This is a genomic window from Sphingobacterium pedocola, from assembly GCF_015209965.1.
Classification (GTDB): Bacteria; Bacteroidota; Bacteroidia; order Sphingobacteriales; family Sphingobacteriaceae; genus Sphingobacterium; species Sphingobacterium pedocola.
In genome coordinates, this window is sequence record NZ_MU158689.1 from 260,319 (window position 1) to 317,989 (window position 57,671).

General features: G+C 41.5%; 41 protein-coding genes (2 of these 41 cut by a window edge). 23 read left to right on the forward strand and 18 right to left on the reverse strand.

Translation table 11 applies throughout. From position 1 onward, the window contains the following. The 4 genes from C4F40_RS01050 to C4F40_RS01065 all read left to right on the forward strand — a co-directional run. On the forward strand, positions 1–245 hold the 3' end of the coding sequence (locus C4F40_RS01050; protein ID WP_196937521.1) for an RNA polymerase sigma factor. Its footprint begins 358 nt before the window's first position; 245 of the gene's 603 nt are visible here — the last part of the coding sequence; its start codon lies beyond the left edge, outside the window; the stop codon is at positions 243–245. A 114-nt stretch (positions 246–359) separates the two neighbouring features. After that, positions 360–1,511, forward strand: coding sequence for a FecR family protein (locus C4F40_RS01055; protein WP_196937522.1), 1,152 nt, complete (start codon positions 360–362; stop codon positions 1,509–1,511). A gap of 302 nt (positions 1,512–1,813) precedes the next feature. After that, the gene (locus C4F40_RS01060; RefSeq protein WP_196937523.1) at positions 1,814–5,413 is read left to right on the forward strand and encodes a SusC/RagA family TonB-linked outer membrane protein; all 3,600 of its coding nucleotides are present in this window, start codon (positions 1,814–1,816) and stop codon (positions 5,411–5,413) included. 17 nt (positions 5,414–5,430) lie between these two features. Continuing rightward, the gene (locus C4F40_RS01065; protein WP_196937524.1) at positions 5,431–6,798 is read left to right on the forward strand and encodes a RagB/SusD family nutrient uptake outer membrane protein; all 1,368 of its coding nucleotides are present in this window, start codon (positions 5,431–5,433) and stop codon (positions 6,796–6,798) included. Between the two features lie 632 nt (positions 6,799–7,430). Here the strand turns inward: C4F40_RS01065 and C4F40_RS01070 are convergent. The 3 genes from C4F40_RS01070 to C4F40_RS01080 all read right to left on the reverse strand — a co-directional run bounded on the left by C4F40_RS01070 (position 7,431) and on the right by C4F40_RS01080 (position 14,646). Beyond that, positions 7,431–8,804 (reverse strand): RagB/SusD family nutrient uptake outer membrane protein, encoded by a 1,374-nt coding sequence (locus C4F40_RS01070; protein WP_196937525.1) that lies wholly within the window; start codon positions 8,802–8,804, stop codon positions 7,431–7,433. An 18-nt stretch (positions 8,805–8,822) separates the two neighbouring features. Continuing rightward, entirely contained in the window at positions 8,823–12,374 is a 3,552-nt protein-coding gene (locus tag C4F40_RS01075; protein WP_231389878.1) for a SusC/RagA family TonB-linked outer membrane protein, read from the reverse strand. A 271-nt stretch (positions 12,375–12,645) separates the two neighbouring features. Next, positions 12,646–14,646: a tetratricopeptide repeat-containing sensor histidine kinase gene (locus C4F40_RS01080; RefSeq protein ID WP_196937526.1), complete on the reverse strand. Its 2,001-nt coding sequence runs from the start codon at positions 14,644–14,646 to the stop codon at positions 12,646–12,648. A 353-nt stretch (positions 14,647–14,999) separates the two neighbouring features. Here C4F40_RS01080 and C4F40_RS01085 point away from each other — a divergent pair, with 353 nt between their 5' ends. From C4F40_RS01085 to C4F40_RS01130, 10 genes are all read left to right on the forward strand, one after another. Then, complete coding sequence (locus tag C4F40_RS01085; RefSeq protein WP_231389879.1) at positions 15,000–15,773, forward strand: LytR/AlgR family response regulator transcription factor; 774 nt, start codon at positions 15,000–15,002, stop codon at positions 15,771–15,773. A 381-nt stretch (positions 15,774–16,154) separates the two neighbouring features. Further along, entirely contained in the window at positions 16,155–16,622 is a 468-nt protein-coding gene (locus tag C4F40_RS01090) for a hypothetical protein (protein ID WP_196937527.1), read from the forward strand. A 401-nt stretch (positions 16,623–17,023) separates the two neighbouring features. Beyond that, positions 17,024–19,429: a TonB-dependent receptor gene (locus tag C4F40_RS01095; RefSeq protein ID WP_196937528.1), complete on the forward strand. Its 2,406-nt coding sequence runs from the start codon at positions 17,024–17,026 to the stop codon at positions 19,427–19,429. Positions 19,430–19,513: 84 nt separating this feature from the next. Then, complete coding sequence (locus C4F40_RS01100; protein WP_196937529.1) at positions 19,514–20,224, forward strand: hypothetical protein; 711 nt, start codon at positions 19,514–19,516, stop codon at positions 20,222–20,224. Positions 20,225–20,352: 128 nt separating this feature from the next. After that, a complete protein-coding gene (locus tag C4F40_RS01105) occupies positions 20,353–22,671 on the forward strand; it encodes a TonB-dependent receptor domain-containing protein (protein WP_196937530.1) in 2,319 nt (772 codons plus the stop codon). A 42-nt stretch (positions 22,672–22,713) separates the two neighbouring features. Beyond that, on the forward strand, positions 22,714–23,916 hold the full coding sequence (locus C4F40_RS01110; RefSeq protein WP_196937531.1) for a DUF4374 domain-containing protein: 1,203 nt from the start codon (positions 22,714–22,716) through the stop codon (positions 23,914–23,916). 98 nt (positions 23,917–24,014) lie between these two features. Then, the gene (locus C4F40_RS01115; protein WP_196937532.1) at positions 24,015–24,299 is read left to right on the forward strand and encodes a hypothetical protein; all 285 of its coding nucleotides are present in this window, start codon (positions 24,015–24,017) and stop codon (positions 24,297–24,299) included. A 4-nt stretch (positions 24,300–24,303) separates the two neighbouring features. Further along, on the forward strand, positions 24,304–24,591 hold the full coding sequence (locus C4F40_RS01120) for a hypothetical protein (RefSeq protein WP_196937533.1): 288 nt from the start codon (positions 24,304–24,306) through the stop codon (positions 24,589–24,591). 2 nt (positions 24,592–24,593) lie between these two features. After that, on the forward strand, positions 24,594–26,237 hold the full coding sequence (locus C4F40_RS01125; protein ID WP_196937534.1) for a PepSY-associated TM helix domain-containing protein: 1,644 nt from the start codon (positions 24,594–24,596) through the stop codon (positions 26,235–26,237). A 133-nt stretch (positions 26,238–26,370) separates the two neighbouring features. Then, entirely contained in the window at positions 26,371–27,105 is a 735-nt protein-coding gene (locus tag C4F40_RS01130) for a YoaK family protein (protein WP_196937535.1), read from the forward strand. Positions 27,106–27,108: 3 nt separating this feature from the next. Here the strand turns inward: C4F40_RS01130 and C4F40_RS01135 are convergent, their stop codons facing one another. Further along, positions 27,109–28,209: a serine hydrolase domain-containing protein gene (locus C4F40_RS01135; protein WP_196937536.1), complete on the reverse strand. Its 1,101-nt coding sequence runs from the start codon at positions 28,207–28,209 to the stop codon at positions 27,109–27,111. 360 nt (positions 28,210–28,569) lie between these two features. Between C4F40_RS01135 and C4F40_RS01140 the strand changes: the two genes are divergently transcribed. Then, positions 28,570–28,722, forward strand: coding sequence for a DUF2683 family protein (locus C4F40_RS01140; RefSeq protein WP_196937537.1), 153 nt, complete (start codon positions 28,570–28,572; stop codon positions 28,720–28,722). A 59-nt stretch (positions 28,723–28,781) separates the two neighbouring features. Here the strand turns inward: C4F40_RS01140 and C4F40_RS01145 are convergent, their stop codons facing one another. The 7 genes from C4F40_RS01145 to C4F40_RS01175 form a co-directional block, all read right to left on the reverse strand. Continuing rightward, positions 28,782–29,423, reverse strand: a complete 642-nt coding sequence (locus tag C4F40_RS01145; RefSeq protein ID WP_196937538.1) for a hypothetical protein — start codon at positions 29,421–29,423, stop codon at positions 28,782–28,784. Positions 29,424–29,646: 223 nt separating this feature from the next. After that, positions 29,647–30,171 carry a hypothetical protein gene (locus C4F40_RS01150; protein ID WP_196937539.1) on the reverse strand — a complete coding sequence of 175 codons (525 nt, stop codon included), beginning with the start codon at positions 30,169–30,171 and terminating at the stop codon, positions 29,647–29,649. A gap of 6 nt (positions 30,172–30,177) precedes the next feature. Beyond that, entirely contained in the window at positions 30,178–30,597 is a 420-nt protein-coding gene (locus tag C4F40_RS01155; RefSeq protein ID WP_196937540.1) for a hypothetical protein, read from the reverse strand. Between the two features lie 32 nt (positions 30,598–30,629). After that, entirely contained in the window at positions 30,630–30,842 is a 213-nt protein-coding gene (locus tag C4F40_RS01160) for a hypothetical protein (RefSeq protein WP_196937541.1), read from the reverse strand. Positions 30,843–30,949: 107 nt separating this feature from the next. Then, positions 30,950–34,402, reverse strand: coding sequence for a DEAD/DEAH box helicase (locus tag C4F40_RS01165; RefSeq protein WP_196937542.1), 3,453 nt, complete (start codon positions 34,400–34,402; stop codon positions 30,950–30,952). Positions 34,403–34,634: 232 nt separating this feature from the next. Then, the gene (locus C4F40_RS01170; protein ID WP_196937543.1) at positions 34,635–36,392 is read right to left on the reverse strand and encodes a HEPN domain-containing protein; all 1,758 of its coding nucleotides are present in this window, start codon (positions 36,390–36,392) and stop codon (positions 34,635–34,637) included. 237 nt (positions 36,393–36,629) lie between these two features. After that, the gene (locus tag C4F40_RS01175; RefSeq protein WP_196937544.1) at positions 36,630–40,364 is read right to left on the reverse strand and encodes a hybrid sensor histidine kinase/response regulator transcription factor; all 3,735 of its coding nucleotides are present in this window, start codon (positions 40,362–40,364) and stop codon (positions 36,630–36,632) included. A 297-nt stretch (positions 40,365–40,661) separates the two neighbouring features. On the opposite strand from C4F40_RS01175, the gene C4F40_RS01180 reads away from it, so the two are divergent. The 7 genes from C4F40_RS01180 (at position 40,662) to C4F40_RS01210 (ending at position 51,610) form a co-directional block, all read left to right on the forward strand. Then, positions 40,662–41,690 carry a GntR family transcriptional regulator gene (locus C4F40_RS01180; RefSeq protein ID WP_196937545.1) on the forward strand — a complete coding sequence of 343 codons (1,029 nt, stop codon included), beginning with the start codon at positions 40,662–40,664 and terminating at the stop codon, positions 41,688–41,690. A gap of 163 nt (positions 41,691–41,853) precedes the next feature. Then, on the forward strand, positions 41,854–44,706 hold the full coding sequence (locus tag C4F40_RS01185; RefSeq protein ID WP_196937546.1) for a glycoside hydrolase family 2 protein: 2,853 nt from the start codon (positions 41,854–41,856) through the stop codon (positions 44,704–44,706). Positions 44,707–44,866: 160 nt separating this feature from the next. Beyond that, on the forward strand, positions 44,867–45,166 hold the full coding sequence (locus C4F40_RS01190; protein ID WP_196937547.1) for a GIY-YIG nuclease family protein: 300 nt from the start codon (positions 44,867–44,869) through the stop codon (positions 45,164–45,166). Positions 45,167–45,797: 631 nt separating this feature from the next. Next, the gene (locus C4F40_RS01195; RefSeq protein WP_196937548.1) at positions 45,798–47,126 is read left to right on the forward strand and encodes a rhamnogalacturonidase; all 1,329 of its coding nucleotides are present in this window, start codon (positions 45,798–45,800) and stop codon (positions 47,124–47,126) included. Positions 47,127–47,166: 40 nt separating this feature from the next. Then, entirely contained in the window at positions 47,167–49,941 is a 2,775-nt protein-coding gene (locus C4F40_RS21515; protein ID WP_231389880.1) for a rhamnogalacturonan lyase family protein, read from the forward strand. A gap of 109 nt (positions 49,942–50,050) precedes the next feature. Further along, positions 50,051–50,818: a rhamnogalacturonan acetylesterase gene (locus C4F40_RS01205; RefSeq protein WP_196937549.1), complete on the forward strand. Its 768-nt coding sequence runs from the start codon at positions 50,051–50,053 to the stop codon at positions 50,816–50,818. A gap of 3 nt (positions 50,819–50,821) precedes the next feature. Next, positions 50,822–51,610, forward strand: coding sequence for a rhamnogalacturonan acetylesterase (locus C4F40_RS01210; RefSeq protein WP_196937550.1), 789 nt, complete (start codon positions 50,822–50,824; stop codon positions 51,608–51,610). Between the two features lie 32 nt (positions 51,611–51,642). Here the strand turns inward: C4F40_RS01210 and C4F40_RS01215 are convergent, their stop codons facing one another. The 6 genes from C4F40_RS01215 to C4F40_RS01240 form a co-directional block, all read right to left on the reverse strand. Further along, positions 51,643–52,407: a DUF4197 domain-containing protein gene (locus tag C4F40_RS01215; RefSeq protein WP_196937551.1), complete on the reverse strand. Its 765-nt coding sequence runs from the start codon at positions 52,405–52,407 to the stop codon at positions 51,643–51,645. A gap of 109 nt (positions 52,408–52,516) precedes the next feature. Next, the gene (locus C4F40_RS01220; protein WP_196937552.1) at positions 52,517–53,353 is read right to left on the reverse strand and encodes an endonuclease/exonuclease/phosphatase family protein; all 837 of its coding nucleotides are present in this window, start codon (positions 53,351–53,353) and stop codon (positions 52,517–52,519) included. 1 nt (position 53,354) lies between these two features. Then, entirely contained in the window at positions 53,355–54,113 is a 759-nt protein-coding gene (locus C4F40_RS01225; RefSeq protein WP_196937553.1) for a glycerophosphodiester phosphodiesterase family protein, read from the reverse strand. Positions 54,114–54,271: 158 nt separating this feature from the next. Further along, positions 54,272–55,069 (reverse strand): phosphodiester glycosidase family protein, encoded by a 798-nt coding sequence (locus tag C4F40_RS01230; RefSeq protein ID WP_196937554.1) that lies wholly within the window; start codon positions 55,067–55,069, stop codon positions 54,272–54,274. 94 nt (positions 55,070–55,163) lie between these two features. Beyond that, a complete protein-coding gene (locus C4F40_RS01235; protein WP_196937555.1) occupies positions 55,164–55,817 on the reverse strand; it encodes an HD domain-containing protein in 654 nt (217 codons plus the stop codon). Positions 55,818–55,820: 3 nt separating this feature from the next. Then, on the reverse strand, positions 55,821–56,984 hold the full coding sequence (locus C4F40_RS01240; protein ID WP_196937556.1) for a THUMP domain-containing class I SAM-dependent RNA methyltransferase: 1,164 nt from the start codon (positions 56,982–56,984) through the stop codon (positions 55,821–55,823). Positions 56,985–57,051: 67 nt separating this feature from the next. On the opposite strand from C4F40_RS01240, the gene C4F40_RS01245 reads away from it, so the two are divergent. Then, positions 57,052–57,429: a DUF3127 domain-containing protein gene (locus C4F40_RS01245; RefSeq protein WP_196937557.1), complete on the forward strand. Its 378-nt coding sequence runs from the start codon at positions 57,052–57,054 to the stop codon at positions 57,427–57,429. Positions 57,430–57,558: 129 nt separating this feature from the next. Here C4F40_RS01245 and C4F40_RS01250 read toward each other — a convergent pair whose 3' ends face one another. Continuing rightward, a protein-coding gene (locus C4F40_RS01250; RefSeq protein ID WP_196937558.1) for an acyltransferase crosses the window boundary here: on the reverse strand, positions 57,559–57,671 show its 3' portion. 895 nt of this gene lie beyond the right edge of the window; only the last 113 of its 1,008 coding nucleotides appear in the window; the start codon falls outside the window, past its right edge; the stop codon is at positions 57,559–57,561.

Below are 57,671 nucleotides of genomic sequence, written 5' to 3' on the forward strand. Positions count from 1 at the left end.
AAGAAAACAAACACCTGCTCGATTCCCTACTCAACCAGTTGTCACCACAGCAACGTACGGTGTATTCCATGTGTAAACTAGAAGAAAAAAGCTACAAAGAGGTGGCGGCACAGCTACATATTAGCGAAACTACCGTAAATACCCATATACGCAATGCAAATCTGTTGCTTAAAAAGTTAACGAAAGACGATTCCCGGTTTCTAGCCTACGCTTTTGGTTTTTTTGTCTTGCTTTCGGGGCGTTAAATAGTTTTTTTGTCGGTTTCTTTTCATTTGGTCTGTCGATTTGTATTTTTTTAAAAAATATACTATTTGTCTACTTGGATTCTTTCGTTTACGTGTATAGCTAATAAATGCACGATGGAAAATCAGTCAGAAATCCATGTCTTGTTTCAAAAATACCTTTCCGGAGATTACTCCGAGAAGGAGTTGGATACCTTGTTGGTTTATTTTCAGTTGCAAGTCGATTCAACAGAACTTACGCTTCGGATTCAGCAGGAATTAGATCGTCATATTGACGAAGCAAAACAGCCGGAAATCGAAGCATTAGCTGATGCGATAGGTGCGCGCTTACTACAACAGGTTAATCCGTCACGACCTATTCGTCGGTTTCCGTATACGCGGACAGTCGCCGCTGCTGTGCTGGCTATTACACTTTTGGGTTTAGGGACATTTTTTTTCCTGAAGAAAACTGAAAAGCAGGTCGTCGAGTTAGTGAGCAAATATGGTGGCGATGTGCTGCCTGGAGAACAGCGTGCTACGATTACCCTAGCCGACGGCACACGCATTGCACTCAAAGAAGATAAAGAAGGTATCCAGGTAGCAGATAACCGCGCGAACTATGCAGATGGAACGGGCATCACGCTACAGCCCTCTTCTTACGCGACGTTAGCCACCCCAAATGGAGGATCCTATAAAATAACCCTACCCGATGGTACCGTCGCTTGGCTCAATGCAGCGTCATCGCTCCGCTACCCAACCTCATTTACAGGCAGCAGGCGCGAAGTCGATTTAACCGGAGAAGCCTACTTTGAGGTAGAATCAGATCCGGTAAAACCATTTGTCGTGCGCTCTGAAGGACAAGAAGTTAGTGTGTTGGGCACCGAATTCAATGTGAATACCTACGGCGGAAAATCGCTGGAGGTAACTACCCTAATACAAGGGCGGGTATCCGTGAAGAATACCATGTCGCAGCAGACCCAGGACTTGACGCCTGGACAACAAGCCGTGGTTACCGGTGGGAAAACATCGGTTCAACACATCGACGATGCCGTAGACTACGCCGCCTGGAAAGACGGTTATATTATTCGCGACGCAGCAAGTCTCCAAGACATCATTCCCCAACTCGAGCGTTGGTACGATGTCACTTTTGACGTTAAAAGCCAGCCCGCCGAAAAGGCTTATATGGCGTTAAACCGGGAAGCCCGATTATCCGAAGTGCTAGAAGCCCTAGCGCTCAACTATAACGTTACATTCAAGATCGAAGGGAGGAGGGTAATGGTCACAAAGTAGGAGAATTTTATCCGGTCTTGGCACACACAAATATGCCAGAAATGGTTGCAAGCATTTCTGGCGATAGCGCTAGACCAAAACGTTACTGTGTACGTAATCAAATCTTTAACCTAGCAATACAAACTTAGACAAAATAACCTGAAACACAAAGGCGGTTTTGTGGGCCGACTAACGGCTAGGGGTCTGTATTGCATAACAAAATGCTTGTTATGAATATGAATATCGAAAACGGTATCGCGCTTCAACGATTAGGTAATCAATGTAGCCCGTGCCATAGGTTTTCACTAAAAACATTGCTTGTTATGAAGCTTTTCTTTTTTTTGACTTTTGCTTTGTCCTTTAGCGCACAAGGGGATGCATTGGGGCAGAAAGTCACCGTACAGGTGCAACAGGCATCCTTCAAATCCGTTGTCAAAGAAGTGCAACGGCAGTCCGGATATTCCTTTATAATGAAGGATGAGCTGCTTCGACATGCTAAAGCCGTGACGATCCACGTATCGGGCCGAGACATGTTGGAGGTGCTTCCCGTGTTGTTCAAAAATCAGCCTTTTGGCTATCACGTAAATGGCAAGATCGTATCCGCCATACCATTACCAAAGCCAACATCACCTCCTGAAGCCGCCCCTTCCGGTTCTGTTTCCGAGCAGCAGTCCGCTATACAAGGACGTGTTACGAACGAGTTAGGCGAGCCATTAGTAGGTGCTTCGGTGCGGGTAAGGGGATCGGATAAGGCCACCCTGACCGACCAAAACGGACGCTTCCTACTTAACAATGTGCCAAGCAGAGCTATTTTAGAAATCAGCTATATCGGTTATACCGCGCTCGAGCTGCGTGCTGCGAACGATTTGGGCACGATTCAATTAAAGGGAGATGCCGCAGACCTGCAAGAAGTAGTCGTGTCTACGGGGTACCAGCAATTGCCACGTGAACGCGCGACAGGATCTTTTGCTACGGTGTCCAACGAATTACTCAGCCGGAAGCCGACCATGAATGTCTTGGATCGCTTAGAAGGCCTTGCCGGTGGTTTAGTATTTCACCGCAACAGTGCAAGCGGCGAACCCAGCTTAGTCGTTCGCGGGCGAAGCACCATTTACGGAGATGACCAGCCCTTGGTTGTGGTCGACGGTTTCCCGATCGAAGGGAGCCTCAACAGCATTAACCCCAACGACGTTGAAAATATTACAATACTGCGCGATGCTGCGGCCGCTTCCATTTGGGGCGTACGTGCGGCCAACGGCGTTATCGTGGTCAGCACACGTCGAGGCGCCTTTAATGAGCGCCCAACGATCGAGTTGCGTTCCCAGGCCCTCATCGGCGACCGCCCCGATCTAACCTACCTGCCGTATATGTCTTCATCAGATTACATTGATCTCGAGCGGGTCTGGTATCAAGATGGCCGTTACGATCAGTACTTGAGTTCACCTCTCGATGAACTTCCGCCGCTGTCGGAAGTCGTACAGCAACTCATGGATGTGCAACAAGGCGGTAGCACGCAACAACAGGCCGATGCGTATATCAACGATCTTCGGGGGGTCGATGTACGGAAAGAGTATGCTGATGCCTTCTACCGGAGCCGCGTCCACCAGCAACATCAATTCAATATGCGTGGCGGAAGCGAACGTGTACGCTATATGTTTTCTGCAGGGTACGATCGGGATCAATCTTCCGAGCGGGGCAATGGTATGGATCGTATTACCTTGCGTGGAGACAATACTTACCAAATTATGAAAAACCTGCAGTTAAACGTATCACTTAACCACGCTTGGAACGGGCAGCAACGTAATGCCATGGGGCTCTATGGTTTTCAGGGCGAGACGGGTAGTAACCTCGGGTCTGTCGATGCGAATCAATATGCCTTTTATCCGTACCAACGCTTACGTGATGCACAGGGCAATGCTGTTTCCATTGCCCGCGACGTCCCTTTTCTATACGATCAACAGTTGCAGCAGCAATACGGTATGCAAGATTGGAGCTACCGTCCAGCCGATGAAATCAACTTACGCGATAACCATACGAAACAGCAGCACAGCCGTATCGCTGCAAGCCTTGAATATAAGTTGCCCTTGGGTTTTAGTGCAGATCTACGCTATCAATTCGAGCGCGACGTGATTACGGGACGCGACCTGCGTCCACTCGGGATGTACAGCACCCGCGATCTGATCAATACATATAGTGTTAGGGACCCAAACGCGGATAACGGTTTGCGTAGGCCGGTTCCAGTTGGGGATGTGTTGATCAGCAATGCAGGACAGCGCAGTTCGCACAACTTTCGGGGGCAGCTCAATTATAACGGCAGCTGGGCAGAAGATCGGCATCGCCTGTCGGGTATCGCCGGGATGGAGATCCGCGATATTTTGTACGACGATATGCTAAATAGCTTTTACGGTTATGACGACCGGACCTTGCAGTACACCGATATGGATAAAATGGCGTCGTACGAACAATTTACGATGCCATTTGCCTTACCCTTTTCCTTTGGCGGAGGTATCCAAGATAGAATCAGTCAAGAGTGGAACCGTTACGCCTCGTTCTATAGTAATTTGTCGTACACCTACTTAGACCGTTACGTCGTATCGGCGAGCGGGCGTATCGACAAGTCCAGTCTCTTTGGCGTTAATCCGGCCGACCGCAATGTACCGTTATGGTCATCTGGACTAGCTTGGAACATCAACCGTGAATCCTTTTTCCCGACAGACGGTATTTTTTCCGAGCTGCGCTTTCGCAGTACCTATGGTTTCAACGGAAATGTCAGTGCCGCGCAGACGTCGTTCCCCATCGCGTGGGCCGGACGCGATTTAATGACCCGACTTCCTACGGCAAATATTACGTCGCCTGCAAATCCGCTGCTGCAGTGGGAAAAAGTAAGCCAATTAAACCTTGCTGTCGACTTCGGCTTATGGAACAATCGGTTATCCGGACGTTTGGAATGGTTTGCAAAACGCGGACAGGATCTGTTTGGCGATTATTTTCTGGATCCTTCCAGTGGGTTTGGTACTATTCAGGCCAATGTAGCGACGATGCGTGGCCGCGGCTTCGATTTTGAACTCAACGCTCGCGTTGGGTCAATACTGCGTTGGGATACCAAATTATTGTTTAGTCACGCAATCGACCGCGTGGAAGATATTGCGACCGTCGGTACAGGTGGATTTTCGTCTGGCGTCACGATAGGCGGCGGTTTTCTGACCGGAAATCAAGGGTATATGTTGGCCGACAGAGAGGTTTTTCCATTAGTCGGACGACCTGTTTACGCGTTGTATAGTTATGCTTGGGGAGGCTTAGATGCCAACGGAAATCCCCAGCTCTTAGACGAAAACGGTGTTGTAGGTGATTATGCGGCTATTTTGGGTAGCCTTCCGGCAGATAAGTTGGTTTACCATGGACCGGCCCAGCCACGGTTTTACGGTGGATGGACACACAACTTGTCGTACAAGGGTATTGGTCTGACGACCACCTTAACCTATAAGTTGGGGCACTACTTCCGACGCTCTTCTATAAATTATTACGGATTGGCGGGTACGGGTATGTTTCGATCCACGGGACACAGCGATTATGCCTTGCGCTGGCAGCAGCCTGGCGACGAAACCCGTACCGATGTGCCGGCTTATCCCGGTTACGATCTGAGCAGTACCTACCGCGACGAAGCCTATAGATACGCCGATATTCTTGTGGAAAGTGCTTCGCACATTCGGTTAAAAGATATCACCCTGTCGTATAATTTACAAGGCAGCTGGATGGAGTCGCTATCGTTGCGCTCGGCGCAGGTTTTCGCCTATGTAGACAATGTGGGATTGCTTTGGCGGGCCAATAAGCATGGAATCGACCCCGACTTCGTGCCCATGGGTTATAGCAACTTTTTGCCTTTGCCACGTACCTATACCTTGGGAATTACGGTCGGATTTTAACACCTAACATACGAGTAATGAAACTAATGATTAAGAAATACAGCGCAGCCTTATTGATCACCCTGATGCTGAGCGGATGCGAGAAATTCGTAGATATCCAACCCAAAGGACAGCTTATCCCCACCACAGTAGAAGATTTTCGTGGTTTGCTGGATAACGTGCAATTTATGAACTTTACGGGGAGCCTAGGTGAGCTTGCAGCGGATGATATGTATTATAATGATGCCCAATATCAAAATATAGGAAGTCCCTTCGAACGGAATACGTATATATGGAACCAAAATATCTACATGCCCCAGGATCAGGCGGTCGATTGGAATACGCCCTTTTCAAGGATCCACACCGTTAACGTAATTTTGGAAGGGCTTCCCAAAACCGATACAGGTACCCCATCGATGCGAAATACAATAGAAGGCGAAGCACTGTTTCAACGCGCGATAGCGCACTTTGAGGTGGTCAACCTGTATGCTAAAAATTATAACCCGGCTACTGCGGATACCGATCTGGGGATACCTATTCGTCTTGCATCCGATGTTTTTGTGCGGTCTGTCCGCCCAAGTTTAGCCGAAACCTATACACAGATCTTAGCAGACTTACATACGGCCATCCCGTTGTTGCCCCGGAAAGCTATCGTAGCCACGCGAGGCTCCCAAGCTGCCGCGTACGGCATGCTGGCACGAATCCATCTCGATAGGAGCGATTACGCGCTAGCCTTAGAGAATGCATTGGCAGCACTAGCGATACAGCCCGATTTAATGGATTATAATGAACTCGATCCCGATGGTTGGCCTGTTTTTCCAGAGTTAAATGTAGAGACCGTGTACTTTGCAACCGTACCCAATTTTGGATACAGTTTTAACTTTAGCTACCGTATCGGCAAGGCATTTTACGACAGTTACGCCGATAACGACCTCCGCAAGAGCTTGTACTTTACCGTTCAGCCTGGTTCAGATGGTACACTGATTGAAAACTTTAGCAATACCTATAGCGGTTCTTGGAATCGGTTTACGGGGTTAGCCACCGACGAGCTGTACCTCATTGCGGCCGAGACATACGCCCGTACAGGAGAGTATACGCAGGCTTGTGCATACCTCAACGACATGTTGGCGACCCGTTTTGAAACCGGTACCTATGTCCCGTTTGCATCGTCGGATGAGACAACGATCATAAAGCGTGTCCTATTAGAAAGACGCAAGCAATTGGTGGGGCGGAACCGAAGATGGTTTGACCTCAAACGTGTTCAGCACGACCCGCGCTTTGCGGTTACGTTACAGCGTACAGTGCTCGGAACTAACTACACGCTGCCGCCAAATGATCCACGGTATATATTCCCCATCCCACACTCCGTGATCAACGCAACGGGTATGGAACAAAATGAACGTTAAATAAAATAAATATTGTTAAAAATATAAGCAAATAGCTTATCAGTTGTTAAGCAAAAGTATAAGACATGTTTTGGATCAATTATTGCGTTGTCTCACCGAATTAATATAATAGCTATGAAACGCGTAACAACAGTAAGCAAATTTGATTTCTTGAAGAAGTCGTCACTTTTTATGTTCTTATTTTTATTTTTTATTGCCATCATTTTATTTGTAACGACGTCCTACGTAGAAGGGCGCATTTGAGCCGCTCACATATAGCACGTGAGCAGTCGCGGCATCTATGGTTATATGTTAATTTTTGTTAAATAAAACGGTTTAGCTTGAAAAATACTGCAGAGGTGTGTATCTTTGAGCTTCATAATTTAGGTTAATAATTGGTTAGTTAAGGTCTTGAAGCGCTCGCTTCAAGACTTTTTTTGTTCTATAGGACTTGGGTAATATAGCATAAAATAGCCCCATGAGTCTCATGGGGCTATTCTCTTTTTCCCGGTTTTCATTTCGGGGAGAGACGAAAACGGAACACATTTTTGAGCGGAGATTACCTTTTAATATTGAATGATGATTTCTATTATCAAAGCTAATCCACCAACGTTAACTTTTTATTAGCCCGCTGTTATTTCGCTGTTATCTTTCTAGTTATATCCCTCGTTCTGGTCCCACGTCGGATTTAACGCCCGTTGACTTTCTGGGATTGGATATATAAAATAATTTTCATTATCTAGTGTTTCAAATTTATCCAGCGCCAGTCCGGTGCGGCAAAAGTCAAACCAGGTCTCACCTTCAAATAGAAGCTCACGTTGTTTTTCCTCCTGTATCGATTGGATGTACATCGCCAGGCTGGTATAGGTTTCCATAGGCTTTACCACGCCTGCCCGTTCTTGTACCTTTTCCAATGATGCGTATGAAGCTGGACTTACGGCATTATCAACCCGCGCCTGCGCTTCGGCATGGATCAGGTAGATTTCGGCAACACGAATGACAGGAAGATTTTGCGTAGCCGGAGCAAAGTTCGGGAATTTGCCCATGAAATACCGATTCTCTGATCCCAGTTTAAGCGTTACATCCCGACGCTTGTCCGCTTCCTCGAAGAGTTCGTAGGGAGCAGTGCCTTTTACATAGAATAGCATACTGGCGTTATCGTTTGCAGAGGCTGCCAGCGGATTGGTTGCCTGTGCTTCAAATTGTAGCTCAAAGATTGATTCTGCCGTATTTTCGGCTGACCAGATGCTCGCGTAATCCTGTACTAAGGCCAGTGTCGGTTCGTCAATTACCTCCTTCGCAAGCTCAGCCGCTTGGCTATAATCATCTGTAAAAGCTGCCTGGTATAAATACACCTTCGCGAGCAAAGATTTAGCCGCCAAGTGAGAAGCTCTTCCTTTTTGAACAGCTACGTCGGTCTCCGCATCAGCCACGAGCAAAGACATGGCTTCGGTCAGATCTTCGACGATCTGCGCATAAGTCTCTTCGGTAGTAGATAATGGCGTGGCAAAGTCATCGCCTTCTTCTGTAGATGTTAACTCAAGCGGTATATTGCCAAAGGCACGCACCAGAAAAAAATACTCCAGGGCCCGTATAAATTTGGCTTCCCCCACGAATCTATTTCTGGAGGCTTCCGAGATCAAGCCTTCCTCCATTTCCGGTACATTTACAATAATATTATTTGCTGCATTAATCGTAGAGTACGCGCTTTGCCAGATATTATTCGTCCAAGGATTCGTATTCTGTACCGTATGTAACGCGAACTGCTCATATTCAGGATAAGCTGATGCATGAGAAACATGCCTTGCCGAAAACTCGGGGACGATGATCATGGATTGACCATATCCAAATGAACTCAGCATCGTGCGATACATGCCGGTAACGGCAGCACTTGCATTCGTTTCTGAGTTAAAATAATTATCTTTTGTAATCTGACTGATGGGTTCCCGATCCAGAAACTTTTCGCAGGATGTAAAACCAAATGTAAGTGCCGCGCCTAACAGTAGTATATATGTCGTTTTTTTCATTGTTAATCCAGTAAGTTGTTAGAAAGTAAGGTTGATGCCCGTCGTAAATATCCGTGGCTGCGGGTAACTTCCGTAGTCATAGCCATAGATTAAACCCGTGTTGGCACCGCCATGGCTCGAGCTCACTTCCGGGTCGTAACCACGGTAGTTTGTGAATACAAAGGCGTTCTGCACGGTAAAGTACCAACGCAGGCGTTGCACACGCATTTTTTCAGTTACCGATGTCGGTAGGGTATAGCCCACTGTAATGTTACGTAAGCGGAAGAATGATCCATCTTCGACAAAGCGATCCGAAATAGCCGCATGATCCAGATTTCCAGGAGTTGGCCGTGGTACATCTGTGATATCGCCCGGCTGTCTCCAGCGGTCTACTAAATCCACAAACGCATTACTACTCATGTTCGACCCTCCTAAGCCGGTAGACAGGTTGTAATTAAACAGGTCGTTACCATAGGTAAATTGCCCCATAATGCTCAGGTCAATGTTTTTATATTGAAAGGTGTTCGTAATACCTCCGAAGAAATCGGGGTTGGGATCACCAATGAAGGTACGGTCTCTGTCATGTTCCGGGTTTGTCGGCTGTCCGTCTTTACCCAAGAAATCGATAATACCAGTTTCGGGGTTTACGCCAATCATCTTCCAACCAAAGAAGGTACCCAATGGTAAACCTACTTTCGCAATATTGAGGTCACCGACGCCTCCACGGATCATGTCTACCCCGTTCGGTAGCGCAGTTACTGTGTTGCGATTGAAGGTCATATTAAGGGATGTTGTCCATTTGAACTCACCGATGAAATTGCGCGTGGTCAATTCAAATTCAAATCCTTTGTTTTCGATGTCTCCCGAATTTGTAAACCGGTTGGTGTATCCCGAATTAGTCAATACTGGCACGCCTAATAGTAGATCTGATGTGTTTTTAACATAGTAATCGGCTAGTAACGAGATACGGTTTTCGAATAGCCCCATGTCAATACCGACATCCAGCTGCCGTGTGGTTTCCCATTTCAAGTTCCGGTCGCCCAGTACATTAGGGATGAAACCCGGTTGGCCCAAATAGTTGTTGCCTCCAGAATACAGTGAATAACTGGCGTAATTACCAATATTTTGATTACCGGTAACCCCCCAGCTGGCACGAAGCTTTAAATCGCTGAAGATCTTGGAACCCTGTAGGAACGGCTCTTCCGATACACGCCATGCTGCCGCAAAGGAGGGGAATGTTGCCCAACGGTTGTCTGCACCGAAGCGGGAGGATCCGTCGGACCGTAGGTTGGCCGTGACAATATATTTACCCAGATAGTTGTAATTTACCCGTGCAAAGCCGGATGCAATAGCCCATTCTTCCGGAAAGGCATTGGCTCCGGAAATAATACCTCCGGCGGAGATATGTTCGATATCGTTGGATGGGAAATTCGAGCGTTGTGCGTCGACAAATTCCAAACGCGATTCCTGTACTGATACACCGGCAAGTGCATTGACGGTATGGTCGCCCATAACTTTGTCGAACGCGAGGGTGGTCTCGTTGATCCACAATTGGTCGCGCGTATTTCTTCTAGCACCGATACCCCCTTGGCTCTCAAAGGAACGCAAACCAGAAGGAGGCATAAAGAATGTCTCGTCGATAAAGCTGATATCCGTTCCAAATGCTGTTTTTAATTTCAAGGATTCTAGAATGCTATATTCTGCACTTACATTCGCCAACACCCGGAAGGTTTCCGCATTGTTGATCGGCAGCTCTAGCATGGCTACTGGATTTTCCCGTGTTGTACTCACCGCGTCAAAGCCATAGCTTCCATCCGCGTTATATACCGGGATATTAGGTGGATTCACGTAACCGAATTTTGTAGGCCCCTCTTTCGAGTTCTCCTCCTGTACCCTGTCGTTTAGCGCGCGGGTCAGATTGACCGATGTGCTGAAACGTAATTTCTCATTCTGCTGATGATCTAGGTTGATCCGTCCGCTTAATCTACTGAAGTTTGAGTTCAACAGTACACCGCCCTGTTTCATGTAGCCTACCGAACTGTAGTACTGTGTTTTTTCGCTGCCACCGCTAGCCGACAATTCATAACTGCGCGTTGGCGCCGTGCGGAAGATGGCATCTTGCCAATCTGTATTGATATTGGAGTTGGACAATATCTGTTCGGGTATCGGCCTATTGCCATCTGCGTCTGGCTCTGTATAGCTATAGAAATCCCGCATATAATCCTGGTACTGCTCCGTATTCATTAATTCGTAGTAGCGGTTTTTCGGTACTTCGGAGAAACCCTCGTACATATTGAAATTAAATTGATTGATGTTAGCCTGTCCCTTTTTGGTCGTGATTAATACTACACCATTCGCAGCCCGCGCACCATAGATCGATGAGGAAGCCGCATCTTTTAGAATTTCGACCGACTGCACATCCGACGGATTAATGGACGCCAATATGTTGATACCCTGTGTGCCGCCTCCAAAGTTGAAGTTGGATCCACCCGTAAAATTCGTAGTACTGTTTACTGGAATACCGTCTACCACATATAGTGGATCTGAGCTCGCATTAATGGACGTTGTACCCCGTACCCGGATATTAAGTCCTCCACCTGGAGAACCCGATTTTTGCGATACCTGCACACCACCAGCTTTTCCTTGAATGGCCTGTGTAATACTGGGGAGTACCTCATTTTCGATCTGGTCCGATCCGATACTAGATACCGCACTGGCTAATGTTGCGCGTTGCATCGTACCGTAACCGACTGCCACTACGTCTACCGAAGCAATCGTTTTGGAGTCGTTGGTGAGGATCATGTCAATCGTCTGTCGGTCGCCCACCACCTCTTCGATCGACTTGTATCCCACCGAGCTGAATACTAACGTCGTCGAAGGAGCGGCGTTGATGCTATATTTTCCCTGTTCATCCGTCTGCGTCTGTTCGGTACTATTTTTTACTGATACCGTCGCGCCGACTAGAGGTCCATTCTCGTCGGTAATTACTCCGTTGATGTTGCCCTGCGCACTCACTGCTGTACTATCGCCGGGAGGGCGCACGGTGGCTATCGCTGTAATATCGTTTGTTGTTGTTCCGGCTGCGGTGCTGTCGCGCTGCCCGCCTGTTCCCGCAACTGTGGTACTGTCCCGCTGTTGAGCAGCCTGAGCCGTAGAATCTGCTTTAGCCGCAGCAGTAGCAACTTTCTGTTCCGGTGTTACTTCCGGTGTTTGCGTTAAGGTAACCTGTAGTGTGGTTTGATTATTAATCGCCACTTCTTTCGGTGCGAACGGAGATTTTACAAATATCAACGTGGCCGTCGGACTGGCTTCTAGGGCAAATTCGCCGTTCTCGTTAGACGTAACCGAATTGGTGGTGTTTTTTTCGGTGATTACGACGGTCGGTAAAGGAGTGCCCAGCGAATCGCGAACGATTCCTTTGATCTTAGAGGAATCCTGAAGAGCAAATTTTGTAATTACAGTGGGCGAACTACTGTTCACCGTCAATGTGTGTGTCCCTGTATGGATTCTTTCAGCTGAAGATGCACCCAGAGAAGAAGACATAGTACATCCGAGCAGTAGGAGGGAGGTAGATATAAATTTGTGATTCATATAATGTAAAAGTATTTAGCTAAAAATAGATGATACGATAAAGGTGTACCTATCTTTAAAAGATTCGTGTAAGTTATGTGTTGATTATTCTTGTGTTCATTATTTTTGTTTCAGATTTGTTACAATTCAATCCACTAGTTTAAACGCTCGACTCTTTTATTTGTTTCATTTTTTAATAAAAAAGTCAAAATGCTCCTGTGGGAAGAAGCCTAAAAACAGATAACTGGAAGGACATTGTCGCGTGATAAGGAAGGGGTATCTTTATCAATCTTCAATCTGAATATATTTTCGGGAACCATATTTGGGATATGGTTCCTGCACCTTCAGTCGTCTCTTTTTCTTTTACTTCCAAACTTGATTTTATCGTGTCAAAATTCCGGTTTAGGATTTCCAATCGTTCTTTGATTGATTCCAATCCGATCGATTTTTCTTTATATTCCGACGGGTTCGTATGCTTTTTTGCTTGTTGAAGTCCAATACCATTATCGATTACAATTAGTTTGATGTAGATTTCGTCTTGTAACAGTTTTACGTGGAGCTGCTTTTCTGCGGTGCTGGAATGGCGAAGTCCATGGTGGATCGCATTTTCGACAAGAGGCTGGGCTAACATGGGAGGGATCATTATTTTCTCCATATCGATTGTTTCGTCGGCTTCAAAGTGATAAGTAAACAGCTTGTTGAAGCGGATGGATTCCAATTCGGTATATAATTGAAGTGCTTTCCATTCACGGGCAATCTTTACCATGCTCTGCGTGGAATTCTCTAGGATGAGCCGATTTAGCATCGCAAATTTTTGAATCAACCTGCTCGCTATTTTGGGTTCATTGTCTAGAATATACGACTCGATGTTGTTTAATACATTGAAAATGAAATGAGGATTCATTTGTGAGCGAATAGCTTTTAATTCGCTTTCTGTAATTTTATTTTGAAACAGTAGCGTTTCTTGTTCCTTTTCAGCCTCTTTTCTTGCAATGTCATTCTTGAGCTTAAGCTGGTTTAACCTGTATCGATTTAAAAAATACATGAAAACGGCAATCAACGTAATTCCCGTGATGATGCCGTATAACCAAAGCGATTTCATCTGCAGCTTTCCCAAGGTAATCTGTTTATCACGTAAGGCAATTTCCCTTTCGCTTTGAATGTTGCTGATTTTATTCTTTACTTCCTGAGAATATATCGAGTCATTAGATTCGTGAAATTCTCTAAAATTGAAATAAGCGTTTTTAAACTCCCCCTGTTGTTCCTGTACTTCGGCAAGTGTACCGGTGAAATAGCTTTGAAATTCTTTATTTTTGGTTGATTTTGCCAATTTAATAGCTTCTTTAATATAGTTCTCTGCATACTTAAGATTAGTATCTCTGGAATTGCTGGTCGTATCTGATAGGTAGAGATTGAGGTATGTATAACCTAGATTTCCCAGATTTACCATGGCGTTGAAATGTGTCGGGTTGATCTCATCCCATATTTTCTTGGATTTTAGCTGGAGGTTAATGATTTTTTGATAATCCGGTTCGTAAAGAATCGCAATTTGTGAATACGAAATCGCAACCCCCGTTTTATTGTTCTCCTTTTCATAAAGATGTAAGGCTTTATACAGGTATTTCTCTGCTTCGGGAATATTGCCTTCACGCTGGTAATTTAAACCTATGCCGTTTAACGTTTGCGCTACCTTTGCCCAGTCTTTCTCTTCCTCGTAGATTTTCAACGCCTTCAGTTTATAGGCATGTGATTTTTCAAGATCATTTTGTCTACCCGAGATGATCCCTAGATTCAGAAACCCTAATGCGATTAACGCTTTGTCATTTATCTCCTCGGCGATCTGCAACGAGCGGGAATAAAACTCCATGGCCTCCACTTCCTCTGTTTTTTGAGAGTGTATGGTGCCGATATTATTTAGTATCTGAGCGATTAAGCGTTTGTTATTGATCCTCGTAGCGATTTTTAGCGCCTTATTGTAGTTTTCGGTTGCCTCTTCATGTTGACCAGTATCATTAAAGATTTCGCCTCGGGTGAGATAGGCATGACTTAGCCCCGAGTTCCAGTTGATCTTTTTGGCGAGATTAATGGCTTCGTCGAGATATTCGGCTGCTTTTTCGAGGTCTTGCGTTTTGTAATACAAGCCTGCGTCGTTCAGGAGCTTTACTTTTGTACTGTCCGCTTCTGCCGATCGAATTTCAAGAAGGATCGAATCGACATTCGTCTGTCCAAGAGCAGGTGCCGACAAGAAAGCGGATGCTATACAGTAAAAGAAGATGTAAGTATATTTATTCATTTGCCTGTATTTGTAAACCTTTGATTATCAAAGGAACAACAAAATTTGTAAAAATTGATCATAAATCCCTAAGTGAAATCTGCGTTTCACGCATTAAAAATAGGCGTTGGCTCAATTTGAAAAAATGGCCCGTAAAAAAAATGCTTATTTGTCTCAGTTAGGAGATAAGAATTGGAGACTAGTGGCTATTGCGCCGTCACCGCAACGCGCTCGTTAATGACCAGGGATTGTTCGGGTAGTGATTGACACATAACCATCTGTGCGGTGGGTGAGAAGGGAAGCGTGCTTAAACAATAGCAGAGAAGTCCGCTAGGAAAACCGGGATAAGATATATATAAGAAAATAACAGATAAATGTTTAAAAAAGACGAAATTAGTGGAGATGAACAAATTACCGACATGTTAAAAGCTGTTATTTTAGACGATGAATTGCGGGGCAGTAAGCTGCTACAGCACAAGTTGCAATCCTTTGATCAGCAGTTACAAGTAGAGGCTGTATTTAATGATCCTTTACTCGCCCTGTCGGGAATAGCACGGTTAAAACCAGATGTACTTTTTCTGGATGTAGAGATGCCCATCCTTAATGGGTTTCAATTTTTAGAAAAATTAGGATCTTTCGATTTTGAAGTGATATTTGTTACGGCTTTTAATGCCTACACAGTGGATGCACTGCGGATCAATGCACTGGATTATCTGCTCAAACCCGTAGACGACGAAGAGTTGCAATGTGCTATTGACCGTTTGCAGGAAAAGCTGACAAAGAAAAAGATATTTATAGCCGATTCCCAGGAATCCTTTTCAGCAAATAAGCGTATCGCACTGCCAACTTCAGAAGGCGTATATCTCGTGAAAAAAGCGGACATTATGCGGGTGGAAGCCATGAGTAACTATAGCACGTTCTGTTTGGCTGACGGAAAAAAGATTGTAGTCTCTAAAACGTTAAAAGAATTTGAGCAGTTGTTAATGGATACTTTTTTTGTTCGCGTTAGCCGTTCGGCAATTGTAAATCTTGATTATGTCGCTAAATACCGAAAGGGAGATGGCGGTACATTGGAATTTGTGGATGGCGCTGAAGTGGAGGTTTCTGCTTCTCGAAAAGAAGTACTCCTGAAGAACCTTTTTTTATGATCATGGTAAACGATAAATATAACCTCTGCTGTGCCAAATCACTACGTGCTAACTCATGACTTAGGTTAAAATTGCTAAAACAAGATACTGAAGCTCCTCATCTTCCCGTTACTGCATTGTTTGTATATATTCATGTCCCTTTTGTCAATTGACCGTGAAACGAGGCGGATTTTTGCACGATATCTTCACAAACATTTAATATATGAGGGATACTTATTTTATTTTTATATCGTTTGTATACTAATTACATGCACTGTTCTAATGCTTATTTGATTTTTTTGTGCTATTTTTTTATTTAGGCATTTTTTTTGATGTTTGTAATGAAAATCTTACAAGTTTAGTAAGTTAAGTGAGAAACAACAGTCTAATATTATTTGACGGATGCAAACTATCTTCATTGCTGGTAGCGGCTTCTTAGCCTTAACCTTAATTCTTTTTTACCAGTACAAGCTACAACGACGCTTGCAACAGTATGCGCAGTTGCGTGTGAGCATATTAAAGCGAGACGAAAATACACACGACAAAACAAAAGGATCCTTTATGTTCTACCTAAAAGCACATGATAGCCGATTAAGGCAGGTCGTGGTTAGCTCCTTGCGTTTTTCCGACTCTGCCTTACATGTGAATGCGTTTGATAAGCTCTCCTTTGAGATAAGGGGTACGGATGAAGAGCTTCCCGCCCGGTCGATTGGGTTTAGTTGCCGGAATAATGTGTTAACCCGGATACATAATAGCAAAGCCGCTTTGACGATAAAAGGATACGTTGTGCTCGAAAAGGAAGGTAAAACAGCATTTGTATACCGTACAAAATTGGATGTAGTCAAGGCTTCAGAAGCGCAACGTTCCTAGCTAATTTTCTGATCGTTAGGCTTCGCAAGCATAGCGCTGCCTTATTATGATTCTGTAACGGCAATAAATCCTTTTGCCGACCTATACACTTCTTTGTATACTTTCCTCTTTAATTCCGAAGATTTTTCTCTATAGCTCTTGATATTTTTTGTGCCTTACTTAAATTAATGACGATTTTAGTATTGATTTCGGTTATGTTAATCTTTTCTATGATACCTTCTGGAACAAGAGGAAATACAACCGGCATATAAGGATTCACAGCTATACTATCAAACGCTTTTAGAGCAAGCGTCCTGTCTTTTTTATTTAAAATTCTCTTTGAAATCTAAAATGTGAGCTATACATTTGCAGTAATTTAAATTAAGTCTAAATAAGTTTAATAAAATAATGAAACTAAACCCATGAAAAAAATACTACTTATTCTCACTGTTTTTTTTCCGTTATTGCTATTGGCTCAGCAGAAGCCCGAAATTTATGGACAAGTGCAGACTTCCGACGGATTGCCAGCAGAAGGCGTCACCATAAAGTTGCTGCCACAAGGATTGACTTCTATTACGAATAGCAAAGGAATGTATTCTTTTAAAAATATTAAAAGCGGTGCACAATCACTATTCATCAGTGCAGTGGGTCTGCAATCGATAACTAGAGAGATTCAGGTAGAAAACACCAGGCTTGAAATTTCCACGATCTATCTTGTTGAAAATAGAGCGGCCTTAGAGGAGATCGTCATCAATGGTGGAAATACAAATAAATACAAGCGTAATAGCAGTCCTTATGTGGGTAAGATGCCTTTAAATAACATCGAAAATTCACAGTCCTACGCTGTCATCACGAAAGAACTTTTGCAGAGTCAGGTTAACACCAACTATGACGATGCTTTGGCAAATGTGTCAGGTATCGATAAATTATGGGCTTCAACCGGACGTCCGGGAGACGGTGTTTCCTATTACACACTTCGGGGCTTCACGACACAATCAGCAATGGTAAATGGAGTTGTAAGTATCGGCGGGACTAGCGCAGACCCCATAAATTTGGAAACAATCGAAGTCATTAAAGGCCCTTCTGGCTCACTATACGGAGGTGCGGCCATTGGGTTTGGTGGATTAATAAATAATGTTATCAAAAAGCCGATCGATACCTTAGGTGGCCGGGTTAATTATATTGTTGGATCTTTTGGTCAACATCGCGTTACAGCAGATGTATATGGCCCACTAACATCCAACAATAAACTTACCGGACGATTAAATGCAGCCTATACACATACCGGTACATTTCAAGATGCAGGTTTTAAGAAATCTTTTTTCGCAGCACCGTCGTTGTTATATAAGCCAAACGAACGTTTAGCTATCCAATTGGATGCAGAAATATATCAAAATAAGGAAACGAATCCCTTAATGGTATTCCTCAATCGATCAAGAGAGTTGTTTGCTAGAACGCCGGACGAACTTCAGTTTGACTTTAACAAGTCTTACACGAGCGACGATGTGACGTTTAAAAATCCGACAACAAACTTGCGTGGAAATGTGGCTTACCGCATAAACGACATCTGGACGTCAAATACGACCCTTAACTACAACAGACGTAAATCGGACGGGTATTTCCAATATATCATGTACTTACAGCCTGACAATGATACATTGATAGATCGGCTCGCAGGTGACCAGGATTATGTAGGAAAAACGGTGAATGCGCAGCAAAACTTTGTGGGGGATTTTCATATCGGAAATATGCGCAACCGCACGCTGATCGGACTGGATTACCTTTTCCAGCAGGGCGAAACCCATAACTCTCCTTATGTCTTAGTGGATCAGATTAATACATCGTATGACGATCCGGACTATTACAAATTTAATGCAGCGTATATTGACGCCGCCATTGCAGCATCTAATGGAGCAGAAACCAACAACCGTAGCCGTTCACAGGTACTTGGAGCATATGTTTCCAATGTGCTGGATGTGACATCCAAATTTCATGTCATGTTAGCCTTACGCATGGACTATTTTGATAACAAAGGTACCTATAACTTTGATCGCGATACCACAACAGGTACTTTTAGCCAAACTGCATTTTCGCCACGCGTCGGTCTGGTATATGAAGTTGTAGAAAATCAAGTTTCTTTATTCGGTAATTACCAAAATGGTTTCAAGAATGTTGCTCCGGTAGTCCAACCTTTGCCCGATATCTCGGGAGACTTCAAACCACAGCAGGCGGAGCAATGGGAAGCGGGCGTGAAAGTTAATTTGCTTAACGACCGTTTGGGATTAACAGCAAGTTATTACGATATTTCGGTAAGCAACATGACGCGCGGCGAATCGATTGACCGCGATGGACAAACATACAATATTACCGTGCAGGATGGAACTCGCCTAAGCCGGGGAGTTGAACTGGATCTAACCACAGCACCTGTAGACGGGCTCGCGCTTATTTTGAGTTATAGCTACAATGACAGCAAAACAACCAAAGCGGCGGCTAGTGTTAACGACTTGCGTCCGACAGAGGCCGGTCCTAAAAACCTTTTCAACGCTTGGGCGAATTATACCGTACAACGTGGGTTTATAAAAGGATTGGGGGTCGGCGCAGGTGTCAATTATGCAAGTGAAAATATTATTACGAATAGTGTTCCAACTGGTCAGTTTATCTTACCTGCATATGCCTTAGTGAATGCAAGTGTATCCTATGCGTATAAAAATTATGAATTGGCAATTAAAGGAAACAACCTCACGGATAAGACCTATTTCAAAGGTTGGACAACGGTAAATCCAACCATGCCACGCAATATATTAGGGAGTGTAGCTTATCGCTTTTAATCACAATAAATTTTCTTCGTTAAATATTTGCAAGTTAAGTCAGAATAACTACATTTGCATTGTTTGTAATCAGTCTAAATAAAAATGAAATCAATTAAGCACATTATTTTATCACTTATGGTATTACTTGGCGGGAGCCAATTGGTACAGGCACACGCAATCTGGTTGGAGAGTCATCCTATTGGCGTAAAAAATAAAGCTCATGTCGTTCGTGTTTTCTACGGTGAATATGCTACTGGAGAAATAGACGCGACCAAAGATTGGTACTCCGATATGAAGGAGCTTACGGTACAATTGGTGGGGCCAAACCAAAAGGTACAGACCTTGAGGTTGGAAGATAAGGGTGACTTTTTAGAAGGTACATTCTTGCCGAGTGAAGATGGTCTTTACCATTTATTCACCAGCCATGCGGCGAAAGACCTAGGCGGCGAGACCCGTTATGAGTTTGTCTCCCAAACACGTGTAAAAATCGGAGAAGGCGAGGCTCTTCCTATGATTCCGTTGAGACACCAGCTTTCTGTCGATGCTAAAGTATCTTCAGTTGGCGCAAGAGTCCCACTTTTGTTAACAAGCGATGGTAAGCCGGTTGTAGAAAAGGACATCTTGGTGATGTCGTCTGCGGGTTGGAGTAAGACTTACAAAACCGATCAAGAGGGTAAAATCTTGATAGAAGCAATATGGCCTGGCAAGTATGTGGTAGAGTATAGCCATATGGAGCAACAGGAAGGCGTGTGGCACGAGAAACCTTATAAAAAGAATTGGCAGGGTTTAACCACCAGCTTTTTGGTTGAATAAAATATAAAAAACAGCGCCATAACGAACGGCAATTCAATTATGGCGCCTCAAGTAGCCTAACGAAAATTAGGTTACATTTTTTACTACGTTAAGCGCGTAGTTACCTTCTAACGTGTTACAATTAAAAGATGAAGCAAAGTAATAAAATTATTGTTATTATTTGCATGTTGCTCGGTGTGTTTAACGCAGTAGCACAGCAAACTACTCAGATCTTCCGAGGACAGGTGTTATCTGGCGGTCAACCTGTTTCTAACGCCAATATTCAAATCGACAAGCAAATCCTTCACAGCGATGAGCAGGGTTTGTTTAGTTTTCCAGCTGAAGTTGGCGAAACCATCAACATTCAGATCACTGCAGTAGGTATGCATATTCTAAAGCAACGTGTCGTTGTGGAAGCTACCGAGAAAGGATCGCGGTCTTTTACGCTTAAAAAGGCTGATCAGCAAATTGAAGAGGTAGAGGTGATTGGACATACCAAAGTACAGGAAGTAAATCGTCAGGCTTATAACGTGACAGCCATCGACGCAACTAAATTATACAACACAACTTTGGATATTTCCGGAGCTTTGGATAAAGTAGCCGGTATTCGCGTCCGCGAATCTGGCGGTGTTGGATCCAATTTCAATTTATCTTTAAATGGTTTTTCAGGAAACCACGTTCGTTATTTCGTAGACGGCATTCCAATGGATAATTTTGGGTCTTCTTTCCAGATCAACAACATTCCGATTAACATTGCCGACCGTGTAGAAGTATACAAAGGTGTTGTTCCAATGTGGTTAGGTTCTGATGCTTTAGGCGGCGCAATTAATATTGTTACAGCCGATCGTTTCCGTAATTTTGTGGATGTTTCTTACAGTTATGGGTCATTTAATACGCATCGAACGGTATTAAATGCAGCAGTTACTTCGAAACAGGGTTTAACATTCCAATTAAATGCTTTTCAAAACTACTCAGACAACGATTACAAAGTAACTGTTGAAGCAGCGGATATTTACACGGGGGCATATGAGAAAGACGCAGTCGTAAGACGCTTTCATGATAAATACCACAATGAATCCGTTATTGCTCAGGTTGGGTTTGTCGACAAAAGTTTTGCTGATCGATTATTGGTCGGTGTTATTTTGGGTCAAAATTATAAGGAAATCCAGACCGGAGCTCGAATGAGATCTGTATTCGGACAGTGGCACCGCCGGGGTTCAACTGTTATGCCTACATTGAAATATAAGAAAACAGATTTAGTGAAAGGGCTGGATTTGATTGTTAATGCGAATTACAACTTAGGTAAAGAACAAAATATTGATACCGTCAACGTACGTTATGATTGGTACGGAACGTCGAAACCTAACGGAACAAACGGCGAGCGTGCAAGACAACATTATATCTATAAAAATAATGAAGGTCTTGCGACGGCAAACTTAAATTATAGAATGGGGGAGCGTCATTCTCTTGCGTTGAGCAATGTTTTTTCTACATTCAACCGTAAAGGTCATGACGAACTGAACCCTACGAATGCAACGTATGAGTTGCCGCAAAAAACCGATAAAAATATTCTTGGTTTAGGATATACTTATGGTATTCGCGATGTTTGGACAACAACTGTTTTTGGTAAATTCATCACCCAGCATAACGAAAGCGGGACACAAGATACGACACATAATAGATTTGGTTATGGTTTGGCTTCGGCTTATTTTGTAAGTCCTAATTTTCAATTAAAAACTTCTTACGAATTGACAAACCGCATGCCTACACCATATGAAATGTTCGGCGATGTAGAAAACCAGGAAGCGAATGCAAACTTAAAGCCTGAAAGCAGTCATAACGTTAATTTAGGGGCAAACTATAGTTTCGCCGCTAACGAAGATCATAATTTCGTTGTCGGTTCAAGTTTGATCTACCGTTATGCGACTGATTTCATTTATAACCGATTGAATAACAATCAATCTAAATTGGTAGCCGACAACAGAGAAGGCGTCGAAACATGGGGTGCCGATGCAGATGCTCGTTATTCGTATAAAAGTTGGTTGACCGTAGGCGGTTCGGTTACTTATCAATACTTACAGAACAAGCAGAAATATGAGCCAAACTACACGAATATAAGTCCGCTATATAATGATCAAATGCCGAACATTCCGTACTTATTCGGGCATGCAGATGCTTCTGTTATTTTCAACGATTTCTTAACTAAAGGAAACACACTGAATGTTGGTTATAATCTATTATATGTGCATGAGTTCTATTTGTACTGGCCAAGCAGGGGTGGGCAGAAATTATACGTTCCGAAACAATTTACACACGATTTTAATGTTGTGTACAGTTTGGCAGACAGTCGTTACAATATCGGTTTAGAAGCAAAGAACGTGACAAATGCAAAGGTATATGATAATTTTAGCTTACAAAAACCAGGTAGAGCTTTCTATGTTAATCTGCGCTATTTTATAAATAAATAATTATTTAAGATTAAATAAAAGATTATAAAGTTGATATAGAAGATGAAAAAATTACTAATTGCACTTTTAGCTGTTTCGGTATTTACTTCATGTAAAAAAGATGATGTCGGTCCACCGAATTATGGAGATTATATTGTTGCTGTTTCACCTATCGCCTCAACCGGCGTAGCAGATTATTTATTGACGGCAGCAACCTTGGACGAAGGCTCTGTTACCACAAGAGGGCACGGCGTTGAACAAGATGGGACGTATCGTTATTATATGACGGCGAATAATAAGTTTTTTTCCATGTTATACGGACAGGGAAATCCCGGTGCTGTTACTACATATGAAATCACTAATGGAAGTTTAAATAAAGTTTCAGATTTTCAATCGGAGACGGTGCAGGCTTTTGCTTCGGTAAATGATGATATTTTGTTGATGAAAATTTCAAGAAATATTACCAACAAATTATCTAATTTCTACATCGTGAATACGAATAGTTTGTTGATTACTTCAGAAGGAACAATTAATAGTGCAGAGCCTTCGAATAACGGAGAACTGGCTTTCAGTACTTGGATCAGACAGGTAGGAGATAAAGTTTTTGCTCCTTATATGTCTGTCAAAGGCTGTTGTGGCGATGCTTTTGGAACTGCTTTTCCAGATAGTACCTGGATTGCCGTTTATTCATATCCCCAGATGAAATTAGAAAAAGTAATCAAAGACAATCGTACAAGTTTTATTGGACGTTATTTCGTAGATGGAACTGCCGTGGATGAAAATGGCGACTTTTACGCCTTTTCATCAGCAATAGCGGGCGATGCACAGGGTATCAAAACGACAAAACCGTCGGCCATTGTACGCGTGAATGCTGGAACTACAGAATTTGATCAAAGCTATTTTTTGGATTTTGAAGAAATTTCCGGAGGATATAATATTACAGATTGGCTATATGTCGGAAGTGGGAATTTTGTTGTCTTCATGACAACTAGAGAAGAAAAAGGTTTATATGCCGTTGGTAAGGTTTTAGGTGTTGTAAATGTGTATAATAAAGAATTTAGAATGGTTTCAGGGCTACCAAATAAAGCGGATATCAATAGTGTGACGACTACCAATTATTCCAAATTAAATGGAGTGGGTTATGTAGGATTTACCTTAAAAGAAGGAACTAGTTATATCTACAAAATAGATGCGGCTACGGCTTCGGCAACTCAGGGTCTGCGCGTAGAAGGTGGCACGATTACAGCAATTGCGAAATTAAATTAAATAACTCGCATAGTTGAACAACAGTTCAACTATGCTTTTGCATTATACTTATGTTCAGTACAATTTGCCTTTTATTTTTTGTCGCATTCATTCTATGGATGAATACGTCCAAACGTATTACCTGGCGGAAAAAACCGAAGTTGCTTCAACGCCTTGCTAAAGAATCTGTGAGATCTAAATATATCTCTTCCGTTCTCATGATGATGGCGACTTCATTGAGCGTCGTTCAGCTTGGGTTTGGAAGCGGATTATTTGCAGCTATCGTCGTATTGATGTGTATGGGAAGTCTGATCGTGTTATTTTTTCCATTCCGTTATGCAGGGGTTTCGTGGATCATTGGAACGTATCTCGTTTGTTTTTTGATGGAATATCTAATTCGTTAATTGTATGCCTGCGAATAAAAAATACTTAACAAAGTCGCCTTGGTTGCGCCTTATGAAAATCCTGGCTGGTACCGTTGGGGGGTATGCGGTAATGTTAAGTTTTCACACCCTATTGACCTGTCTAATGCCCAAAGCAGAAGTCATTGCTACTGCTTTTTTTACAGGCTATTTATTGTGGGCAATTTTATTGCTTATCGCATTTGTAGCACGGAATGTATGGCGTGTATGGCTTAGTTATATCGTACTTACCGTACTTTTTATGCTCCCTTATTATTTTGAACACCTCACCTAATTATGGATCAGAGAAAGTACAACATCTATTTTCATACGCACACGATCAGCGGGATTATTATTGCCGTTATTCTGTATGTTATTTTCTTTGCAGGATCTTTTTCGTTTTTTAAGGACGATATTTCGGCCTGGCAAAAGGGTAAATCTACTGTTGCCGAAGAGATCAATCCCGATTACAATTACATCTTGGATTCGCTTTCTCAAAAGCACAATCTGCTAGGGCGTAATTTTGATTTCTACTTGCTTCGCCAGGGACACGGCACTTACGTGAACATGAGTACTTCACAGGATACGACCGTCTCTAAACCGAAACCCAAGGAAGCAGGACAAAGGGGGGGGAGAGGTCGTGGTAGAGATGAAGATTCCGCTTATTTTACCTATTTCTTTGCCGATAAACAAACGGGTTCCTATGCCGATAGTTATGATATGGGAGAGTTCCTTTACCGTCTTCATTTTCTTGCACAATTGAATCAGGTGCCAATCCGCTTGGGCACTCCTTTCGGTTATCTCTTAGCGGGGATCGTATCTTTTCTTTTTGTTTTTGCATTGATTACAGGACTTTTACTACACTGGGATAAGATCAAGTCTAATTTCTTTCTTTTGCGACCTTGGAGCAAATGGAAAACAGTATGGACGGATATGCACACTGTATTGGGTGTGATTGGATTTCCATTTCAGCTGCTCTTTGCTATTACGGGAGTAATACTAATTGTCAATTTTGTGCTGATATCTCCTTTTAGCAAGATACTGTATGAAGGGGATCAAGAACAGCTCTATGAAGATTTACAGTATAATAGGAGCATGAAAGTTAATTATACTTATCAACCTATGGAAGGATCCTTCGATCTGAATGCATTTGTAGGCAAGTGGGAGCAAGATTGGAAAGAGAGTAAGATTTCGCGGATTCACATTCGCAACTATCAGGACGCTAGCATGCAGATTAGCTTGGAAGCAAAACCATTGCCTAAAGCTAATTTTTCGGGGTCTGGTTTCGTACAAATGGAGGTTGCATCGGGTAAGGTGCTGCAGCTTAAATCGCCGAATGGCGAAGGAAATTATATCGATGGCGTAAAGAGTTTAATTTACCATCTGCATTTTGGTGACTTTGGTGGAAAGCCGCTTCGGATCATCTTCTTTATTTTGGGACTAGTTGGTTGTGTGGTTATTATATCAGGTATTATGATTTGGTTGGTAGCCAGAGATAAGAAAAATATCCCGGCATACAAACGTAAATTTAATTTTTGGGCATCCAACGTTTTCTTGTCCATCTGTTTGGCCATGCTGCCAGTTACCGCTTTTACATTTATTATGTTGAAAGTGCTACCGCAGATCAACCAATCCGTTATTTATAGTGTTTATTTCTACAGCTGGTTAATCTTATCGGTTTATTTTGTTGTGTGGAGAAACCTACCTATGATAAATAGACAGACACTACTGTTATCGGCGATCTTATGTTTGGGTGTGCCGCTAGCCAATGGTATCGCGACTGGATTATGGATATGGAACACCCTCCAGGCAGGTGCACTGGATATCTTTTTTATAGATGCGCTATTCTTGGTTATTGCAGTGGCATGTGCATTTGCCTTTATCAAAGTAAGACAGCAAGCGAAACCTTTTACAATTTTAAAAGTGCAAGACAGTAACTAGAATATAAATCACAAAGTCCAAAGCCGTAGAGACGGCTTTGGACTTTTATACGTAATATATCCCTGCCTGAAGGTGATATTATCTCAATTATTAGCTACCTTTAGTCTTAGTTTCAATTCATGTACATTTTAGCATGTTCAGACATATCGGGAAAGGGCGCACATTTTCCCATAACCTTAGGTTAGCATCTCTTTTATCTGCAGTGGCAGGAATGGTCAATATCACGGGCGTGCTAGCTTTTCAAACGTTGACGACAAATCTAACCGGTCATTTTGCTTTCTTTGCCGAAGAACTTTTTTTAAGAAGTTATACTACTGCATTCGTATATCTCCTGTATGTACTATGTTTTCTTTTCGGAGCTTTTCTTTCCAGCTTGCTTATGGAGAAGACGGCTCAGTTCAATCCACATGCAGGATATGTCGCGCCTGTCTCTTTAGAAATCATATTGTTGGTTTCAGTTGGATTATTAGGAAGTATGAAAGTCGGTGGACCCTTGTTGTCCTCTACCTCGCTGGCCTGTATGTTGCTACTTGCAATGGGCTTGCAGAATGCACTGGTAACGAAGGTGTCGCAGTCGGTCGTACGAACAACCCATCTTACGGGACTGTTTACCGATCTTGGAATCCAGCTGTCGCGACTGGTGTTGAGAAGCGACGGCACCAAGCAAAAGCAGCTTTATAAGAGTATCCAACTCAAGTTAGCGATCATCAGCTGCTTTTTCGTAGGCGGCATATTGGGTGGATTTTGTCATCAACATATTGCCTTATCAACACTTTTTATTCCCGCAGGGTTGCTACTTTTTACGCTATGGTATGATCAGATCCTGTTCCGATATTACCGAATCATCCGTAGCATGAGGAAGCATTGATGTCTAATACCCATCAGCAATCGTCGTAAATACCTTTGCCCAATTCACATCACCGACTTTCCGTCCTAAGCGGACGATAACAAGATTCTTGTCTGGATTGACATAAATATATTGCCCCAATATGCCTTGCGCCATGAAGTCACCACTTTTCGACGGCAGCCACCATTGGTATTGATAGTAGGAGGCACTCCCGGCTATAGTATCTATTTTGGTGGAAGTCTTTACCCAATCGGTCGGGACGAGCTGTTTGCCATTCCAGTTGCCTTCGTGGAGGTACAGACGTCCAATTTTTGCGTAATCCCGCGCCACGGCATTGACACAACAAAATGTTTTCTCAAGGCCATTTTTCTTGCGATCCAGACTCCAGCTTGTGTCGTATTCCATTCCCAATGGTCGCCAAATTTTTTCTTCCAGGTACTGACTTATTGTTTTATTAACAAGCGCACGCTCCAATACCAGTCCAAGCAATTGCGAGTTGCCACTAACGTATTCGAATTTGTTGCCCGGTGTATCTTTTAGTTTTAGCTTTTTGATTGCTTTACGGAGGTTAATTCCGTAATAGAAGGTAGCTACCTCACCAAACGGATTGTAATATCCCTCGTTGAATTTAAGCCCGGAAGTCATCTGCAGCAGGTGTTTGATGGTGACCTCGTCGAATCCGTTTTTGGAAAGTTCAGGTATATATTTGGTAATAGGTTCGTCGACAGAGCCAATGAGTCCATCATCTATAGCACAACCGATCAGTATCGAAGTCACCGACTTGGCCATGGAAAAGGAGGGCACAACGGACGATTGATCGTAGCCCCTGAAATAATTCTCGTATTTAATACTGTCGTTATGGATGATCATAAAAGCGACGGACTCATGTTCGGCTAGAAAAGTATCAAAGTCGTGGCTTTGTTCTCTATAATCTATCTTTTTGGGGTGGTATCCTTCCGTTGCAACAGCAAAATGAAAACTACTATCGCCACGGCTAATAATACGGGACGGGAATTTTTTATGATCGTTGATATCCGCAAAGTTATAGACAATATAGCGTCCTATTTTGCAGGAACTAAGGCTAAGGGTTAACAGGAGTAGAGCTAATAAATTGAGTTTCTTCATAATTTTAAAACATTCAATATCTCTTATCAAAAATATCCTTATCAACAATAGTTGATAAGAGGTTGTAAATTATAGTTGCTTATTGAGGCTTCCTCATTTCTTGCAGAGGCTCATTACACCGTTAAAGATACGAATTTACGTTGTCGGAAAAAATAAATATAGTCACTTTCTATATCGGAAAAACAAATAGCAGAATGGCTTATAAAATATTTCGAGATTATTTAATATTGCTCTAGGGCAAAGCATATTTGGTGAAAATTGTTTCGCTCATAGCGCATTTCTTAAGTGAGTCAAGTTAATATCGTGTATCTGACTGCTTTTATATTTTAGATATGCCATTAACTTTTGTAAGTCTGTATTATGGCAAAAATAGTTATTCATCCGAAGAGTAAAGAACAAGTGGACATTGTTAAAGCGTTTGTAACGGCCTTGAAGATGGATTTCGATACTTTCGAAATTAACAGTCCATATAATCCGGAATTTGTTAAACAGATCTTAGAATTTGTGATTTAGAAATAGTCATTGTAGTTTCCGCCAAAGGACATTACTACGATAAATAGCAAATAATTTTCTCAATAAAAGTATCGATCCAGAAGCTCCCAAAAAAACGCTTCGTCCGTACCGTGCTGCTCGAGGATCCGCTTCCAGGTTTCTTTACCAAACTGGATTTCGTTGCCAAAACTATCTTTATAAATCCACTTATCGAATATATCTTTATCAAAAGAAGCCTTATTGTTATCCCGGGTGTATTCTAATCCTCCCCCCAGATTTCTCTTGAACTGTATTTTAGAACCATTCACCCGCTCCTCCATATTGGTATGGCCAAAGATGTCTTTTCCTTCTTCCAGTTTATAGCCTTTATTATCCTCAATTATTGTCTTATCGAAGATATCCACCTTAAAAGTAGCGCTATAGTCGGATTGCCTGCTATTTTCCTTTACCAACCTCCTCAGCAGCCCGACTTGAGCATCCTTATTCCCCCGCAAACCGGGTTCTGCTTTATCTAGATATTTCTTTTCATACTGCAACTTATTATTGCGGCTATCCGTAAATATCAAATCATCAAAAATATTTTTTTCAAGGCTGGCCTTATAACTTCCGTCAGCAGATTTGTACTGGAGTGTTCCAAAAAGATCCGTGTCTATAGCACCTCGCTGTGCGAACAGACCAGAAAACGACAACACCAACGCCAAACCCAGGATAAGCTTCTTCATATCAACGAAATCTTTACAAAGATAGACTACTTACCTGAGAATTGGTTTATTCCATTTCGATAAAAACATTCAAGCAAAGTCAATTAAGGATACAACCTCGGCCACTTATCCATATTCCAGATATAAATGAGGTGTGCGGCTTCGATCACTCGTTGTAGATGCGTATGGAACTCTATTAAATAATCATCGCCTCTACTGTCATCCGCACAAGTATAATCCATACTCACCACAAGCCACCAATAAAGCGCATCTCGTGCATGAGGCGGATTGTAGGTTTCCACAGGCGAGAAAATACCTCTAGCGGATTCTTACATTCTTTCTCATCTAGGTAAACCAGATTATACGCTTCCCATTCAAATCTCTGTGGCATATGACAGTTATTGAAATAACCTATAGCTTTATTACACTCAGTTTCATCAGGTATAAAAAACTCACCGTGAGTCTCATAACTGTGACGGAGTTCGGAATCAGGCATCCAATAACTTTTATCCAATCTACAAATCATAAAAAGACCTTCTATCAAAATTTCTATAAATTCATAGCGAATAAACGTTCTTAACGTCTGTTCATGATTCATTTGATACCAAGGCTTTATCGCAGCCTGCTTCCATTCATCCAGATGTACTCTCCATGCAGGAAAATTCTCCCAACCAAAGAACTGGTTGATCACGTTAAATGGATTTCCAATCTCTTGCGGATGCAGACGACGGGGAATATAATCGTAGGGAGTATGATTAGCAAAAGGCATGATGTTTTATTTATATTGTTGAAAAATGTATCTACCTCCCTTGTTCCTTATTACGATTTTTCCCTGTTGAATCAACAAATAGACAGCTTGCTTTATATGTCTCGGCATAATGCAAAAATGACTTAGTTCCGTTTTTTTAATTTTCGTGTATAATTCAAATGGAAATTGTTCGATCAGAAAAAAGTTGTTCTCGAACAATTTGTCGAGTTCGAGACGAACATGTGATAAAGTTTCTGATTCGGCAAGAATATCTCCCTCCTTTTTCCATTCTTCAAAATAGAGACTTGGGACCGGAGGAGCTCCCTTCTCAGTTTTGAACTCCCAAGGAATCGTCAAACGATAACATCTCCACAAGGATTCTTCTTCTATGGTCAATCGTACTAAGCGTTCTTCCGTCCCTTCGTAGGGTTTGGAGTCAAACTCCATTGGTATACATTCGAAGCGTTGATAAATGCGATCTAGAAGTGTGCTTTCTTTTGTAGGAAATTTGGCACCTTATACATTTTTTCAAAATCAGTATAATAATAACTCGGTTTACCTAAGAGAAAAGATAGTTCCTCTGTTGTCCATTCATTATCCAGTCTTCTTTTTAAATAGGTATACCATTGCTTAAAGTCACTTGCATACATCATCCCCGAATGCGAGATATGATCGGTTAATATTCTTTTCATCTATTTATTTTTTTTAATGGTTGATGAGAGCTCGCTGTAAATAATCATTACCATGTGTTTCAATATTATTTACATCTCGGTTTCATAATTGTATTATTTTGAATAGGTTATTCGAATAATTTTAACAACTCTTCTTTGCTCAACGACTTCATGATATTGGTTTCATCTAGTATCAGTCCATCGGCTAGCTTCTTCTTCCGCTCCTGTAAGGCTAGGATCTTCTCTTCTACGCTATCTCTGCATACCAGTTTGTACGCATTGACATGTTTCTCCTGCCCAATGCGGTAACAACGATCGATAGCTTGTGCTTCGGCGGCAGGATTCCACCAAGGATCGAGGATGTACACGTAGTCTGCGGCGGTAAGATTGAGGCCTGTTCCTCCAGCCTTGAGACTGATCAGGAAGAGACGGCAGTTTTCATTATTCTGAAATTGCTCTACCGCGGCTTGACGTTGCGCTTGGGAAAGTTTGCCATCCAGATAGGCGTATTGCACACCGCTAACTTGTATCCGCTCGGCAACCAGTTTTAGCATTCCCGTAAAAGAAGAGAACAGGAGTACTTTGTGCCCCGGAACGACATCTTCCAGTATTTCATCGATATAGTCCAACTTGACCGCATCTTTGGCAAACATTTCTCCTTTCAAGAGACTCGGTGAGTTGCAAATCTGACGTAATTTGATCAAGGCCTCTATCGCGAGAAACTTGGATTTCGATGGTTCTTCACTTTCCAGACTATCTCGCACTTCATCCCGAAAAAGTTTTCGGTATTTGTCGTAGACTTTACGCTGTGTCGGAAGCATGTCTATGTGTAGGATCGCTTCTGTTTTGTCGGGAAGATCTAGGGCTACCTGCTTTTTGGTACGCCGAAGGATAAAGGGTTCGATCATTTTTTTGAGTGAAGTTCTCACTTCATTTCCTACTTCTTCGTCTTTGACGCCTTTAAACATTCGATTGAAATTTCGATAGTTACCGAAGAAACCTGGGTTGACCAAACTCATTTGTGCATAGAGGTCCTGTATCCCGTTTTCAATAGGTGTACCTGTCATCGCTATACGAAAGGTTGCTTGCACTTCAGATAAAATCTCGAAACGCTTCGAGTTTCTATTCTTTACGGCTTGTGATTCATCCATTATTAGGTAACTAAATGTTTGGTGCCTAAAAAAAACTGCATCCGCTATTAACGTCCCATAAGTTGTAACGATAATTACGTCATTCTTAAGTGAAGCCTGCTCCTTACGTTTTAAACCATGGTATATGCTTATCTGTCTATTAGGAGCGAATTTTTGGAATTCATTCTGCCAGTTAAAAAGCAATGTGTTCGGTACGACAATGAGCGACGGTGGTGCGTCAGAGTTCGCCTCGTAGAAGGACTCTAACAACGTGATAGCCTGTAAAGTCTTACCCAATCCCATGTCGTCTGCTAAGATACCTCCCCATTGAAATTCGTTAAGAAAGGCCATCCAACTGAATCCTGCCTGTTGGTAGGGGCGTAAGGTTGCTTGCACTGTTTCGGGAATCGCCAGTTGTGGAATCTCGTCAAGGTTGGCTAATTTTGCTCTACGTTCACGAAGACTTTCCTGGATAATACTGGCATCTATCTTTTCTAATAGCGTTTGAAAAGACAGCATCTGCGCTGAAGTTAATTTGATGCAATCATCCTCAACAATGCCATGTGTATACAATGGGTCAAAAAGGGCTTTATCTGATCTTTTTAAGAACGCATAATTTCCGTTGTCCAAAGGAAAGATGCCAGGCGAATCGTTTACCACATTCTCGAATTCAGCAGTAGTATAAAGCTTTTGTCCAAATTTGAATTTGAAGTAAATAGAAAAGAAGCGGTTCTCCGGAATAACTTTCACGACCTCCCAGCTTAATTCCTGTGGAAAATACTCACTACCTTTTTTTACTTTATTAATGACTACTTTGATGCCTTTTCCCCTACAGGATTTAATAAAGTTTCCTAACCAATTACTCCGCTTGATTGTGACTTTTGGTAATGCCAATCGACTTTTGAAAGCCTGTTCTTGAAAGCGAATATGTTGGTTTATAATTTCTTCATGTTGTAATTGAACCTCCGCTCTCTCATAATAATACATTACATTTTCTCTACGATATATCATGCAATTAGCTTGCGACGCAACCGGCCATTCATTGGATGATTTGTCGAAATAAGATAAATCGAAACATAAATATTCTTCAATTGCGCTTATAGTAACTTTTGTCATCAGCGCTTCGTGCATTTTTTTAATAGAGGAGCTATTACTAATCGCTTCTATCGCAAATTCAAATCGTTTGCTTAGAGGAAAAACAATCTCTTCAAAAAAGTTAATTAGGTCTTGTTTTAATGCAGTCAATTTGAATTTACACAATCGAAATTGTTGTAGTACCTGTTCTACATCCACATCATCTATGAACAGTGTATGATCATCTGTCAACTGTAAGAAATAGCAATAAATATTACTGCCGAAAATGGGTGCCACAATCAATTCCTCTAGATAGTATAAATGAAGCGATAACCCTAAACTACCGTCTTCTTCTTCTTTAATCTTGAATTTGATTTTAAGATCATTGCCAGCTAAGGTTACAGTTGATTTATGAACACCATATTTGGCTGGTAGCTTGAACGAATTAATATCGAAGCTATAATTCGAAGAGGTAAAAAATGATAGCTCCGTTATTTTAGCGTGGAGAGAAGTTCTCCATTGATTTACCAAAAAGCTTTTTAATGTGGAGCCATCTATTGATAAAGAGTTGTCGCAATCAGATTTAAGTTTTAATATTTTTTTACATAAGGTTTCCAATACGACGTCTTCTGAATTGTATTGGATCGTTTGTTCATGGTTTTCTTCTCTTAGATAGCTAAATCGTGATTTCGTATTGTCTGAGTCATCGGTTAAGAATGGGATAATTATTGGAATTCCCAAAAAGTGTAGATTGGTCGGAACTGCAAAGATAGGACGGGAAAAATTTGGCAAAGCACTAGCTTGGTTTGATAAAATAATCTTCTCGTTAATGATATTTTCTCCCAAATAATTATTCCGGTAACCAAATATACGGCCATGTTCAGTATGATTAGTATAAAATGCTTTTGGGGAGTGTGTCCAAATGTCAATATGGTAGTTAAAAAAGCTCTGTTGCTCCAAGGGCAAACAATCTACCTCTTCCTTGTATAGATTTTTAAAGAAAAAAAAATCTTTTTCTGCCTTGCTATACAATGCGCTCGCTGCATGTATACAAATTCCCGCCACGATCTTTTTGCAACTGCAACACACAGATAAGCCTTCGGGCAGCAGCTCGAGGTCGAGATTTGGCGCTTTTGCACCGTGGTGACTGAGCTGAGCGTTAAACTTTCGGGCATTTACATAGGTAAACTTTCTGATCCATACACGGAACTTTCTCAAGTCAGATTTCGCTTTATAAAGGGAAGCTATAAAATTCGGGTTCAACTTGAACTCCTCCCCATCCTCCCAAGGAATTAAAAAAGGTTCAGAAGCTTTCCGTTTAGGCAAAACGGTAGTTGTCGCTTCCTTTTCGGAAGCAATAGTTTGCGTTGTTTCCATATGTTGGTTATTTTAGGTGGTAGCTGTTAGCAGGCCTACATCGGTGTCATCAGATCCCGAAGTGACACCTTGTAGGCTGCTTTCATAACTTATAGTTTTAATCTGTTTATGAATTAAGTCCTTGTCGTCCTTAGGATAGGAGGGATCTGTACGGGGTCTATGTTTTTAGATCCTTCCACGATGTTCAGGATGACAAATGTCGATTGAGATTGCTTGTATGACGCTGCTAGTTTCATGCAGGTTCTGGCTCTGGTTCGGCATATTCTTTTAACTGCTTTAACACGATTTCAAATTGATCATTAAAAAAGTTCACGTACTTAGCTGTTTTAGACCCATTTAAAAATGAATTTTCTAATAACCTGTGAAACATCCCCTCACCCCAGATTTTGTTGGGACGTAGCAATAAGCCTAATTGAAATGATTCTGATTCCTTTCTACGGTAAAGGAACTCAATAATTTGTCGGTCAATTACACCTGTCCAATCAATTAAATCACGTAAAGGGATATTTTTGGGAAGATAACCGACAGCGCAACATATATAAGAAATCACAGCAGATTCTAACACACCTTTTACCACACAGAAAAGTAACACTTCTTCAGTTACGTTGTTAATAGCTAAGCTTTCCGAGATTTCTATTAAGGTATTCTTTGCGGTTTCGGATACCTTCTTCATTCTTTCATATTCTCCATTCCAATCCACCTCTCCAACGTCAAAGCTTGGTTCAAAAGTCGACTTCCGCCTAAGTACATGCCCCTTCGTCCACAATGTATGCACAAAGCGATCTCCAACAGCCAGTTTTTTCTCAACGTCTTTGACACTCATAAACACCACCATTGCGCTTGTTACACCAACTTGCATACATTTAAAATGAAATGGTCCGGTGTTTTTCATAATAACCACTAGATAGAGCTCAACTTTGATTCCGTCTTTTTCCTTATTCTCTTGCTGAAACAAGTTACTGCCTGAGAATCCGCCTGTATGGTAATTTAACATGATGACCTGCTCGGGATTGTGATTTGTTCGGATCTTATCCAACAGTTTATTGGTATCAGCCTTATAATGCTGTAACCAGGGGAATTCGCCGAAATCTTCACAGACGATGTTTTTTGTTTCGAGGCGTTGCTCCGCCTCCCCTGTATGCTCCGATTTAGCTGGGGCAGTTTTGGATTGCTCTTGATCAGTCTTCTCCGTTGCCATTTTATCACGGTATGCGGTGACGCAGCTCACCATCAAGGTTACACGTTTGTCCATTTCATACCGGGCTAGCTCACAGGTATGAAGCAATACCTCAAATTCATCTTTTGTCATATCGATCTGTTCCCACTTTAATGTCTTGACATAGCTTTGGTCCAGTTTCCGAAGGAGATCAGCATACGAGCTATCGTACGCAAAGATTTCCGGTAATATGGGAGAGATCCCACGAACGGTCCGGAATAGATGTTCCAAGTTATGACCTTTCGATGCCTTAATTCCCACCGTTGCTTGAAAGGCTTTGAGACGGGTCTCGACAAATTGATGTAACATGTAGGTCGCCTGCGTATAATCTTCCTTGGTCAAAAAATTATCTACTCCCAGTCGGAATTCATCGGATATCGCTTTCGATTTGTTGTAATTATATTGTGCCAACTCCAGCAAACCACTGAGGTTTTTACCAGAGAATAGGGCATTGGATATCTTTTTACTTGCGTAGCATAGATGTTCAGGTAGCGATACATAGGTGTGGTAAAGACTACCTTGTTTTATCTTATTTGACCATTCGCCCGCAATAATCATATCGAAAGGAATTTCTTCTTCCATATCCGACATGCACAGGGATACAATAGGTGCTAATGCATTTGGCGCCATTCCCTTTACAGGATTTACAACGAGCAATAGCTTTGTTTCCCGTGGTTGTTCGCCTTCTTCGGAGGGAAATGAGAACTTGTAAATACGTTCGACGTCGATTCGCTGCACTAGCCGGTCAATTAAAAATTGGGTGTCAACTATCATAAAAGTGTTTATTAAAATGGTTTTTGTATTTATTATCTATACAAACGTATTGATAAATATTTAATAAAACAAACGTATGTTAAATATTTAAATATATTTATTGTATATAACTATACATTTGTATAGGTATATTGAATGTATTAAATGGGATTTTCAGTTGGGGGTGAACGGATTATAGAAGAGGTTATCTAAAATCCGTGGGACTACTACTTATTGTACAGCATGGTCGACAGCAGCTTACAGAGGAGTAGAATTGTTGTCCGAATAGCTATTTGCATAGGCAGAGGGAGAATCTCCAAATTTAGCCTTGAAGCACTTTCTAAAATAATCGGAATCGGTGAAACCTACCATATAGGCAATTTCGCTAACATGGAATTTCTTTTCCCGGAGTAACTGCTGTGCACGTTTTAACCGGATTTCTTTGATCAGATCGGCCATACTGTAGCCTGTCAGCGCTTTCATCTTCCGATAGAGTTGCGCACGGCTTAGTCCCACAGAAGTACACACTGCATCTATTTTTAAATCAGAATCTGAAATATGTTCCTCCACATAGCTTAACACTTTCTGAAGCAACGAGTCATCGGGAGAGATTAGACTTATTTCTGAAGGTTCTAGCGAAACTTTCTGTTTAAATTTCTCTTGTAACCTGAAGTAGTTGAGTAATTGATTCCTAACTTTTAACGCCAATGATGGCAGATGAAAAGGTTTTACGATGTAATCATCCGCCCCCATTTCCAGCCCCTCTACTTCATATTCAACAAGAGATTTTGCGGTCAATAGGATAACGGGTATATGGCAGAGCAGAAGATCCGATTTTACATGGGCACAAAATGTAATTCCATCCATGTTCGGCATCATTACATCACTGATAATTAGGTCGGGTAAATGTTTTCTAGCCAGTGTTATACCCTCTATTCCGTCAACGGCTTCAAGTATACGATACGTGCCAATAAAGAATTCATATAAATAACGTCGCATCTCGGAATTGTCTTCAACGATCAATAAGGTGCATTTTCGGGGTAATGTGGGTGCAGATACCTCGATTTCCGCTCGTCCCTGCATGCTGGGATTGGCGACAATAGGTTGGAAATATGCACGAGGGGTAGGTGTGGGCTGTTTTACACTCTTTGTTTTGTCTGTTGGTAACGTCAGGCGAAAAACAGTACGGTTTTCACCCTCAAATGTTGGTGTGCTCGTGGCATATAGGGAGCCTCCATGTAATTCAATCAACGACTTGCTGTAGGTTAAGCCTAGTCCTGATCCGCCTGATACTGTTGATTTTCCTTGCTGAAACGGTTGAAATATACGAGCTAAATCTTCTTGCAAGATCCCTACACCATTATCTGTTACGTCAATTGTAACGCATTCAGCACCATTATCCAATGTTGCGTATATGGCTACTATTATTTTCCCGCCCTCATTGGTGAATTTAAATGCATTGGATAGCAAGTTATATAACACCTTTTCCACCTTATCAGGATCAAAAGCGATAGGGTAGGAAGAGAGACTCGTTTCCAGTTGTAAGGTTATCTGTTTTGAATGGGCTACCTGTAGGAAGGATTCCACCACATCGCTCACAAAGGTGATGAGATCCCGGTGTTCAAGGATCAGTTGTTCATGGCCGGTTTCAAACCGGCGGATATCCAGCAATTGGTTTACTATTTTTAGAAGCCTATTCCCGTTGTTCTCCATGGTCTTTAGCTGGCTTTGTATTGTCAGGTTATCTTTACATAACTGCAACAATTGCTGGATGGGTGTTAGGATAAGTGTCAGCGGTGTTTTTATTTCATGCGAAATATTGGTGAAGAATTGGACCTTACTTTCGTGCAGCTCCCGTTCTTTCTCGTGGAGGATGGCTTCATAGGTAAGTTTGCTCTTCAATTTCGCGTAACGTACGATATAATAATAATAGGCATATAATAACGCTAAAAAGACTAGGGTGTAGAAAAAATACGCCGCTGTACTGGCCCATATAGGTGGTGCTACGGTGAGACGTAATACCGTCGGGTTGGGATTCCATATACCATCGCTGTTGGACGCCCTCACTTTAAAAGTATATTTTCCCGGGGCTAAATTGGAATAGGTTGCAGACCGCCTTGTCGCATCCGTGTAAATCCAATCTTTATCAAATCCTTCCAGCATATATGCATATTTATTTCCGGCTGGATTGGTGTAATGCAATGCGGCGAACTCGATCGCTATACTTTTATCATCATGTGTAAGATCAAGTGCTGTTGTTAGGTACAGCGGTTTGTGTAGTAATACCCGTCCGTTTACAGTGCCGTCGACTTCGACGGGTTCATTTAATATTTGTAGCTCCGTGAACACCACACGAGGCAGAATTGTATCTGTTTTTATGCTGTCTGGGTGAAAGGTGTTCACGCCCTTATTACCACCAAAATACAACAGATTTGAGTGCGGACTTTTATAAACTGCACCTTCTGCAAACTCATTACTCTGAAGACCATCTTGCTGTGAAAATGTGCGTATTGCAAACGTCTTTTTGTTTATTTTCGAGATGCCTTGTTTGTGGCTTACCCATAGGAACCCCTGTGTATCTTCTGTTATCCCAGCAATTGTTCCTTTTGGTAGTGTATAGGAGACGCCCGAAAAATGTTTAATGGATTTTGTCTTGGGATCGTAACGGTCAAGTCCGTTTCCGGTGCCTATCCACACGTTACGTTCTTGGTCTTCATAGATACTGTAAATCCGATTATCACTCAGGGTATTGATAGAACTGCTGTCGTGCTTTAAATGCATCACTGTCGAGAGATCTCCATTACGTTCTTCTTTAAAAACGACGATTCCACTTCCCTCTGTACCAGCCCATATTTGATGTTTACTGTCCTGAAAGATCGTCCACACATGTTCTTGCGGCAGTGTTTTGGCGGGATCAAAATGAATCAGCGTATCTGATGCTCTTGAGTATTTAAAAATACCATTCCAGGTTGCTAGCCATATATTGTGCTGGTGATCTTCCATAACGCCAAATACAGTCGCACTCGATAATGCTGGATGTTCTATCCGTGTGATTATCTTAGACTTTGGATCGTAACGATCGACGCCACGCTGTCCTCCGATCCAGATGTATCCTTTTGAGTCGCAGAAAACCTTCTTTATATAATTACTTTTTAGTGAGTTTGGATTCCTTTCATCGTGCTGAAAGTGCTGATAGATTCCATTTTTTTGTATAACGCTTATACCTTTACTCCGGGTAGCGATCCATAGATTACCCGATAGGTCCTCGCAGATGGAACGGATGGTGTTGTCTATAATCGAATTACTATGGTGCGGGTCGTGGTGCAGATAGTGGAAAGGGTTGGCTTCGAGGTAGGTTTTGTTGATGCCGTTACTGTAAGTGCCCAACCATAAAATACGTTGATTATCAAGATAGATATCGCTTATATAATTGTCGTTGATAGACCACATGTTTATCGGGTCGGTGGCATATTGTTTGCGAAGGCCTGTAGGAAGATGGGTTTCGACGACGGCATTCGTATAACTATCCAAATACCATTGGTGTTGTTTGTACGTATAATTAACACTTAGCCGATGATTTCTCCTTATTATACGCTGCCATAGTTCGTCCGGAATTTGGTCTCTTGGTATGCGATCAAAATCATCCGTATCATAATTGTATCTACAGAGGAACTTTTCGTCAAATGTTAATGCCCAAACTTCGCCGTCTGCATCGGTGAGAATATTATGAATTCTATTATTAATGATGCTTTTGGGATTACTGGCATCATAGCGATATATCCGAAACTTGTAACCGTCGTAACGCGCTAATCCGGACCAAGTGCCGAACCACATGAATCCGTATTTATCCTTGGTAATGCCATGTATGGTACTGTGGGGAAGACCATTCTCAGAAGTGATATGATCAAATTTTAAGTTAAGAAACTGGCAATAAGCATGCGATCCGGAAAGGAAAAACAACAACATGATTAATAAACTTACCTGTCTATACATTGGTCACTCTTAAAAATTACCCGCTATAATGCTCCTAATTTAACCAAATTATGTGAAATAGTATCCTGTACCAGCCTGAATAATAGTCGACGGCCATAATCGTCTAAATATAGGAATGTGTTTTTGGCTAATGGATGTTAGCTTTTAAGTGGCTTTTTGACTAGGATGAGACGTTTTTACACGTAATTTGAGTGATTTTTACTGGTTGTAGAAATGTGAATAAGGATAAGTTTGTGGTACGGTGATGCAAGGCGTCACATTATAAACCCATATCTCTAACCAGTAAATTTTTGAACGATGAAAGGTGCAGCGCTAATCAACAGTATCCACATTAATAACTTCTCTTCAATTCCCATGTATATGCAGCTAGCAGATGGTGTAATAGAAGCAGTAAAAAATAATATCGTTAAGGTTCGGGATCCACTCCCATCCATCAATGAGTTGAGTATGCAACTGCGGGTTTCACGTGATACCGTCGAAAAAGGATATAATTTTTTGAAGAAACAGGAGGTGATTAAGGCTAATCCAGGAAAGGGTTATTTCATCTTAAAGGGAGAAATGGACCGAAAGCGGATCGCTATCTTTTTGAATAAATTAAGTGTACATAAAAAAATAGTATACGATTCCTTTGCGCAGACATTGGGAAACGAAGCTTCATTGGATTTATTTGTCTACAACAGTGATATCAGTCATCTCAGGAATTTACTTAAAAATCTATCTAAATCTTACGACCGTTATGTGATCTTTCCACATTTCAAAGAAGGAAGAGACCAAGCGCAAGACGTGCTCTCGTTGATTCCTTCAGAAAAAATTGTGTTATTGGGGAAAACGGTAGAAGGTCTGCAAGGTAAGTTTGCCGTTATTTATGAGAATTATGAAAAAGATATCTATGAAGCGCTAGAACGAATTCGTGAACCATTATCAAAATATAAAACATTGAAGCTAATCTTTCCAGATAAAAGTGATTATCCGAAAGCGATCATTAAGGGTTTTTATAAATTTTGCCAGGAATATGCTTTCGATCATATTTTGGTAGATAATCTCGACAAGGAGTCCATCAAGAAAGAGGTTTGTTATATCAATTTAGCGGAAGATGATCTTGTACTATTGTTGGATAAGATCATTGTTAAAGGCTATCAGATTGGTCAAGATATTGGTGTGATATCGTACAACGAAACACCACTTAAAAAATATATGCTGGATGGAATCACAACAATTTCCGCCGATTTTGAACTAATGGGAAAATATGCTGCACAATGTATTCTTGAAAATTCGCGTGAACATATGGAAGTGCCTTTTTATACCAATCTTAGATCTTCGGTTTAGCCCGGAGAATCAAGTGAAGATACGCTGTTGGATTAAGGATGGCGACCGCCAAAGATCGAAGATCCGAACACTTTGCGTCATTTGGTCAGGATAGCGCAGGATACGATTTTCGTTAAAGATACCTATATTCGGGTCGACCATTTTTACTAAACCATTGTATTTTATGCGTTTTAATATTTTTTGTATAACAGCTTATTTTTTATTCTTTTCGACAGCCATTAGTCAGACGAAACAGATCCAATATTTATCAGGTACCGACAACGAGAATACGGTTACTTGGGATTTTTGGGTCAATGGTGGTAGAAAGGCCGGTAAATGGTCCACCATAGAAGTACCTAGTCATTGGGAACAACAGGGCTTTGGAGCGTATAATTACGGACGCGATTATGTGACTTACGGCAAGAACTTTAGGTTCAATGATGAGAAGGGACTATATAAACATAAGTTCGTCGTGCCCAAGGATTGGCAGGGTAAAAAAGTATCCATTGTTTTTGAAGGTTCCATGACCGATACAGAAGTGAAGATAAATGGAAAGCTTGCCGGAGATACCCACCAAGGATCTTTTTACAGATTCAAATATGATATCAGCGATAAGGTCTTTTATGGCAAGGATAATCAAATTGAAGTGCTCGTATCGAAGATGTCTGCTGACAATTCGGTTAATAACGCGGAGCGTTTAGCCGATTATTGGATCTTGGGAGGCATCTACCGCCCCGTTTATTTAGAGGCAACACCACAAAGTCATATCAGCTGGACAGCAATTGATGCGAAAGCCGACGGATCATTCCAGGCAAATGTTTACTTCGGAAACATCGGTGAAAATTCCGAGATCTCCGTTGAAATCAAAGATAAAAACAATACGGTGATTGGTTCTTCTACTGTCAAAGTAGACAAAAAAGATACGCTTAAAAATATTGCCGTTAAAATCAAAGATCCCTTACAATGGACGGCTGAGACACCTAATCTGTACTATGCGCATTTTACCTTGAAGTCCAATAAAAAAGAGATTTATACGACGAAAGAACGCTTTGGCTTTCGTACAATAGAAGTACGCCAAGGGGATGGGATTTATGTAAACGGGACGAAGGTTAAAATGAAAGGTGTAAACAGACATGTATGGTGGCCGGAAACAGGGAGGAGTGTCAATGCACGCTTGGACTTGATGGACGTAAAGTTGATTAAGGAAATGAATATGAATGCGGTTCGCTGTTCACATTATCCGCCCGACAAATCTTTTTTGGATATCTGTGATTCCTTAGGTTTGTATGTACTGGACGAACTTGCCGGATGGCAAAAGGCTTATGCCACACCTGTAGGCAAAAAGCTGGTGCGTGAAATGGTGATTCGGGATGCTAATCATCCGTCGATATTTATATGGAGTAACGGGAATGAAGGTGGACACAACAAAGAACTGGTCAATGAGTATCGTAAATACGATCTATCCGACCGGGTCGTTATGCATGCGCATCACAGGCCGGGGAATGCCATCAATGGTATCGATGGCAACCATTATGAAGATTATTATTCCACACAAAAAATACTGGAAGGTCCCAATATCTATATGACGACCGAGTTCTTACATGCGCAGGATGACGGTGGCGCTGCGGCGGGTCTGGCCGATATTTGGGAGCTGCATTGGCAGGCCAGGCTAGGTGGAGGTGGTTTTATCTGGGATTTTGCCGATGAAGGTATTGTCCGCACGGATTTTAATGGCATTATTGATGTGAACAAGGTTAATGCACCGGATGGTATTGTCGGGCCGCACCGCGAAAAGGAGGGAAGCTTCTATGCTATTCGAGAGATTTTCTCACCTGTGCATATCAAAATGAAATCGTTGCCTGCTGACTTTGCGGGTAAGATCGATGTGGAAAATCGCTACCATCACACCAATCTTTCGGATTGTTCTTTTGAATACCAATTAGTCGATTACAAGAAGCCTTACGATAATGAATCCGGATTTACCGTGAAACATACAGCTGCGGTTACAGCCAACGATATTAAACCTCACGAAAAGGGTACCTTCAACTTAACCCTGCCTGCGGACTGGAAAAATTACGATGCGTTGCATTTCAGAGCAGTGGATCCGCATGGCGAAGAAATTTATGCGTGGACGTGGCGTGTCAAATCCAATACCGCGATTACCCAATCCATATTAGCTGTAAAAACGTCTACTGACGTCGAACTCAAAGAGGATTCAATTGCATACATATTAAAAGCAAACGGAATTAGTGTATTTATTGATAAGCAGACAGGTTTACTTTCTGACTTGGCAAATGACTACAGCATGAAACTGGCTTTCAATAATGGTCCAGTGTTGGTAAACGGCAATGCTGTTTTCAAAGGTATTAAAACCTATCAGGAAGGTCGAAATCAAGTCGTGGAATGTGATTTTGACGGCAATTTGGATTTCTTAAAATGGACTATGCATCCCAATGGATGGTTGAAGTTGGACTATAAGTATAATTTGAATGGTGATTATGCATTTGCCGGAGTGAGCTTTAATTATCCTGAAAACTATATCATTGGTGCCAAATGGTTAGGTAACGGTCCGTACCGGGTATGGAAAAATAGATTACAGGGTGTAACCCTAAATACCTGGGAAAGTATGTACAACGATTCTAAAGCGGGTATCGGTCCTTGGACGTTTCCGGAGTTCAAGGGGTATTTTTCGGATATATCCTGGATGGAGTTTAACACGACCCAAGGGAAATTTCTAGTGGCCACTGACCAACCGGATATGTATGTACGTTTATTCGATTTTTACGGTATTTCAGGACCCAAAAATTATCCCGAACTCCCAAAAGGAGATGTTTCCTTCTTGGATGCCATACCTGCTGTAGGAACTAAGTTGGCCATGGGGATTAACAACCGCCCCGGCGTAAATGGACCTAGCGGCGAACCGACAAAAATTAATGCACATATAGAACGGACGTTATATTTCTATTTTGGAATTCCAAAAGCAGAGAAAGAAAATAACCAGTTTGAAATGCCTAAAGAGAATATCTTAACGGATTAACGTTATGAAACGGTTTGTTTGTTGTCGTACAGATCTTAGACCCATTCGACTTCACTGCGTTTTGCTCAGGGTGACGTTGTTTTTTTAGGAATGTGTCGTCATCCCGATTGGAGCATAGCGAAACAGAGGGATCTAAGAACATCGGTGTTACCTTGCAATTATGGAAAGAGGTGGGGTTGTATATATTTTAACAAATGTAAATAGAACAGTGCTCTATATTGGAGTAACATCAGATCTATACGTCCGATTAGTCGAACACCGTGAAAAGAAGTATATTAATTCATTCACGAGCAGATACAATACAATTATTTGTGTTTACTATGAGTTCTTCTCTACAATTGAAGAAGCAATTAATAGAGAAAAGCAAATTAAGAAATGGAGAAGGGATAAAAAAGAATTTGTTATCAATGCTATTAATCCTGAATGGAAGGATCTTTGGAAGACAATCAAGGATTGGTAATTACCAAGAGATCATTACGAGAATTCAGAGTTTTTACAAAATATATCCTGATCAGAGCAAAGTGAGGTCGATGGATCTAAAGCTCTGTCGTTTAGATCCCTCCACTTCGGTCGGGATGACGGCATAGTTTACAAATTTGTCATTGGTACTTTAGCGGGACTAAAAAATACTGCCTCGAGTCCCTAAATCCGATTCTCCAATTCCGGTGATAACAAACTTTTTACAATTGTCAAAAATGAGGATTGTGATGAGCTGCATCGTAATAAACCCCTCTCTGTCTATTTTTATAATGTAAAAGTGGTGCGAAGCAGGACGCTACAGGTTGCTTGTGCAGGATATAGTTGATAGCTTTATTGGTAAGTCAAAAAAATTATAAATCAGAAGTTATCAACCAAAAATCAGTGGCTGTCAATTTTTTAAGACCGTGAGGCAGATAACGTTCGATGTTAACGCATATTGAAACCAAGATGTACATCATATTATCATAAAAATACAATAAATATTAACATCGAGCTCTCATTTGCTAATTAAAGAAAAATAAATAGATGAAACCATCGTGATTTAAGCCGTTGAAAATATACTTTAATGAAAAATCTGATAGCTTCATCACATTAAAAAACAAATTATACTGATGAAAAGTAAAATCCTAATAGTTGTAATGGCCGTCGTTGCCATCTGTTTAGTTCAGGAATCAAAAGCACAAGATCGCTTTCCGGATGGTACACTGGTGCCCGATTGGTTTCGTCAGGACAATCCTACGGACATTAATACGTTAGGAAAGCCCTATCGCATCACCGATTTTGATGTCGTAAACGACAGTACGATCATTCAGACTGCAAAAATACAGGCGGTTATTGATCAGGCGCATCAAGCAGGTGGTGGCGTGATTGTTATTCCAAAAGGAATCTATTTAAGTGGTTCATTGTTCTTCAAACCGAAAACGCATTTGCATTTAGAAGAAGGTGCAGTGCTGAAAGGAAGTGATGATATCAGCAATTTTGAATTATTGACCACGCGTATGGAAGGACAGACGCTAAAATATTTTGCCGCATTGGTCAATGCCGATGCCGTCGATGGTTTTACAGTTTCGGGCAAGGGTACCTTAAACGGGAACGGATTGCGGTATTGGAAAGCTTTTTGGCTTCGTCGTGCGTTTAATCCCAAATGTACCAACATGGACGAGATGCGCCCGCGGGTATTGTACGTGTCCAATAGTAAGGATGTTCGTATTTCGGGTATAAAATTGATTAATTCACCATTTTGGACTTCCCATTTCTATAGATGTGAAAATTTAAAACTGGTGGACTTGCATATTTTTGCCCCTGAAAAGCCAGTCAAAGCACCAAGCTCTGACGCGGTAGATTTGGATGCCTGTCACAACGTACACATCAAGAATTGTTACATGTCTGTCAATGATGACGCTATTGCATTAAAAGGAGGTAAAGGCCCTACTGCAGATAAAGATGAAAACAATGGACCTAATTACAATATTATTATTGAAGATTGCTCCTTTGGATTTTGTCATAGTACATTAACTTGTGGTAGCGAGTCGATTCACAGCTATAATATTATATTCAGACGTAATACCGTAGATAAAGCAAAAAAAGTATTGCAGTTGAAGATGCGTCCCGATACTCCGCAACTATATGAAAACATTTTAGTAGAAGACATCACCGGTAATGCCGCAAGTTTTCTTCACATTAAACCATGGACACAGTTTTTTGACTTGAAAGGTGAGAAAGGTATTAAATTATCGCATGCAAAAAATATAACAATGCGTAATATTAATTTGGATTGCGATATCGTCTTTGATGTGAATAATTCCGATCAATACGTCCTGTCGGATTTTACCTTTGAAAATATGGTGATCACAGCAGATAAAAAGCCGGAAATCTACCAAGAATATATTTCTAATTTCAAGCTCAAAAACGTAACTGTAAACGGAAAAAAAATTAAATAATATAACTAAACTCCCAACTGAAGTTATAATTTAACAGATTATGGACAGAAAACTAATTGCCTTACTCCTCCTATCTATTTTGATAAACGGAGTATATGCCCAACGTAAGATGGAGTTTCTTAATAGGGGGGTGGTCGCGGTAAAAACTTCCGAAAAATCGGCTTTCATTAGTTGGCGTCTTCTTGGGAAAGAAAATTTGGAATCCTCTTTTAATATCTATCGACAATATGATAATGGGCCGCATAAAAAATTGAATAAGTTGCCCTTGGATAAGGGAACCAACTTTAGTGATCAGGAAGCTGATTTTACAAAAGAGGTTACTTATTATGTAGCCAAGGTTAACGGAGCCATAGAAGCAGATAAGGAAGCCTTTGTAATAAAAAAAGGAGAGATCGTACGACAGTACCTCGAGTTGAAATTAAATACACCCCTAAATTATACTCCCGGTGATATTTCCGTCGCAGATCTAGATGGTGATGGGGCATATGAAATCATTGTACATCAGACAGGAAGAGGTGCCGACAATTCACAAAAAGGATTGACATCCGAACCTATTTTACAGGCTTACAAATTGGATGGTACGTTTTTATGGGAGATTAATCTAGGTAAGAATATTCGGGAAGGGGCACACTATACGCAGTTTATGGTATACGACCTCGATAGTGATGGACGTGCCGAGTTAGTCTGCAAGACGGCGGACGGAACGAAAGATGGAACGGGTCGGTTTATTGGGAATCCAGAAAAGGATTGGCGTGATATGGTACAGTCATCAGGTAATTTTGGTCGTATTCTCGAAGGACCGGAATATTTAACGGTGTTTGACGGACTCAGCGGAAAGGAGATTCATACCGTCAACTATGAACCAGGTCGGGGCGATAATTTACGTGCTTGGGGGGGCTTAGCGACGGGGGGATCTAGTGATGATAATGGCAATAGGGCTGATCGATTTTTAGCTTGTATAGCCTATTTAGATGGTGAAAATCCTAGTGTGGTAATGACCAGAGGGTATTATGCGAGATCAGTTTTGGTAGCATGGGATTATAAAGATAAAAAACTGGTGAAGCGATGGATATTTGATTCTAAAGATAGCAAAAATTCATTTTCAGGACAGGGTAACCACGGTCTAACCGTAGCCGACGTGGACGCCGATGGAAGAGACGAAATTATTTTCGGATCGATGTGTGTAGATGACGATGGCACTGGACTATATTCTACTGGACTGGGACACGGTGACGCACTCCATGTAACAGATTTGGATTTGAATAATCCGGGACTGGAAGTGTTTGGTATCCACGAACGTAAGAAAATTGGCGCAGCACTTTTCGACGCAAAGAGTGGTAAAATCCTTTTTGAAGGGGCTATTGATGCGGATGTGGGGCGTGGGGCGGCTGCTAATATCGACCCGGAGGTCAAAGGAGCTTATCTGTGGTGGTCTGGTTCGCGTCAGGTGTATAATACCGAAGGAAAAGCTGTCGGACCTGCTCCAAGGACTGCAAATTTTTTGATTTGGTGGGATGGTGATTTAAGCAGGGAATTGCTGAATGGTAACTATATCGAGAAGTATAAACAAGGTAGAATTTTTACGGCTGAAGGTGCTAGCTCAATCAATGGAACCAAAAGTACACCTAATCTAAGTGCAGATATATTTGGGGATTGGCGGGAGGAGCTTATCCTTCGTGCTGATGATAATCAATCGTTACGCATCTATACAACGACAATCCCAACAAATCATAGGTTGTACACCTTAATGCACGATCCACAATATAGGTTAAGTATCGCTTGGCAGAATGTAGCGTATAATCAACCTCCACATACTGGTTTCTATTTGGGGACAGGTATGGACAAGCAAAGTCCTCCGAATATTAGCATAGTGCGAGGTGATCGATCCGTTAGTAAAAAAGTGCCAAAGCCACTTTTTAGAGATACTATTTACGATGGTGCGGCGGATCCGGTAGTCATCTGGAATAAAGCGGAGCATAAATGGTTTATGTTTTATACCAACAGACGTGCAAAAGCGATCGATTTACCAGGGGTAAGTTGGGTACACGGCACTGCTATTGGTATTGCCGAGTCTTCCGATGGAATCGAATGGACCTATAGAGGTATTGCTGATATACAGGCTCCGCATAGTATAGAAACACAGTGGGCACCAGAAGTTATCGAAGATAGTGGCACTTACCACATGTATCTTACCGTTGTTCCGGGTATTTTTACAGATTGGAAGCATCCGCGCAACATTCAACACTTTACCAGTACAGATCTGTTGCATTGGAAGTATGAGTCGACGTTAGCGTTGGCTAATGAGAAAGTGATCGATGCATGTGTGTTCAAACTTCCCTCCGGAGAATGGCGTATGTGGTACAACAATGAGATGGATGGTAAATCTGTTTACTATGCCGATAGCAAGGATTTATATCAATGGGAAGATAAAGGTAAAGCATTAGCTACAAGGGGTGAAGGGCCAAAAGTTTTTGAATGGGAAAATTCCTATTGGATGGTGGTAGACACATGGAAGGGTATCGCTGTATATCGATCCGCCGATTTGACGCATTGGGAAAGACAAGAGGGCCTACTTTTGCAGACTGGGGGTACAGGAAAGGACGATCAAGTTGTCGGGGGACACCCAGATGTAATTATCCATGAAGGACGCGCTTTTATTTACTACTTTACGCATCCAGGTAAAACACCCGAAAATGCAGGAAAAGATGGATTCGAACAAAGAAGAAGTAGTATTCAGATGGCTGAATTACTGTTGGAAGATGGGAATATCATCTGTTACAGAGATCAAGCACTGTTTATGAGTTTGAATAAGTAAAAAGTGATAAATTGAAACACAGCACCAAACTTATCTGCTCCCAAAGCGCAAGCGCATAGGATGATAGGAATCAGATATTAGGAGTTAAGGTGAATTAAAATATTGATAAATGAAAAGAGACACTACAAAATGGGTAACGGTAATATTGAGTGTGGTCCTGCTCTCATTTGGCATACAGCGTAAACCGACTATCTTCCTTATTGGAGATTCAACGGTACGTAATAACAATGACCAGTATTGGGGCTGGGGCACACTATTGTCAAATTTTTTGGATACGACGGAAATTAATGTCGCAAACCATGCAATGGCCGGTAGGAGTACCCGTACCTTTGTTAAAGAGGGGCGTTGGGCGCGGGTAGATTCTCTATTTAAACCAGGAGATTACCTGTTAATCCAATTTGGGCACAATGAAGGGAGTAAACCGGATACTTCACGTCAGGGATATAGGGGCGTGTTACGAGGGATTGACCAGGATTCGATTGTATTGGATTGGGGCGAAGGAAAAACCGAAGTGGTTCGAACCTATGGAGAGAACCTCCGACGATTTATTATTCAGGCGAAGTCTAAGGGTGTACAACCGGTGGTCTTGTCCATGATTCCACGAAATCAATGGGATGCCCAGGGAAATGTAAAACGGGCAGATCAAGATTTTGGGCTTTGGGCGAAGCAGATCGCGGAAGAGCAGGGGGTACCGTTTGTAGATTTGAACCGTATCACAGCCGACAAATACCAACAGATGGGGCCAAATGAAGTGAAATCCAGGTATTTCCCTGGAGATCATACGCATACCAACAAAGCGGGCGCTGAACTGAATGCAGCGTCTGTCATAGAAGGCCTGAAAGCTTTAAACCATCCCATTGCTAATTATTTAAACTAAATAATGAGACTAAAGAATATTGTATATGCTACTGCATTGCTATTTGTTACAATCCTTAGTTTGTCGTTCGTCGCCGATAGCAAGAAACCTACACTTTTTGTAATTGGTGATTCGACGGTAAAAAATGGCCAGGGCAACGGGTCAAATGGGCAGTGGGGATGGGCAAGTTTTATAGCAGATTACTTTGATTTGAACAAAATTTCTGTTGAAAACCGAGCTTTAGGAGGTACTAGTACACGTACCTTTTACAACAATCCTAAGCTGTGGCAAAAGGTGCTAGACGAAATCAAGCCCGGTGATTTTGTTATCATGCAATTTGGTCACAATGACTCCAGTCCGATTGTGGATACATCACGGGCAAGGGGCTCGATAAAAGGCAACGGGGACGAATACCAAGAAGTTTATAATCCGCTCCTTCAACAACGCGAGATGGTATACAGTTATGGATTCTATTTGCGCCGATTTGTTAAAAACGTACAAGATAAAGGCGCTACGGCCATTGTCTGCTCGCCGATACCCCGTAATGCCTGGATAGGAGAGACGGTGCGGCGTTCAGATTACGCTTCGTGGGCACAAGAAGCGGCACAGCAATCCAATGTTTTGTTTATTCCTCTTCAGGACAAAGTAATTGAAGTGTACGAAGGACTTGGTCAAGCGGAGGTAGCGGGTAACTATTTTGGTGAGAAGGATGCTACGCACACCCTCAAAGCAGGAGCAGAACTCAATGCCAAGCTGGTAGCGGAATATCTTTCCGTTCAGCCGAAATTGGAATTGCGAAAATATTTAAAGTAACAAAAAAGGATTAGTTAGCTAATCCTTTTTTGTTACTTTTGGTTATCTACCCATCCGAATACTTTTTGCAGTACACCGGTATTACGGGATCCTGCTATATTTTGTCTGATCTTTAGTTCTTCTTCAGCGACCTTTACAAACAATCCGTTTATCGCTTTTTGAGTAACATACGCATTTAGATCCGTGGTTACTTTATTAGATGTAAGGGGAAGATTGTTGTAAGCTGACGTTAACTGTGTCCAATAGGTACTTACATTATTTTTGCCCAAAGCGGATTCCACAATGGGACTAAATTTGGAAGTCAGCGTGGTCGAAGTTGTCCTCTTGAAAAAGGTAGTTGCTGCATCTTGCTGTGTTCCGAGTAAGATATTAAATGCATCTGTTACCGTCATTTGGGATAGCGAATTGACGAATACAGGAGCAGCTTCTTTTACGGCCGATTCTGCCGCCCGGTTTAAACTGGTAACAAAGTTATCTACCAATGATCCCATTCCTACGGAGCGCAACGCTTTCTCGACTTGTTGTGCTTCCTGTGGCATCAAGATTTTTACCGCCGCATTACCCAAAAAACCATCTTTGATGGATAGTGCATTGATACTATTATTTAATCCGTTGCCCAACGCCTGTTTAATGCCTGTTACCGCTTCAGTCTGTGTAACCGAGCCTGTTGTTGTTGAGGGTGAAGTAGCCCCCGCTGTAGTATTGGGTATAGAGCTCGCAATTTGGCTCACTGTTTCACAGCCCAAAAATAAGGGTAAGGTAACTACACCTAAGGCAAGTAATGGAGATATTTTCATATGTGTATTATATTGCACTCACGTTCACTGTTTATCTTGTTGCAAACATACTAATACTAAAGCATTTTTTAACTATAATAATAAGCTGTCATAGGGTCTCGCGTATATTTTATTGCCAAGCCAGTCGAGTCGTAACGGGGAAATGGTCGGAAGGATATTTGCCCATGTAGGTGTCAGTTAAGATGCCGTATTTTTCTACGTTAAAATGAGGGGTGATAAAAATATGATCTATCCTACCGGTAGGTTTTATACTTTTTCCCCAATTATTAAAGGTAGAATTAGGCGTATAGACGATTTTGGATTTGGTAAATACATCTTCTACGACTCCGCTGTTTGCGAGCGTAAAATAGGCTTCATCTGTTTCATTTACATTAAAGTCGCCCGTAAGAATAAGCGGAAGCGCAGTAGCAAATTCTGTTGCTTTGTTGAGTATCAGCTTCGCACTTTCTTTTCGCGCCTGTACACCCACGTGATCGAAATGCGTATTCATTAGGATGAACGATTTGTTGTTTTTTTTATCTCTAAAAATACCCCAGGTACAGATTCTGGGAAGTGCAGCGTCCCATCCTTTATTGGGTTTTTCTGTATCTGTAGCAGAGAGCCAAAACGTTCCACTTTTAAGTACATCAAAACGGTTTTTATTATAAAAAATGGCAGAATGTTCTCCTTTTTCTGCTCCATTATCACGTCCTACGCCCACATAATCAAAGTCGGGGAGCAATTGTTGGATATCCTCAACCTGATCTTGAAAACCTTCTTGTATGCCGAAGATATCAAATTCATGATAGGTAATCAGATTGCACACAGCTTCTTTTCGATCTTGCCAAAGATTGCCGACATCGCCGTCAGTTTTTAAACGGATATTGAAGGATGCTACATTGATCTCTTGTGCGAATAGCGAGAAGTTCGAAAGCACAAAAACGATAAAAATGACTAATCGACTCATGTTATTTTGTTAATAGCTTTTGTAGTAGTTCGGGCTCGTCTGTTGTGATATAATCAAAGCCTTCGTCTATAAAATAGTTCATATCCCCTTGCGTATTCACCGTCCAGACATTGGTTTTCAGGCCCAAGGTTTTTGCTGAAGCCACCCAAGCTGTATTTTTTTTGAAAACCGAAAGATGGTAGTCTATTCCCGTCAGCTTGGCCTCTTTTATCTCTTGAGGACTCTTATCTCCGTTTAAATAATGTATAAGAATGTTTTTATCTAAAGCTCTAAAATGCAAACATGCATCATAGCTAAAAGCGATGAATTCGGTTAGGGATTCCGCCTTAAGTTTTTTTATGAGGTTGAGGCTAATCTCTACCGATTTAAGCGTGCGATCTACACCGAGTTTATTAGTCTTCAGTTCGAAGATGAGCTTTGTCTTGTTCTGTTTTAAACCTTCTTTCAGATAGGCTTCAGCGGTAGATATCTGCTCACCATTTGCATGTTTCTTTGCTAATAGCTCTTGATATGTTGCCGTAGCAATGTCTATTCCCTGAAAATCGTTGTCGTGATTTACAACCAATACATTATCTTTCGTAAGATGAACATCAAATTCAGCTCCCCACAATCCCTGTGCAATGGCGTCGCGGAGTGCAGCAATAGAATTTTGTGGAGACTTTGTATTCTTCCAAGCACCTCGATGTGCTATAATTTGAGTTTGTGCCTGTACTATAATAGATAAACAGAGCATAATTCCTACAATACTTAATTTTTTCATTAGAATTTGATCATTTGGTGAGCTCGCTTCCCCTCCAGATGGACAGGCGAGTTCAGCTTAGTTTGTTTTTTAAGATGATTAAGCAGTTATAAACAGCTTCGTTGATTTGTGGACACCATATGTATGATGGCTTTATCCGTTTATTTTTGTTTAAGTAATTATTCTTGAATATAAATAATATTAGCCACAGCACGTTCACCTTGATGGTCAAAAATTTTATTGTCGCTCGGATAATTCACCACACCATGATCAGGCTGTCCTTTTATATACATTGTAGTGCTTCCCCCTCCGTCGAGGTTCATGGCATGGTCGCAGCCGTACCATTGAAATAAATAGGCTAATTCGTTTAAATTGAGTCCGTGCGATTGACTATTTCTACCATCTACGGTAAAAATAATGAGTTTGTTGCCTTTTTTTGCAATTGCAGTTCTCGGATGCCGATTGTCGTTGAATGGATTTGCATTTAGTTCAACGCGTGTGCCTTCTAAGAGAAGCAATGGTCCAGACAGAAGGATATTCGGATAGTTTTTTTCGGCGGATGGATGTTGTGTTGCATCCAGGATATAGGATTTTTTTCTATCGAAAGCGAAATAGCTATTCGCTCTTGCTGATGGTTTTACTGTGGTGTTAATGACCTTGTTGTCGATCTTAATAAAATCCACTGCACCACCGTTCTGTACATTGAAAAATCCGCCATTGATAGCTATCAGAGCCTTACTTTCTTGTGCGAATGTAGAAGTTAATTTTTTACCCGAGGAGATCCCTGCAAGTTTTAATTTTTTGATATATTTAGTTAAGTCAACCTCAATAATATTGATTTCTTGCTCGCTTTCAAAAAGGTCTTGAAAATGTGCTTGATGCCAAATTATCCCTTTTTTGATTTCAGTTTTGTTCCATTGCTTCTGGGTAAAGGTTATAGAATCTTTATTTTGAGCTTGTAAAGCTATATTTCCCATTAAGAGAAGGGAAAATACGAAAGGTACAAAGGGATTCTTATGGATCATAGTAATGCCTAAGTTACTGAATCTAATGTTAAGAGAAAATTACTTTTTATCTTTCTCCATTCCACTCTCCGTAAAATTGAGTTAGAAATTGCTCCATGAACTGATGACGTATTGCTGCGATTTGCCGGGCGGTGTCTGTGTTCATTCTGCCTTTTAGTAACAAGAGTTTTTCGTAAAAATGATTTATAGTAGGTGCAGTCGTGTTTTTATAAGCCTCCTTACTTTGTTTTTCTACGAATGGAACGTCTGGGTTGTAAATCTCTCTGTTTTTATATCCGCCATAGTTGAATGCTCGAGCTATACCAATCGCACCAATTGCATCCAGCCGATCGGCATCTTGAACAATTTCCAATTCCTTGCTGTGAAATTTAACTTCACCCAATGACGCCTTAAAAGACATGTTCAAAATAATCTGTTGTACATGTTGAATAGTCGAAGGATGGACACCTATAGATGTTAAAAAATCGCCTGCTATACTTGGACCGATAGTTTCATCTCCATTGTGGAATTTGCTGTCGGCTATATCGTGCAATAGCGCAGTCAATTCACATACTAAAGCATCGGCTTCTTCTGTTTGTAAAATCAACTTTGTATTATTCCATACGCGTTGAATGTGCCACCAATCATGTCCTGATTCAGCATTTTTCAGCCGATCCTGTACAAAAGAAGCCGTTTTTTCAATCAATTCTTGGCTTTGCATGGATTAATTATCTTTTGAGCCGTCATACAATTCATATTGCAATAACCGACAATCTAGCTTTCCGTTAAAGAATTCAAATCGTCGGGAAGCTTTCAACCCAATCTTTTTTGCTAGCTCCGGATTCCCGGTAAATACGTATCCTCTATATTCTTTACATTCCTGTTTCAAGAAGTCCCCAATTCTTTTATAGGTCACTTCTAGTTTGGAATGTGTGCCAAGACGTTCGCCATATTCAGGATTAAACATAATCACTCCTGGTCCTTGTGGAATTGTTGTGTCTGCAAAATCGCAGATTTCAAATGTGATTAAGTGTTCTACTCCCGCGGTACGGGCATTCATTTTAGCAATTTCAATCGCCTGATCGGAAATATCCGAAGCGATAATATGAGGCAAAATAGTTTTGTCGGCAATATCTTTTATTTTTCTTCGTTCTTCGAAAAAAACTTCTTCATCATATCCAATGAAATGCATAAAGGAGTAATTCATGCGTTGCAGACCCGGCATTCTTTTTTGCGCTAATAAAGCTGCTTCAATGGCGAGGGTTCCAGATCCACACATCGGATTTATAAACGGAGATTGGCCATTCCATTGGGTTGCCATGATAGTGGATGTTGCTAATGCCTCCAACATAGGCGCTTTGCCCGGATGCTTCCGATAGCCATGTTTTGCCAATGTCTCACCTGAAGTGTCCAAAAATATTTCGGCGCGCTCTTCCATCCAATGGAGGTGTATCACACATTTATGGTAGTCAGGACCCGAATCCGGACGCACACCTTTTTTATCCTTAATGCGATCAACAATAGCATCTTTTACTTTGACGTTTGCAAATAATGGTGTCGTGATCGTTTCGTTATGTACAGTGGAAGTCACCGAAAAATAACTATCAAAAGGTATAATGTCTTCCCACGCTATTTTGATCAAATTATCGTAAAGTTCTTTCGGATCACTAGCTCTAAAAGATTTTAATTCATATTGTACCTGACTTGCCGTTCTCAGGTTGAGATTCAGTTTGATACAGTCATTTACAGAAAGGAATAGTTCTACGCCTGTATTAAATGCACGTTTGATTTCGAAGCCCAAACTTTTGACTTCTTCTTGTAAGTAGGGCGAAAGCCTTTTGTTACACGTTATGATAACTTTACTCGGGGTGTTGAAAACTTCTGTCATATTTCTACAAAGTTAACTAATCTAAAACGCAAAAAATGTGTAATTTTATCGTTTAATATTTTTGATTATGGAAATTAGAGGAAAAGTGCACGAAATCGGTGCGATACAACAAGTTACAGAATCTTTTAAAAAGAGAGATTTAATCGTTGCTTACGCAGAGAATCCACAGTTTGTAGAATATATTCGCTTTGAATCAACTCAAGATAGGGTAAACATCTTTGATAATTTAGCAATTGGAGACGAAATTGAAGTTTCTTTCAATCTTCGTGGCCGTCCGTGGACAAATAAAGACGGAGTAACAACCTACTTCAACTCATTAGTCGCTTGGCGTGTGACTAAATTGGCTAATACAGGTGCCGCAGCTTCAGCACCAGGATTCGCTGAAACGCCAGCTCCAATAGATATTACTTCTTCGGGCGCAGATGATGATGATTTGCCTTTCTAATTAAGGCGTCTTCTGGCTTCGACGAATTTACCAATAAGAACTTTTACTATAAACAGCCGTTCTACCGATAGGTAGAACGGCTGTTCTCACAAATAGACGTCTCGTCTGCGGTTTATTAGATTCCTGATTTTAGCCACTTACATATTTTCCGTACGGAACTTTGCGGATGAAAAATGTAATTGCTATAGAAAGTAATAATGTAGAAAGCGTAGCCAAAGGTATTAACCAAGTTGTCGAAAAAT

Bases quoted from the DNA above. Each gene is read 5' to 3' on its own strand.
- C4F40_RS01065 (WP_196937524.1), top strand. From the start codon at position 5,431: ATGAAACTAATGATTAAGAAATACAGCGCAGCCTTATTGATCACCCTG.
- C4F40_RS01060 (WP_196937523.1), top strand. From the start codon at position 1,814: ATGAAGCTTTTCTTTTTTTTGACTTTTGCTTTGTCCTTTAGCGCACAA.
- C4F40_RS01130 (WP_196937535.1), top strand. From the start codon at position 26,371: ATGTTCAGACATATCGGGAAAGGGCGCACATTTTCCCATAACCTTAGG.
- C4F40_RS01055 (WP_196937522.1), top strand. From the start codon at position 360: ATGGAAAATCAGTCAGAAATCCATGTCTTGTTTCAAAAATACCTTTCC.
- C4F40_RS01125 (WP_196937534.1), top strand. From the start codon at position 24,594: ATGGATCAGAGAAAGTACAACATCTATTTTCATACGCACACGATCAGC.
- C4F40_RS01240 (WP_196937556.1), bottom strand. From the start codon at position 56,984: ATGACAGAAGTTTTCAACACCCCGAGTAAAGTTATCATAACGTGTAAC.
- C4F40_RS01185 (WP_196937546.1), top strand. From the start codon at position 41,854: ATGCGTTTTAATATTTTTTGTATAACAGCTTATTTTTTATTCTTTTCG.
- C4F40_RS01180 (WP_196937545.1), top strand. From the start codon at position 40,662: ATGAAAGGTGCAGCGCTAATCAACAGTATCCACATTAATAACTTCTCT.
- C4F40_RS01085 (WP_231389879.1), top strand. From the start codon at position 15,000: ATGTTTAAAAAAGACGAAATTAGTGGAGATGAACAAATTACCGACATG.
- C4F40_RS01120 (WP_196937533.1), top strand. From the start codon at position 24,304: ATGCCTGCGAATAAAAAATACTTAACAAAGTCGCCTTGGTTGCGCCTT.
- C4F40_RS01175 (WP_196937544.1), bottom strand. From the start codon at position 40,364: ATGTATAGACAGGTAAGTTTATTAATCATGTTGTTGTTTTTCCTTTCC.
- C4F40_RS01220 (WP_196937552.1), bottom strand. From the start codon at position 53,353: ATGAGTCGATTAGTCATTTTTATCGTTTTTGTGCTTTCGAACTTCTCG.
- C4F40_RS01095 (WP_196937528.1), top strand. From the start codon at position 17,024: ATGAAAAAAATACTACTTATTCTCACTGTTTTTTTTCCGTTATTGCTA.
- C4F40_RS01090 (WP_196937527.1), top strand. From the start codon at position 16,155: ATGCAAACTATCTTCATTGCTGGTAGCGGCTTCTTAGCCTTAACCTTA.
- C4F40_RS01245 (WP_196937557.1), top strand. From the start codon at position 57,052: ATGGAAATTAGAGGAAAAGTGCACGAAATCGGTGCGATACAACAAGTT.
- C4F40_RS01170 (WP_196937543.1), bottom strand. From the start codon at position 36,392: ATGATAGTTGACACCCAATTTTTAATTGACCGGCTAGTGCAGCGAATC.
- C4F40_RS01235 (WP_196937555.1), bottom strand. From the start codon at position 55,817: ATGCAAAGCCAAGAATTGATTGAAAAAACGGCTTCTTTTGTACAGGAT.
- C4F40_RS01160 (WP_196937541.1), bottom strand. From the start codon at position 30,842: ATGAAAAGAATATTAACCGATCATATCTCGCATTCGGGGATGATGTAT.
- C4F40_RS01205 (WP_196937549.1), top strand. From the start codon at position 50,051: ATGAAAAGAGACACTACAAAATGGGTAACGGTAATATTGAGTGTGGTC.
- C4F40_RS01140 (WP_196937537.1), top strand. From the start codon at position 28,570: ATGGCAAAAATAGTTATTCATCCGAAGAGTAAAGAACAAGTGGACATT.
- C4F40_RS01210 (WP_196937550.1), top strand. From the start codon at position 50,822: ATGAGACTAAAGAATATTGTATATGCTACTGCATTGCTATTTGTTACA.
- C4F40_RS21515 (WP_231389880.1), top strand. From the start codon at position 47,167: ATGGACAGAAAACTAATTGCCTTACTCCTCCTATCTATTTTGATAAAC.
- C4F40_RS01115 (WP_196937532.1), top strand. From the start codon at position 24,015: ATGAATACGTCCAAACGTATTACCTGGCGGAAAAAACCGAAGTTGCTT.
- C4F40_RS01155 (WP_196937540.1), bottom strand. From the start codon at position 30,597: ATGGAGTTTGACTCCAAACCCTACGAAGGGACGGAAGAACGCTTAGTA.
- C4F40_RS01190 (WP_196937547.1), top strand. From the start codon at position 44,867: ATGGAAAGAGGTGGGGTTGTATATATTTTAACAAATGTAAATAGAACA.
- C4F40_RS01075 (WP_231389878.1), bottom strand. From the start codon at position 12,374: ATGAATCACAAATTTATATCTACCTCCCTCCTACTGCTCGGATGTACT.
- C4F40_RS01215 (WP_196937551.1), bottom strand. From the start codon at position 52,407: ATGAAAATATCTCCATTACTTGCCTTAGGTGTAGTTACCTTACCCTTA.
- C4F40_RS01165 (WP_196937542.1), bottom strand. From the start codon at position 34,402: ATGGAAACAACGCAAACTATTGCTTCCGAAAAGGAAGCGACAACTACC.
- C4F40_RS01195 (WP_196937548.1), top strand. From the start codon at position 45,798: ATGAAAAGTAAAATCCTAATAGTTGTAATGGCCGTCGTTGCCATCTGT.
- C4F40_RS01070 (WP_196937525.1), bottom strand. From the start codon at position 8,804: ATGAAAAAAACGACATATATACTACTGTTAGGCGCGGCACTTACATTT.
- C4F40_RS01225 (WP_196937553.1), bottom strand. From the start codon at position 54,113: ATGAAAAAATTAAGTATTGTAGGAATTATGCTCTGTTTATCTATTATA.
- C4F40_RS01105 (WP_196937530.1), top strand. From the start codon at position 20,353: ATGAAGCAAAGTAATAAAATTATTGTTATTATTTGCATGTTGCTCGGT.
- C4F40_RS01150 (WP_196937539.1), bottom strand. From the start codon at position 30,171: ATGCCTTTTGCTAATCATACTCCCTACGATTATATTCCCCGTCGTCTG.
- C4F40_RS01110 (WP_196937531.1), top strand. From the start codon at position 22,714: ATGAAAAAATTACTAATTGCACTTTTAGCTGTTTCGGTATTTACTTCA.
- C4F40_RS01080 (WP_196937526.1), bottom strand. From the start codon at position 14,646: ATGAATAAATATACTTACATCTTCTTTTACTGTATAGCATCCGCTTTC.
- C4F40_RS01145 (WP_196937538.1), bottom strand. From the start codon at position 29,423: ATGAAGAAGCTTATCCTGGGTTTGGCGTTGGTGTTGTCGTTTTCTGGT.
- C4F40_RS01230 (WP_196937554.1), bottom strand. From the start codon at position 55,069: ATGGGAAATATAGCTTTACAAGCTCAAAATAAAGATTCTATAACCTTT.
- C4F40_RS01135 (WP_196937536.1), bottom strand. From the start codon at position 28,209: ATGAAGAAACTCAATTTATTAGCTCTACTCCTGTTAACCCTTAGCCTT.
- C4F40_RS01100 (WP_196937529.1), top strand. From the start codon at position 19,514: ATGAAATCAATTAAGCACATTATTTTATCACTTATGGTATTACTTGGC.